Raw genomic sequence first — 55,527 nt, 5'->3', positions numbered from 1 at the left:
CACCGACGACCATCGCGATCGGCGTGATCCGCGAGCTGGAGCCGTTCGACCGCGGCCGCTACGCCGGCCCGGTCGGCTGGGTGGACGCTGCGGGCAACGGCGAGTGGGCCATCGCGCTGCGGTGCGCGCAGTTCACCGCGGTTGACGACGCGATCGCGGTCACCGCGTACGCGGGCGCAGGGATCGTCGCGGGCTCCGACCCCGAATCGGAACTGCTCGAGACCCGCGTGAAGTTCCGCCCCCTGGTCGACGCCCTCGCCTGACCCGCGTGAGCTGCGACGCCGGGATCAGCTCGCGGCGAGACGCTTCTTCTCGGCCTCGACGTCGAAGTCGGCCACGGGCCACTGCGGGTCGATGTCCTGCAGCGCGGCGAGCAGCAGCTCCTGCACCGCCAGCCGCGCGAACCACTTGCGGTTCGCCGGAACGACGTGCCACGGTGCGGCGTCGGTCGACGTGCGGTCGAACACGGTCTGGTACGCGGCCATGTAGTCGTCCCAGCGCAGGCGCTCGTCGACGTCGCCCGGGTTGTACTTCCAGTGCTTGTCGGGTCGCTCGAGACGCTCCATCAGCCGGGACTTCTGTTCGTCGGGCGAAATGTGCAGCATGACCTTGACGATGCGGATGCCGGAGGCCGCAACTTCTGCCTCGAAGGCGTTGATGGCGTCGTAGCGGCGTTCGATCTCGGCTGCGTCGGCGAGCCCACGCACGCGTCCGATGAGCACGTCCTCGTAGTGCGACCGATCGAAGACGCCGATGAACCCGGGCTCGGGCAGCCGCTTCTCGATGCGCCAGAGGAAGTCGTGCGACCGCTCCTCGTCGGTCGGCGCCTTGAACGCCGCGAGGCTGATGCCCTGCGGATCGACGCCGCCGACGACGTGCCGCACGATGCCGCCCTTGCCCGCCGAGTCCATCGCCTGCAGCACGAGCAGCACCGCGTCCTTCGCGGTGCCGGTGCGGCTCTCGGCGAACAGGCGCTCCTGCAGGTCGCTCAGCGTCTGCAGCCCCTCGGCCAGGTCGCGCGCCCCGTCGGCCTTGCGTCCGTGATAACCGGGAGTGGCGTCGGGGTCGACGTCGGCGAGACGGAAGCCGTCGTCGACGCGGAGCGTCTGAGTCCAGTGGTGCGCGTCGGGCAGCTCGTGGTGCATGCGCCCATCCTGCCCGCTGCCGCGCGTCGGCGCACCCCCGCGCCGCGCGTCTGCGCACAACTGCGCCGCGCGTCTGCGCGCCGCGTGACCCAGAGGGCTCAGCGCGCCAGCGGCACCTCGATGAGCTGGCGGCCGCCGACCGGCTGCGTGAGCGCCTGATCGAGCGCCGACCGCGTGGTGACGCGCCGGTACTCCCACCCGTAGGCGAGGGCGATGTGCTCGAGCCGCACGGTGTGCGGCGTGTAGAAGGCGCGATCAAGGTCGGCGCGGGGGGCCGTTCCCGCCACCTCGAGTCCGTCGAAGATGGTGCCCCCGCCGTCGTTGCCGACGATGACCTGCAGTCGGGGTTCGGCCTCGTCCGGCGGCAGCAGGAACGCTCCGACGTCGTGCAGGAGGCTGAGGTCGCCCAGCAGCACGCGCGTGACCCCAGGGGCGCCGTCGACCTGACTCGCGAGCGCGATGCCCGTGGCGGTGGCGATCGTGCCGTCGATGCCCGCGAGCCCGCGGTTGGCGTGCACCGGCACCTTCTTGCCGGCCAGTTGCGCATCGGCGACGCGCACCAGACGCGACGACCCGAACACGAGCCGGTCGTGGGGCCAGGTCGCCCGCCACACCGCGTCGACCAGCAGCGACCGGTCGAGGGGGCGGCGCACCGCAGCCAACTCGTCGGCCACCGCATCGCGGCGGGCGGCGGCGTCGGTGGAGGTGAGGGCGTCGAGATCGGGCGCCGGTTCGGCGACGTCGACGAGCGCCGCGGCGGATGCCTCGAGCCACATGCCGAGCCACGCCCGGTCGTCGGCGCTCGGCGCGGATGCCGGGTCGACGACGACGGAGGCCGCCGCGAGGGTGCGGTGGTTGAGGTCGAGCTCTTCGCCCCCGTGCCGCACGGCGACGACCTCGACATCGGCGCGCGACAGCAGGGCGGCCACCTCGCGGCTGAGCGTCGGATGCCCGAACACCACGGCGCGCTCAACCGCCCCGCCGAGGTCGTCGCGCCGCAGGAGGGAGCGGTAGCCGTGCACGAGGCGCCGACCGTAGCGCGATCCCGACACGATCTCCGCGATGAGCGGCCAGCCGGCGGTGTGCGCGAGGTCTTCGGCGACGGCACCGGCGTCCGCCCCGGCGATGACGACCGTGCGGGGGCCGCGGGCCAGCGCGAGCGGCTCGGCGGCAACGGGCCGCGGAGCCGCCCCGGCGACGAGGGGAACCGCGCGCGCCTCCCCCGACAGCGGCTCGCGCGCGGGCAGATTCAGGTGCACGGGACCCGCGACGCCGGGCAGGCCGGTGGCCGACGGGGCACCGTGCGGAGCATCCGCCCCCATCGCCGCCGCGACCGCGCGCCGGGCGAGACCCGACCAGTCGGCGCCGTCGGCGTCGGGCACCGGGGCGTCGACCGCGTCGCGCACGAACGGGGCGAACAGCCCGGGTTGCACCGTGGCCTGGTTCGCGCCGACGCCGCGCAGCTCGGGCGGACGATCGGCGGTGAGCAGCAGCAGGGGCACCCCCGCGTGGAACGCCTCCATCGCCGCGGGGAGCAGATGCGCGGCGGCAGTGCCAGAGGTGCACACGACGGCCGCGGGGACACCGCTCTCGCGGGCGAGGCCGAGGGCGGTGAATCCGGCGACGCGCTCGTCGATGCGCACGTGCACGCGCAGGTGCCCGGCATCGGAGGCGCGCACCGCGGCGAGCGCGAGCGCCTGCGACCGCGAACCGGGCGACAGCACGAGGTCGCGCACACCGTTCGCGACGAGGTCGGCGATGAGCGATGCCGCGGCCTGCGCCGCCGGCGACGACGTCACGGCCGGGGCTCGGGCGTCGGTCCGGGGGCCGGTCCGGATGCCGGCGGGTCGTCGCTCTCGTCGTCGAGACGGGCGAGTTCCTCTTCGAGGCGGGCGATGCGCGCATCCTGCTCGGACTTGCTGATGCCCTGCAGGAACATGGGGTCGTCGTCGGGAGCGAGAGGGCGGGTGGATCCGCGGTCGTTCTTGCGCCGACGTCCGATCGCGAACCACAGGATGCCGCCGATCACCGGCAGCAGCACGACGATGGCGATCCACGCGCCCTTGGGCACACCCCGGTGCCGCGTCGGCGGCTGCACGGCGCAGTCGACGATGCTGAACACCCAGAAGACGGCGGCCAGGAAGCCTCCGACGATCAGTAGTCTCGCCACCCTTCCAGTCTAGGCGGCTGCACGCGGCGGGGGGTCGGTCGCTACAGTGAGCGCATGAGCGAGGCACGAGAGCCCTCATCGCATCCGGTGCTCGGCGTGCTGCGGCGGATGCCCGCGACACTGACCTTCGTGGCGCTGATCCTCGTGGTGGGCGTGGTGTGGCAGGGACTCTGGCGCCCGTTCGAGGACTCGGCGCTGTTCGCCGACGTGGCGTACGGCCTCCCGCAGTTCGCGGAGGGGCGATGGTGGACGCCCCTGACCGGCACCTTCTTCGTCAACCAACCGTGGGTATACCTCTTCACCCTCTCGGGCTTCTGGGGCATGGCGTACCTCGAATACCGCCGCGGATCGCTGGTCGCCGTCGCGTACTACGCGGTCGGGCAGCTGTTCGCGATCTTCGCCACCGCCCTCGTGCTTCTCGTGCTCTCGCAGTTCCCCTGGGAATGGGCGACGACGCAGGCGCAGGCGCTCGACGTCGGAGCATCCGGGGGCACGATGGCGTGCATCGCCGCCGCCGTCGGTCTCTTCCGCGCGCCGTGGCGGGTACGCGGCTGGCTGGTGCTGCTGGGGTTCGTCTTCATCGCGATGCTGTTCTGGGGCACGCTCGCCGACCTCGAACACCTGCTGGCGGTGCTGTTGATCCTGATCGTCGACCGATCGTTGCGGGTGCGCCGCACCACGGTGCGCGAGCAGCGACTGATCGCCGTGATCAGCGTGCTCGTGCTCGGCGCCGTCGAGATCATCACGGTGCTCGTGCCGACGAACGGCCCGTTCGGTCCCACCGAACCGGCGTCCGGCGGGTTCATCGACCTCGCGATCGACCTGGTGGTGATCGCGGTGCTCACCAGCGGACTGCGCCGCGGACGCCGGTGGGCCTGGATCGTCGCGCTGCTGCTGGGGGCGTTCAATGTGCTGCTCGCGGCGCTCATCGTCGCCCTCATCACGATCACCAGCCAGGCGGAGGTCGATCTGCGGTGGGACGGCGAGACCGAGCTCGCGCTCGCGAACGGCTTCCTGTGGCTGCTCGTGATGGTCTTCCTCGTGACGGTGCGGGGTGCGTTCCGGGCGCGACGCCGCTCGACTCTCGGCGCGTCGCCGGTGCCCGACGTCGACGACGTGAAGAACGCGCTGCGGGCGCACGGCGGCGGCACCCTCTCGTGGATGGCGACCTGGGAGGGCAACGCCTACGCCCGGGTCGCGGGCGGCGTGGTCGCGTACCAGCGCCGCAACGGCGTCGCACTCGCGCTGGCGGACCCGATCGGTCCGCCGGATGCTCGAGGGGAGGCCGTCGCCGACTTCATCCGCGCCGCGGAGGGGGCGGGTCTCGTCCCCTGCTTCTTCAGCGCCGACGAGGCCACCCGCGCCGCCGTGCCCGCGGGCTGGCGCAGCCTGGTCGTCGCCGACGACACCATCGTCGACCTGCCCGGGCTGGAGTTCACCGGCAAGCAGTGGGCCCCCGTCCGCACCTCGCTCAACCGCGCAGGGCGCGAGGACATGACCTTCCGTCTCACCCGCCTGAAAGACGAGCCGTGGGGCATCCGCCAGCAGCTGCGCGCGATCTCGGAGGCGTGGGTGGGCGACAAGGACCTCCCCGAGATGCGGTTCACCCTCGGCACGCTCGAGGAGGCCGCCGACCCCGAGGCGCGGGTGGCCCTGGCGGTGGCCCCGAACGGCGATGTCGACGGGTTCCTGTCCTGGCTCCCGGTGTACGGCGAGGGGGGCGCGGTGCGCGGCTGGACCCTCGACCTCATGCGCCGTCGCGAGGGCGGGTTCGGTCCCGTCATGGAGTTCCTGATCGGAGCATCCGCCCGGCAGTTCTCCGAGGAGGGCGCGGAGATCATGTCGCTCTCGGGCGCCCCCCTCGCTCACGAATACCCCCCGGATGCCGGACTCATCGCCACGCTCAGCGACCGGCTCTCGGAGGCGCTCGAGCCGGTCTACGGCTTCGCGTCGCTGCACCGCTTCAAGCAGAAGTTCCACCCCCGCTACGAGACGTTGTACCTGCTGTATCGCGACGAGAGCGACCTCGCCCGCATCGGCGGGGCACTGACCAGGGCTTTCCTCCCGGACGCCACACTGCGGCAGTTCGCCGGCGCCGGTCTGGAGCTGGTGCGGGGCGGAACGGACTGACCTCAGGCGCGGACGGCGGGTGAGGCCGGCGCGTCGACCGGCATGGCGGGTACGTCCGTCACGTCGAGCGGACCGCCCGAGGAGCCGGATGTCGTCGCCGTGTTGCGGATGTGTGCGCGGAGCACCACCACGGCCGCGAGCGCCATGATCGCGACACCCAGCCAATAGGGCGCTGCGTGGCTGACCATCGCGTAGAGGGCGGCGGCGATGAGCGGGGCGATGGTGTTCATCGCGGCGGTGAGCGACTGCGTGACCCCGCCGAGCCAGCCCTGCTCGTCGTCGCCGACGGCGTTCGACATGGCACCGTCCATCGCGGCCTGCGACGCGCCCTGTCCGGCGGCGAGCATCAGGGCGCCGACGATGAACACCCACGGCTGGGCGAACACCGAGGCCACGATCGCGAGAGCGGCGAGGCCGAGCGCTTGCGCCACGATCGCGCTCACCACGACGCCGCGCTCGCCGATCCGGGGCAGCAGGATCGCGAGCAGCACACCCTGGATGAGGATGTCGACGACGCCCACGCCCGCGGTGAGCAGACCGATCTGCGTCGGTCCCCACGTCAGGGAGTCGAGGGCGAGCACGCTGAAGTTGTTCACGAAGAAGCCGAACGGCAGGGCCATCAGGGCGAAGGCGATGAGCAGGGCGCGCAACTCGCGACGGCCGAACGCGTTGCGGAACACGGCGAACGGATGCACGTCGCGTGCGCGGATCGCGCGGATGCGGTTCTCGGGGGCGAGGCTCTCGGGCAGCAGGAACAGGCTGAGCACGGCGATGGTGAGCGCCACACCGGCGGTGAGGAACACCGGCAGCCGCAGATCGACCGCCGCGAGGACGCCGCCGAGCGCGGGGCCGACCATCATTCCGATGCCGGAGAGCGCGCCGAGCAGACCGAACCGCTGCGCCCGCTTCTCGGGCGGCGTGATGTCGGCGAGATAGGCGAAGAGAGCGGGCATGTCGCCGGCTGTGAGCCCCTGGATGACCCGCGCGAGCACGAGCACCCACAGGGCGCCTCCGATGCCGAACATCGCCATCGAGAGCGCGGCGAAGAACGCCGCACCGATGATCACGGGTCGGCGCCCGAACCGATCGGACAGGAGGCCGAGGAACGGAGCGACCAGGAACGCGCACAGGCCGTTGATCGCTTCGAGCACGCCGACCCAGATCGCGAGATCGGCCTCGTGGCTGACGTACTGCAGCACGACGAAGGGGAGGACGGGAAGGACGATCGTCATGCCGACGACGGTGAGCATCGTCAGAACGACGAGCATGATCCAGGCGCGGCGGGAGGTGCGCGCAACGGGGGAAGTAAGTGGAGTCATACCGAAAGTGTAGCGATACCAGTCTTATAGTCAATACAGTTTCGACGCGGATGCAGTTAGAGTGATGGCATGGCAGAACCCGCACCGATGGGCAGGCGCGAGCGCAAGAAGGCCGCCACCCGGAAGAACATCTCCGACGTCGCCACGCGGCTGTTCCTCGAGCGCGGCTTCGACAGCGTGAGCATCCGCGAGGTGGCGGATGCCGCCGACGTCTCCCCGACCACCGTGTTCGCGCACTTCCCCCAGAAGGAGGCGCTCGTCTTCGACGAGGACGACGAGCAGCGCGATCGACTCGTCGGGGCGGTGCGCGACCGCGCCGCGGGCACGTCGATCAATCGCGCCATCCACGACTTCTATGCGCGCGAGATCGGCACGAATCTCGATGAGCACGGCGAGGATGTCTCGCGCATGTTCCTGCGGTTCCTCAACGAGACCCCCGCGCTACGGGACTACGCGGCGAAGATGTGGCTGCGCCACGAAGACGCCCTCGCGTCGGCGATCGCCGACGAACTCGGGATGGATGCACCGACCCCCGAGGTCGCGGTTTACGCGCGCTTCGTCTTGCAACTGCAGCTGCTCGTCACCGACAGCGAGAACCAGCTGGCCACCCTCGAAGCCGGCTTCACCGTGCTCGAGCACGGCTGGGCACGCATCGAGGAGGCGTCGGCCGGTCAGGCCTGACGCCTCCTCGAAGCGGAGTGCGGATCGCCCGCGGGTCAGCTCCGGAAGAACGGGATCGCGAGCGCCGGGCGGTGCACGACCCGATCGGCGATGACGCAGCCCCGGATCAGCGTGACGAGGCAGTAGATCCCGACCGCGACCAAGGCGAGGTAGGGAGCGATGACCCACGGGGCCGGCTTCCCGTCGACCGACATCTCCGCCGTGACCACAGCGGCGGCGGTCGTGCCCGCAAGGAGCACGAACCCGTAGAGGGCGAAGCTCAGCGCCCAGTTCGCCGCCCACCGGGCGTTCTCGCGGACGATCTCGTACGGAGACCGGCGGGCGCCCGAGCGCTGAATGAGTGCGACGATCAGCGCGACGATCACGCCGGCGTATGGGATGCACACGAGGAAGAGCAGGCCCCAGAATCAATCGGCGCCCGCTCGGCGGCATGAAGCCGTATGGCCCCTGCGCCGCGGGCGCGCCGCTCGCTGGTGGGTACGCCGGAGACTGCGGAGCGGGATACCCGGCGTCCGGCGGTGCGGCATGAGCGGGAGACGTCTGCGGTACAGGTCCGGGGTGGGCCGAAGCATGGCGCGGGTCGGTCATGAGTTCCTCCTGTCGAGCCCGCTCCCCCTGAGCGAGCAGCGACAAGGGTGCCACGAACACGAACCGCCCCGGAGAGGCCTGTGGATAACTCGCCGGTCAGGCGTCGCGCGGGCGCTGACGCATCTTCTTCACGTCGGTGCGGCGGTGCTTGGCGCCCAGCCGGCGTTCCTTCGACCCGCGGCTGGGCTTCGTCGGCCGACGCGGGGCGGCGGGCGGGCGCACCGCCTCGGCGATCAGCGCCGCGAGCCGTTCGCGCGCCGCCTCGCGATTGCGCAACTGCGCGCGATGCTCGGATGCCGCGATCGTGAGCACGCCATCGACGAGCCGCCCGCCGAGCCGCGCCAGCAGACGTTCGCGCTGCACCGGTGACAGCGCGGCCGAGCGCCCGGCATCCCACACCAACTCGACGCGGGAGTCGGCGGTGTTCACACCCTGCCCGCCCGGACCCGACGAGCGTGAGAACTGCCACGAGAACTCGGCCTCGGGGATCACCAGGTTCGGCGTCACCCGCAGACCGGGGCGCGGAACGGAAGGCATGGCATCCATGATCCCGGATGCCGGACCTCGACGCGACGGCGGGAGTCGAACCCGCTGTCCGAGGGGTCTGCTAGTCTCGCGGTGCCGGTGAAAAGAGGTCCAGGGGATCTCTTCCCTTCAAGGGATAGCCGGCACATCTTTTGGAGCCGCGCCCCAGGGCATGAAGGTCGTCGCCAGCGTCGGAGCGACCGATTCGCGAAACCAGGCTCCGCCTTTCCCGACGAGCTCACGGTGCACACCCCAGAGCGCATAATCGGCGACCTGCAGGCCCCATGAGGTCGGCGCGTCCCAGACGCAGAGCGTGATTCGCCGATCGATCCCTTCACAGACCTCTCGAACGGCGTTATAGGCCCGGGTCGCACGTTCCTTGGTCCCGAAGCTCCCTGTCACGATCACGAGAGTGTCTCGCGCCGTCGAGACCCGCGTCACCACCTCCTTGATGTGGAGGTACCACGCCAGTTTGTACAGGTACATCTGCCCCCTCGCCTTCACCGTTTCATCGGCGTTCGGCTTGTAGAGGAAGGTCGTATCGATTCGAGGGGCCAACTCCTTCACTACCGCGAACATCTCGTTGCGCGTGGCGACGCGATCATTCTTCGCGTGGAAGCCGCTCGGGAGGTGCAGCCCCTTCCCGGCGAGTCGCGTCCGCAGAGCATGCCCCTTCCACAGCGCATCCCCGTGTTCGTCTGTGAATACTGCGGTGCCGAAACCGAAGTATCCGGATTCGGTCGGGGACGTCGGAGCGTTGTAGTCGAGGTTGCCGGTCTCGTCGGCATAGAGATAGATCACCGCCACCCGCGGAGCATATGACCAGCCTCCGACGCTACGGCGGGATGCCGACCCTCGACGCGACGGCGGGAGTCGAACCCGCAACACCGTCAGGTATGAGCTGAGGCCCGGGACCACCCGGATCGCCGCGATGGCCCCGACGTTACCGGCCGATGGGCCGCGCGGCCTGGACATTCCGCGAGATGACCGTGTGCGTCGGTGTGTGACGGGAGCCGGCCGCGCGACGAAGGCAAGCGTCACCCGCCGTCGCCGTCACCCCTCACCGCCGGATCGAGTCCTTCAGCGGGCTCGGTTCGAGCGTGTAGTCGGTGGAGGCATCCATCCATGTGCGCCCGGGGCCCGACGCTCGGCCGCGCCGCACCGCCGCGAGCGCACGGGTGGCGGGCGCGCCCAGCGCCAGGGCGACCGCGCCGCCGAACGTGCGGTCCTCCCGACCGAGCACGCTCGCACGATGCCACACCGCGTGCAGCATCCCGCCGCGCGCCGCCGGCACCCGCCGCGCGGGCAACCCACCGGCGCGGCGCAGGGCGACGAGTTCCTCGACGCGGTCCCACCACGTCGACTCCCGCGTCGGGTGGAAGTAGTTGTCGCGCAGCCAGTCCGGATGCGGTTGCCGGAAGCGCCCGCCGACGACCTCGCGGCCGCCGCCCAGCAGGCCGCTCCCCACGAACACGGTGTTGAGCAGCGACTTGCGCACCCCGTACGAGTCGAGTGCGATCACCGGAACGCCGAGCGCGAGCGCTTCGATCGCGGCGGTCGAGCTCACCGTCACGAGACCGGCGGCGGTCTCGAGCGCCTCGGCCATCGACGTGTACGAGAACACGAGGTTCTCGGGACGCCGCCCGGCGAAGAGCCCGGTGTAGGAGTCGTGTTCGAGGTGGGTCTCGGCCTCCCCCGGGCGCGACCGCAGCTTCACCACGATGCGCCGCTGCGGGTCGACCTCGGCCGCGCGCACGAGCATCTCGGCGATCTTCTGCCGCTCGCTCCGCTCGACGGGCACCAGGGCCTGCGCCGCGAACACGATGTCCGTCGCAGCGCGACGCCGCGCGGAGGGTGCGTGCTCCGCGGAGTCGCGAGGACGCTCGACGACACCGGCACCGACCGTGGCCCCCGCCGTCGCACCTCCCCCGCCACCGGCGAACGACAGCGCCCGCACACGGTCGTGATCGGTCGCGAGCATCCGCTCCCGTCCCCGGGCGAAGGGCAGCGTCGCGAGCGCGGTCGGCACGTGCACGCCGGTGTGGCGACCCAGCTCGGCGAACGCCCGCTCCTCGCGGTGCGAGTGCACGACGAGGAGGTCGGTGTGACGGCGGTACTCCAGGGCACCCCGCTGGGCGGGGATCGCCATGCCCGGCAGCCCCGACACCGTCACCGGACGCTCGGGCAGCGCGTCGATCACGCGGCCCATCAGCCGCACGAACGGCCCGCGCCCGGCGAGCACGACCACATCGGGTCGCTCGCGCGCGAGCCACTGCTCAGCATCGCGGAACTCGACCCGCACGACATCCTCGGGGCGGATGCCCGTGCCGGCGAGCGCCGTGCGCTCCTGGGCCGCGCTCACGGTGAGCGGCGTCGTCACCAGCAGCAGACGCGGCCGGATGCCCGCGACCGACGCGAGCAGCGATGCCGACCACTTCACGAACGAATCGGCGTCGGCGATCGCCACGACCCGGAGCCCCGGCTCGACGGCCGGGAGCCGCATGCTCATGCGGGCACGCGGCGGAGCTTGGCCATGGGGGCGAGCTCGCTGTCGAACACGCGCTTGACACCGTCGCCCAGCGCCTTCTCGATCACGCGGATGTCGCGCACCAGGTGCTCCAGTCCGGTGGGCTCGAGAGAGGCCGCGTGGTCGGATCCCCACATGGTGCGGTCGAGGGTGATGTGGCGCTCGACCGCGACGGCGCCGATCGCGACGGCGGCCAGCGAAATCTGCAGGCCGCGCTCGTGGCCCGAGTATCCGACGGGGATGCCGGCGTAGCGGTCGCGCAGCGTAGCGATGGCCCGCAGGTTCGCCTCCTCGGGCTCGAGGGGGTAGGTCGAGGTCGCGTGCATCAGCACGACGCGGTCGGTGCCGAGGGTGTCGAGTGCGCGGTCGATCTGCTCGATCGTCGACATCCCGGTCGAGAGGATGACGGGCTTGCCGGTCTCGCGCAGCGCGACCAGCAGCTCCGTGTCGGTGAGGCTGGCGGAGGCGACCTTGTGCGCCACGACGTTCAGGTCTTCGAGGAACACCACGCTCGGCACGTCCCAGGGCGAGGCGAACCAGTCGAGGCCGAGCATCGTGGCGTGGTCGCCGATCTCGATGTACTCGTCGCGCCCGAACTCCACGCGGCGGCGGTAGTCGAGGTAGCTCATGGTTCCCCAGGGCGTCTCGCGCGGCACGTCGCGCATGTGCGCGGGGGTGGAGATCTCGGGCGTGCGCTTCTGGAACTTGACGGCATCCGCTCCCGCCTTCGCCGCCACGTCGATGAGGCGCTTGGCGATGTCGACGTCCCCATTGTGGTTCAGGCCGATCTCGGCGATGACGTACGCGGGGCGACCGCCCCCGATCACGCGCGATCCGATGCTGACAGTCATGATTCCTCCGGTCGTCGAGCGGTGCGGAACACCCCGCCCCTCCTGGCTACGCCGCGAGGGTGAACGACCGTCGACGCCGGGGTTACCGGAACGCGGTCAACGCGACAACACCCGCTCCACGAGCTCGCGCACGGCGCCGTTCCCGCCGGTGCGCGACAGCACCACCCGCGCGGCGGAGCGCACGTCGGGGTGCGCGTTCGCGACGGCCACGGGCCAGCCGACGATGCGCATCGCGGGGAGGTCGTTGACGTCGTTGCCGAGGTAGGCGATCTCGGCGAGCGGGATGCCCTCGCCCGCCGCCCACTCGCGCAGCGCCCGCTCCTTGTCGTCGATGCCGTGCAGCACGGGCACTCGCAACTTCTCGGCTCGCGCGCGCACCACCGGGTTCACCTCGGTCGACAGGATGAGCAGGGGCACGCCGGCCCGTCGCAGCAGCGCGACGCCCATCCCGTCCTCCCGGCTCACCCGCACCCGCTCCCCGCCGTCGGCGTCGATGATCGCCGTGTCGTCGGTGTGCACCCCGTCGAAATCGGTGACCACGGCGCGCACGTCGATCGGCTCCGGCACGTCGTGCACGGCGGCGAGCGCCTGCGCGACCCGCAACTGATGCTCGTCGTCGATCTCGATCGCCGTCCACTCGGGAACCTCGGCGATCGCGATGCGGCCGAAGAAGCGGTGGCGGCTGCGGCGGAAGGCATCGGCACGGAACACGTAGAACGCGCCGGTCTCGAGGTGGTGCGGGGTGCGGTCCTGCCGCCGCGGTCGGAGCGCGGCGTCGTGGTTCAACGCGACGGCGCCCCCGTCGGCCGCGCGCTCCCAGAGGAAGCCGTAGGTCTCGTGAGCCGCGAACACGCTGTCGGCCTCGTCGGCGCCGACGCGGGCCACGGCCGCGGCGAGCGCGTCGGAGGGCAGGAAGGGCGAGGTGGCCTGCAGGAAGGCGACGATGTCGATCCGCTCCCCCGCAGCGTCGAGCTCGTCGAGCGCATGCAGGATCGCGCTCTCGGAGGAGGCGGTGTCACCCGAGAGCGCGGCGGGCCGCCGCACGACGCGCGCGCCCGCCGCGGCGCTGACCGATGCGATCTCGTCGTCGTCGGTGGAGACGACGATCAGCGGGATGCCCGCGGTGCGCGCGGCGCGGATGGCCCGCACCACGAGCGGCATGCCCCCGACGCGGCGGAGGTTCTTGCGCGGCACCCCCTTCGAACCGCCGCGGGCCGGGATGATCGCCGCCACCCGTTCGCCGCGCGCTTCCGCCGTGGCCGCCGCCTCTGTGGCCGCCTCGGTCGCCGCCGTGGTCGCCGCCCGTCCGGCTGCGACCTCCGCGACCCCGGCCCGCGTCGTCTTGTCGTCCGTCATCTCATCGTCCTCGCATCACTCGCCACACGCGCCCCGCGCGTCGTCGGGCCCCCGCCGCGGTCAGCCGCAACTGCTCCACGCGGCCCGTGCCCCCGGTCGATCGCAGCATCCGCCGCATCGGCCCCTCGACCGGCGCGCCGGGCAATGCCAGGTCGCGCAGTCGTTCGATCGAGAAGTAGCGCTCGCGTTCCTCCGCGGGCAGCGCCGCGAGCAGCGCCGACGCCCGTGCGCGCAGGTGACCGGCGAGGCGCGGCTGCATCGCGTAACCGACCGCGTCGACCAGTGCCGCGAGACGATCGGGCTCCGCATACGGCGACGACTCGCGGGTGAGCGCGTCGACGAGGGTGAGCGGCAGGCGGTTGCTGTTCTCGAACGGGGTGAGCCGCTGCAGCAGCGTCGCCGTGCCGACGGAGGCGATCGGGATGCCGTGCACGGCTCGCACCGTCGGCAGCGCCGTCGAGAACGCCGCGACCACCCCGCGTGCGCCGAGCCGGTGGGCGAGCACCTCGGCGGCGAGCGCGCCGCGGTATTCGGCGAACTCCGCACCGCCGGCGAGTGCGCGCTCGCGCACCGCCTCGGTGTGCAGCGGCGGGGCCGCCGGATGGGGCTTGAACACGATGCGGTCGGGGCGCCACGCGAGGGCCCGGTCGACGAGCTGCCGCTGCAGGCCGATCTCCTCGCGCGCCGACACCAGTCCGAGGGCGGAGAGGTACTGACCGAGCACGAGCACGGTGGAGGTGCCGTCGTCGAGCGGGCGTCCGGCGTCGTCGAGCACGGAATCGCCGTCGTCGGTCTCGGCGAGTACGCGTCCGAACTCCTCCGCCGTGACCGGCACGACGGCCGCGGTCGGCGACGCGACGAGCGGCGCGACTCCCGGCACGACGTCGGCGTGCACGACGCGCACGATGCGCGCGGCGACGGTGTGCGGCAGGGCCACGCGCATCGGTGCGTACGTCATCAGCCCGTCGCCGATGATCGTGATGCGCGCCGAGGGGAAGAGCGACATGAGCGTGCGGGCCGGCGCGACCTGCGGGCTCTGCACGCACAGCTCGATGTCGCCGTCGAGGTGCCACGCGCGCCGGAACAGCCGCTCGAGCAACGGCAGGTCGACGGCATCCGGCTCCCACCCGCCCGGATGCAGCGGACCCAGCAGCGCCTCGAGCTCGTCGACCCGGTCGAATCGTGCACGGAGCGGCTCGAGCGCGGCATCCGCGCCGATCCCGACGACGGTCTCGGGCACCCGCGACGACACGACCGGCACCAGGAGCCGATCGGCGCTCGCCCCCGAGTCGCCGTCGCCGAGCAGTCCCTCGTCGATCGCGGCCGCGGCGGTCGCGAGGCCGTACGCGCTGTGCAGCACGAAGATCTGCGTCATGCGCCGCGCCCCGCCTCGCGCAGCACGCCGGCGAGCACCCGGCGCCGCGAGCCCTCGGTCGACGCGATCGCCCGGCGCACCTCGCCCGGAGGCAGGCGCCGCAGCAGGCCGACGATAGCCGCACGCATCTCGCCCCGCAGCGCACGCGGCATGCGCCGCGCCCGCACGAGATGGCGACTGCTGAGCGCGAGCGCGGTCGTGACGGCCTTCGGCAGAAACCGGTCGGCCTCGCGGTCGCGCGAGACGACATCGATGACAGCGGCCATCGCCCGGGCGAAGTCGAGCTGCCGCCGATCGCGCACCTGCGTGAGCGAGGTCGAGACACCGCGGCGGTACAGCAGCGCCGGAGCGTCGACCACGGCGAAGCTCGACGCGCCGAGGTGCAGCCGCCAGATCCACGGGCGGTCCTCGGCGGTGTGCAGCCCCTCGTCGAACGAAACGAGCCCGGTGTCGAGCATGCGCCGATGGAAGATGCCCGCCCAGGCGAACGGGTAGTCGACCATGGTCGTCTCCCCCTCCGGCAGGATGGCGTCGCGCGGCGACACCCTCGCCTCGCGCCACGGGTGGGGCGCCCGCACCAGCATCCGCTCGGCATCGCGCACCGTCACGTGATCGGTGCGCAGGAAGTCGGCGGCCAGTTCGTCGAGACGGCGGGCCAGCACGGCGAGGCGCTGCGGCTGCATCCAGTCGTCGCCGTCCACGAAGCAGAACGCCCCGCCCTCGACATGCGCGAGGCCCTGGTTGCGCGCGCTCGCCAGCCCCCGCGCGTGCGGGTTGGTCAGCACCTCGGCGTGCGGGAAGCGCTCGGCGTAGCGCCGCATGATGGCGCCCGTGTCGTCGCTGGACCCGTCGTCGATCGCGACGAGCTTCAGCGCGGCCGGGTCGTCGAACTGACGGGTCAGCGTCTCGAGCGTCGTCGCGAGGAAGGCGCCGGCGTCCTTCGCGGGGACGATGGCGGTGACGAGGGGGCTGCGCACGGATCTCCCGGGGTGGTCGGTCGCCGCATCGTCTCAGCCGTGCGTTGCCGGTCGGCGACGCGGCGGTGAACGCGGGGTGTCCTGAGCCATGAGCGGCGCGGCATGTGACGATGGACGGATGCGATGGACGGGAACGAGAGGGCGGCGGATGCTGCGCCGCACCGGCGAGACCCGCGATCTGCGCTGGTGGACCGCGCGGGCCTGGACGAACCGCTGGTACCCGCAGGGCATCGACGTCGGAGTGCTGCGCGGCCGCCGCGCCCTCGCCGTCAGCTGGTTCCGGCAGCAGCGCGACGGGACCCATCTCGGGTCGCGCGTGGTGTTCATCGATCAGGAGCGCGCCCGGCACATCGACGTGCATCTCGCGATCCGCGGCGACGACGGCGCTCTACGGCCCGCACCGATCCACGCCGGAGGCCTCGCCTGGGTGGGCGACCGACTGTTCGTCGCCGCCACCCGCGACGGCATCTGGGAGTTCGACCTGGCGGGACTGCATCGGGTGCGTCGCGGGTTCCTGCGACGGTCGCGCCTCGTGGCGGTGCGCTCGCACGTGCATCCGGTCGACCTGCGCTGCTCGTTCCTCGGTCGTACCTTCCACGACGACGGCACTCCGACCGGACGCGTGCTCATCGGCGAGTACCGCCGCGACGACGAGGGCCGCATCGGCGAGTTCGCCATCCCCGACGGCGCCGAGACGGGCTTCGCGCCCCACGGCGACGTGAAACCGGGCATCCCGCGCATGCAGGGTGTCGTGCGCTGGGGCGACCGCACTCTCGTCTCGCAGTCGTCGCTGATGAAGCCCGGAACGCTGTGGACCGGCCGCGGCGACGCCCTCGAACCGCACGCGCAGCACCTGCCCCCTGGGTGCGAGGACCTCGCCCTCGACCCCGAGGAGCGCATGCTGTGGACACTCGGCGAGCATCCGTTCCACCGCGTCGTGCGGGGCATCCCCTTCGCCCGCATCGGGCTGTGAGGCCCCGCATAGACAGCGGCTCGTAGAATCGGAGGGTGAAGCCCGCGCCTTTCTTCGTCTACTCCGTGCTGCGGTTGCTCGCGTTCCTCGTGCCGCTCGCGATCCTCTGGGTGTTCTTCCCGATCTTCCGGGAGTTCTGGTGGCTCGCGGCGATCTTCGCCGCCCTCATCGGCACGAGCATCTCGATGCTGTTCCTGCGGCGACCGCTCAGCGAGGCGTCGGCGGCACTGGCCGAACGCCGCGCCGCGCGCTCTCCTCGCCAGGACGACGCCGCCGCCGAGGACGCGGCGGTCGAGGATGCCGAGGGCGACGACCGCCGGAGCTGACGGCCGCAGCTGACCGCCGAGGACGACGACCGCCGGAGCTGACTGCCGCAGCTGATCGCGGTGCGGAGCCTCAGCCCACGAACGCCCAGAACAGGGCGCCGGCGTACAGCAGCGACGTGAGCGACGTGAGCGCGAGCGCCACGACGAGCTCCTTCGGCTGGCGGTAGGTCCACACGATGAGAATTGCCGGGAGACCGGCGAGGAGCGCCAGCAGCGACAGCCAGGCGATGGGGAACAGCAGGGCGAGAACCGCGGCGATGCCGAACGGCACCAGCACGAAGAGCGTGAAGAGGATCTGCGTGGCCCGGCGCCCGATGAGCACCGTCAGCGTGCGCTTGCCCACACGGCGGTCCTGGTCGACGTCGCGCAGGTTGTTGGCGAGCAGCACCGCGCAGGCGAACAGACCGGCCGCGATCGCGCCGAGCCAGGCCTGCTGCGGCAGGGCGAAGATCTGCACCCACGTCGTACCGAGGGTGGCGACGAGGCCGAAGAACACGAACACGAACACCTCGCCGAGGCCCGCGTAGCCGTACGGGCGCTTGCCGCCGGTGTAGAACCAGGCGGCGACGATGCAGGCGGCGCCGACCGCGAGCATCCACCACTGCTGCGTGCGCACCACGATCGCGAGGCCCGCGAGGCCCGCGAGGGCGAAGAACGACAGCCCGACGATCAGCACCGTTCGGGCCTTCACCCGTCCGGAGGCGGTGAGGCGGGCGGGCCCGACGCGCACGGCATCGGTACCGCGCACCCCGTCGCTGTAGTCGTTGGTGAAGTTCACCCCGATCTGCAGCAGCACGGCCACGGCGAGGCAGAACAGCGCGATCACCCAGTGGAACTCGGGGCCGGTGCTGCGCGCGGCTCCGGTGCCTATGAGCACGGGCGCGATCGCGAGCGGCAGGGTGCGCAGACGGGCGGCGCCGATCCAGTCGCCCAGGGTCACGGGCTTCGTCTCGACCACGGATCCGCGGTTCGGACCGCTCGCCCGTCGGGCCGGATTGCCGCTCACGCCGGGTGCGGACTTCTTGCGCTTCGAGGATGCTGCCACGCAGGGAATCCTAGTCGTGCCGCCGATGCGGCCCGGCGTCAGGCGTTCGGGTTCGAGTCCTTGCCGTCGAGCCAGAGCGTGTCGCTCTTGTCGCCGTGCGCCCCGCCCTTCCCCACATGCTTCGGGTCGATCTTCGGCCCCTTGAGGATGACGTGCACCATCGCCTGCGCGTGCCCGTGGCCCAGCCCGTACTCCTGCTTCAACCAGTTCAGCACCGGGGTGGCCTTGGTCATCTCGTCGAAGCCCTGCTGCGCCGCGAGCTCGATGAACTGCCGGGGCGTGAGCCCGGTCTGCGCCTCGATCTTGTCGAGATAGACCTGGAACGACATGGCAGAACTCTAGTGCGCGGGTGCGGCGTCGGGAAGGACGGGGCGGTTCTCGTAGTAGGTCTGCAGCACGACCGTGGTGCGGGTGTTCACGGACGCCGCGGCCCGGATGTCGCGCACGAGGTCTTCGAGCGCCCGCGGCGACGCGACGCGCACGAAGAGCATGTAACTGGCGTCGCCCGCGATCGAGTGGCACGCCTCGATCGCACTGAGGTGCTGCAGCTGCTCGGGCGCGATGTCGGGCTGGGCGGGGTCGAGCGGGGTGATCTCGATGAACGCCGACAGCGGCGTGCCCACCTGCTCGGGATCGAGGAGGGCGCGGTAGCCCGTCACCACGCCGCGCGTCTCGAGCTTGCGCAGCCGCGACTGCACGGCCGAGACCGACAGACCGACGGCATCCGACAGGTGGGCGAGCGTGGCGCGCCCGTCTCGGGTGATCTCGGCAAGGATCTGGCGGTCGACAGCGTCATCCATACGTGTAAGAATATCGTTTGCTTTCCGTATTGACAGGAAAGTTTCCGGCAATTTCCTCGATAGGAGGTCCCGATGTCCATCATTTCCGCCCACAGCTCTGCAGCTTCGGCCATCGTCGGCGAACCCGAGGTCGTCGAGGACGCCGCCACCGCCGAGACCTCCGCCGCCTGGGCGCAGCTCAAGGAGGCCGCCACCGCGATCCGCGAATTCCAGATCAAGGACGGCTCGATCCCGGACGCCGCACACCACGCCACGGCGCGCGACCTCGTCGCGGCGATCACCGCCGGCATCCGCGCGCTCGCCCCCGCCTTCCCGCACGACGCGGAGTACCTCGCCGCCTCGGTCGTCGACTTCGACCGCTGGGCCGCGGAGGGCTTCGGCGTGCCCGACTTCCTCGACTCGCTCGTCGCCTTCCAGCCGCAGGAGCACCGCGTCGACGGCATCCGTCACCTCGTCGTGTTCCCCATGTACACGCAGAACGGGTCGAGCGACCGCCTCGTCGAGGCGCTCATCGTCGAGACGATCTGGCCCGAGTTCATCGGCGCCCTCGAGGCCGGCGACTACGGCAACAAGCTCTTCGTCTCGCTGCGCCTGGTCGACTTCACGCCCGGCTACGACACCAACTCGGCCGTGCTGTTCCCCGAGACCGTCGCGATGCGCGAGATCCCCTCGTTCACGTGGGGCGCGATTTTCCAGGACCGCGAGGCCGCCCGCTACCGCCGTGTCACGCGCGCCGCCGCCGAGATCACCAAGCTCGAGCTGCCCGCGCGCGCCGCCGAGATGCTCGACGACCAGGCGCTCACTGAGCGCGCGTTCGTGATGTGGGACATCATCCACGACCGCACGCACATGCGCGGCGACCTGCCGTTCGACCCGTTCATGATCAAGCAGCGGATGCCGTTCTTCCTCTACTCGCTCGAAGAGCTGCGCTGCGACCTCACCGCGTTCCGCGAGTCGGTCAAGATCCAGCGTGGTCTCACCTCGCGCGTCGAGGCCGGTGAGGAGCTGCTCGAGACCGAGCAGGACATGCTCGCCCACGCGCCGCTCGTGCAGTACGCCGTGATCTTCGACCGCATCTTCCGCTTCGCCATCACAGGGTCGCGCGTGCGCAACTACGACGGCCTCGGCGGTCAGCTGCTGTTCGCCTGGCTGCACCAGCGCGGCGTGCTGCACTGGACCGACACCGCCCTCGCCTTCGACTGGGACGCGGTGCCCGACGCCGTGGTCGCGCTCGGCGATGCGATCGACGACCTGTACTGGCGTTCGATCGACCGCCCGAAGACGGCGCACTGGCTCGCCGCGTACGACCTCGTGCGTTCGGTGCTCACCCCGCACCCGGCCTCGCAGTGGGCCCGCGGGCTGTCCGACGAGATCCTCGCCGGGGCGCCGAAGGGCTACACCGACGCCGTGCTCGACGACGAGTTCCCGCTGTCGATGTTCTTCGAGGCGCTCGACAAGAAGATGAAGACCGTCATCGAGTCGACCGTCGGCATCCGCGGCACCGACGACTGAGCAGAGCGCGTCGCACTCCCGCGGCCGGACCGACCGGGCGGACGCCCGCTGATCCGGCGGCGGGAGCGACGGCACGCCACGAGAGGTGAGTATGAAGACGGTCGTTCTCGCGGGCGCCTCCAGCGCGGCGGGCCTGGTGGTGGCCCGCGCCCTGCTCTCGGCGGGGTGGCGGGTCGTCGCGACCGGCCGCTCGGCGGAGCGCCTGGCCGCGCTGGCCGATGCCGGGGCGCGGATCGAGGTCGCAGATGCGACGTCGTTGTCCGACATGACGGCGCTCGCGGCCCGGCTCGACGATGCCGGCGTGGGGGTGGATGCTGTCGTGCCGCTGGTCGGGGGCTGGCGCGGGGGCGGAGGGCTCGGGGGGCAGTCCGACGAGGACTTCCACGCCCTCCTCCCCGCGTTGGAGGCGGTGCGGGCGACGAGTCGGGCGTTCGACGGGGCCCTGCGTGCGGCGGATGCCGGACGCTTCGCGATCGTGTCATCGACCGCGGTCGGCCGTCCGCTCGCCGGAGGGGCGAACTATGCAGCGGTGAAGGCGGCGAGCGAGGCGTGGACGCGCGCGGTCGCGCAGGGGTGGGCGAAGGCCGCGCGAGAGGCCGGGGAGCCGCTGCGTGCCGCATCCGTCGTCTTCCGCGCGAAGGCGCTCGACCCCGATGCGCTCGCCATGCGCCTACTGACCCTGTGGGACGACGAGGCCTCTGACCTCGGCGCAGCGTCGCTGAACGACCGCGTCATCGCCTTGGACTGACCGCGAAGCCCGCTCTCGCCCGCGCCGCATCCGCGCCGAGACACCACGCGCGCCGCGAAACACCACGGGCGGCGTGATGTCTCGCGGTGGATGTGGTGTCTCGGGCGCGTGCGCCGGCCGCCGCTGCGCCGAGACGCTACGCGCGCCGCGAAACACCACGCGCGCCGTGAGACACCGCGGTCGGCGTGGTGTCTCGCACTGGATGCGGTGTCTCGCGCGCGTGCGCGGAAACCGCTCAGAGCTGCGAGGCGCCGGGCACGATCGGCGGCGCATCCGGCGCACTCCGCTCCGGGGTCGCCTGCACGTTCGGATCGGCGGGAGCGAGGTCCTGCTCGGGCGCCTCGGCGTAGAGCTCGGTGAGACGACGGTACGACTTCGTGAAGAACGCGAGCGTGCCCGCCACCACCATGACGAGTCCGGCGAACAGACAGACCAGCGCGATGCCGCGGGCCTCGCCGTCGCCGAGCAGCCACCCCCACTGCTGCTGCCCTTCGCGGCTCTCCATGAACGGGATGATGAGGAACTCGGCGATCGGCGCGATGAGGAAGGCCGTGATCGGCGCGGCCGCGGCTTCCATCGCGGCGGCCACCCCGAACACCCGCCCCTGCCTCTCGAACGGCACCACCTTCTGGATGACCGTCTGCTCCGCGGCCTCGACGGGCGGCACCAGGGCCATGTAGACCCACATGCCCAGCACGTAGAGCCACCACCACTCGCGCAGCATGAACACCGCCCCGAGCACGCCCATGGCGATCACGACGAGCAGCATGGTGCGCACGGGCTTGGTCCCCAGGCCGAACTTCGCCACGAGTCCGCCGCCGATGAGGAAGCCGGTCGAGGCGAACGCCAGCGCGAACCCCCACGTCTGCGCGTCGAAGAGCGTCAGCCCGTACGGGTCCATCAGGGCCATGTAGACCCCGCCGATGAGGTTGTTGAACGTCGAGAAGACGATCAACGCGAACAGCCCGGGGGCGAGGCGGATGGCGCGCACGCTGCCGCGGAAGTCGAGGGCGCTCTTCGCCTCGGCGTCGACCTGCGGGTCGCCCTCGGGGATGCGGATGAAGAGCAGATGCACGAACGTCACCGCCATCGCGGCGATCGCGATCGCCAGTGTCCACCCCATGCCCAGGAAGCCGATGGACAGTCCGGAGAAGACGCTGGTGATGAGGAAGGCGATGCCCTGCACGGTGCCGACCAGGCCGTTCGCGTTCGCGCGCCGCTCCTCGGGCACGAGCAGCGTCACCGTCGTCGACAGCGCGATGTTGCGCAGTTGCTCGATCACGCCGCCGAAGAGGATGACGGCGGAGAAGAGCCAGAACCACGGCCCGCCGAGGTCGAGGAGCGCCGACTCCGGCTGCGCGAGATACAGCACGCCGGCGGCCAGGAAGGCCACCGCGGAGATCACGCTGGACAGCAGCATGACCGCGTGCTTGCGGTGACGGTCGACGATCGTGCCGAACAGCATGGCGAAGAAGGCGACGAACAGCATGTAGGCGCCGCCGATGACCCCGGTCGCGAGCACCGACTGCGTCTCGATGTAGACCCAGAAGGTGAGCGCGAACCAGAGGAAGCTGGTCGTCACGTTGGCGATCAGCGTGTTGACGAGCACGTTCAGGAACGCCCTGCTCTCCACGGTCCGCTGCATGGATCGAGGGTACGTCGCACCACCGACATCGAACAGGGGCACTTCGCGTCGGCGCGAGTGCCGCCCGACTAGGCTGGATCGGTGACGATTCAGCATGACCCCGCGGTGCGGGGCTTCGCCAGCGACAACTACTCCGGCATCCACCCCGAGGTCCTCGCGGCCATCGCCGAAGCCAACGACGGCCACCAGGGCGCCTACGGCAGCGACGTGTACACCGCGCGTCTGCAGGAGGTCGTGCGTGCGCACTTCGGCGAGGCATCCGAGGCGTTCCCCGTCTTCAACGGCACGGGCGCCAACGTCACCGGGCTGCAGTCGATGCTGCCGCGCTGGGGCGCGGTCATCGCCGCCTCCACCGCCCACATCAACGTCGACGAGGGCGGCGCCCCCGAGAAGATCGGCGGCTTCAAGCTGCTCACCGTGCCCACCGACGACGGCAAGCTCACCCCTGAACTGATCGACCGCGAAGCCTGGGGCTGGGGCGACGAGCACCGCGCGCAGCCGCTCGTCGTGTCGATCACCCAGTCGACCGAGCTGGGCACCCTGTACACGCCGGACGAGGTGCGCACGATCGCCGACCACGCGCACGGTCATGGCATGAAGCTGCACATGGACGGCGCGCGCCTGTCGAACGCGGCCGCGGCGCTCGGCGTGCCGTTCGCCGCCTTCACCCGCGACGCCGGCGTCGACGTGCTCAGCTTCGGCGGCACGAAGAACGGCGCCATGCTCGGCGAGGCGGTCGTGGTGCTGAACCCCGAGGCATCCGACGGGCTCGTGTACTCGCGCAAGTTCAACATGCAGCTGTCGTCGAAGATGCGCTTCGTGTCTGCGCAGCTCGTGGCGCTGCTCGAGGGCGACCTCTGGCTGCGCAACGCCCGGCACGCCAACGCGATGGCCGCCCGTCTGCGCGCCGAGATCGAGCAGGGCATCGCCGCGGGCACGATCACCGGCGTCTCCTTCACCCAGCCCACCCAGGCGAACGGCGTCTTCGCGACGCTCCCCGACGGCGTCGCCGACCGTCTGCGCGAGTCGTTCCGGTTCTACGACTGGGATCCGGCACGCAACGAGGTGCGCTGGATGTGCTCCTTCGACACCCACGAGGACGACGTCGACGCGTTCGTCGCCGAGCTCTCGCGCCTCACTTCGTGACGGTCGCGGCGCGGCTCGGCGCAGCGGCCCGCCGCTGACGGGGCGGCGCTCAGCGCAGCAGGCCGAGGTGCGCGAGCGCCTGCCGGACGAGCGTGCCGCGGCCGCCCTCCATCTCGGCCCACACGGCGTCGGAACCGGCGGCCTCGGGCGAGAACCAGGTGACCTCCAGCGCGTCCTGCCGCGGCTCGCACGTGCCCGTCACGGGCACGACGTAGGCCAGCGACACCGCGTGCTGACGGTCGTCGTGGTACGCGCTGACCCCCGGGATCGGGAAGTACTCGGCCACCGTGAACGGCAGCGGCTGCGGCGGCAGCAGCGGGAACGCCATCGGGCCGAGGTCGTTCTCGACGTGGCGGAAGAGGGCGTCGCGGATGGTCTCGCCGAACCGCACGCGCCCCGAGACGATGGTGCGGGTGATCTCGCCCAGGGGCGTGGAGCGCAGCAGGATGCCGATCTCTGTCACCTGGCCCGAGCCGTCGGTGCGCACCGGGATCGCCTCGACGTAGAGCATCGGAAGGTGCCGACGGGCTTCCTCGAGCTCGATGTCGCTCAGCCACCCGGGGTTCGCGTCGGGGGCCGGCGGCTGGCCGCCGCTGAACGCGCCCATGCCGTCGTCGGGCTCGGGGTCGGGATCAGGTGTGCGCACCGCCATCCCTCTTTTGTACCAGCATGGGAGGATGCGCGACGAGCTGATGATCGACGACTCCGCCACCCTCTGGGCACCCGGCGACCGGGAGGGGCGCCCGCTTCTCGTGCTGCTGCACGGCTACGGTGCCGACGAGCACGACCTCCTCGGTCTCGCCGGATACCTGCCGGATGGCATCGCGGTGGCATCCGTCGCCGCTCCCCTCGCGCCGCCCTTCCCCACGCCCGGCCGCTCCTGGTACCCGATCGAGGGCCTCGACGGACGCAGTGCGGATGCCGTCACCGCCGCCGCGCGCGCCCTGCTGGGGTGGACCGATGCCGCCGCCGCCGACGCTCCCTCCATCGCTCTGCTCGGCTTCTCGCAGGGCGCCGCGGTCTCGCTGCAGGCCCTGCGTCTGGCCCCGGAGCGCTTCGGCGCGGTGGTCGCCCTCAGCGGGTACGCGTCTCCCGGCGAGCTGCCGGGAGACGAGGCCCTGCGCGCCTCGCGCCCCGCGGTGTTCTGGGGGCGCGGATCGGCCGACGACGTGATCCCTCCGGCGCTGATCGCCCACACCTCGCAGTGGCTGCCCGACCACGCCGACCTGTCGGGACGCGTCTACACCGGCCTCACCCACAGCATCTCCGAGGAGGAGCTCGGCGACGTGCACCGATTCCTCTCCGACTGGCTCGACCGGGTGGCCCTGCGCTGACGCGAGCGCCCGGCCGCGTGCCGGCGCCCCGCGACACGCCCGGGTTGCACGCATCCGGCGAGCGCGGGTATCGTCGTGGCGTCCTGTCCGCCGTGTCTGGAAGTCCATTGATCTGATCCGTCGCCTCCGCGCTCCTCTTCCCGCGCGCTGACCCGACGATCGCCGACTCCACCGGCCACCTCCGCCCCGCCGCACCTCTCTCGTGTGCCGCCACGGGCGCGGCGTCAGTGCATCCCGCACACGACAGGAGACACCCATGTCATCCACCCCGTCCTCCGCGGTCGTCCTCGACCGCCTCTCGTTCGCCTGGCCCGACGGCTCGATCGCGATCGACGCCGTGTCCGGCGCGTTCACGGCGGGCCGCACCGGGCTCGTCGGTCGCAACGGCGCCGGCAAGTCGACGCTCCTGCGCCTGATCGCCGGCGATCTGACCCCCTCGTCCGGAACCGTGACCACGAGCGGCGAGGTCGCGTACCTCCCGCAGCAGCTCACGCTCGACGTCGATCGCCGCGTCGCCGACCTGCTCGGGATCGCCGAGCCGCTCGACGCCGTGCGCGCGATCGCCGCAGGCGACGTCGATCCGGCGCACTTCGACGCGGTCGGCGATCAGTGGGACGTCGAGGCGCGCGCCGAGGCATCCCTCGCCGACGCGGGCCTGGATCCCGCACTCCTCGACCGACGCGTCGGCGAGCTCTCGGGCGGCGAGGCGGTGCTCGTCGCCATCGCCGGCATCCGCCTGCGGCGGGCACCGATCACCCTGCTCGACGAGCCGACCAACAACCTCGACCGCGAGGCCCGAGCGGCGCTCTCACGGCTGGTCTCGACGTGGAAGGGAACGCTCATCGTCGTCAGCCACGACGTGTCGCTGCTCGAACAGATGGATGCGACGGCTGAGCTGTACGGCAGCACGCTGAGCGTGTTCGGCGGCCCGTACTCCGCGTGGCGCGCATGGCTGGACGGCGAGCAGGATGCCGCCCGACAGGCCGAACGCGATGCCGCACAGGCCATGCGCAAGGAGAAGCGGCAGCGCATCGAGGCCGAGGTCACGCTGGCGCACCGTGCCCGCACGGCGAAGAAGGCCGAGGCCGAGAAGCGCGTGCCGAAGATCGTCGCGCACGGACGCCGGATGGCCGCCGAGGTGTCGGCGGGCCGGTTGCGTACCGAGGTCGGCGCGAAAGAGGATGCCGCACGCGCCGCGCTCGACGAGGCGGGTCGCCGCGTGCGCTCGGACGATGCGATGAGCATCGAGCTGCCCGACCCGGGAGTGGCCCGCACGCGGCGGATCGCCACGATCGCAGATGCCGAGCGGTCGTGGGTGGTGCAGGGCGCGGAGCGCGTCGCGCTGATCGGCCGCAACGGCGCGGGCAAGACGACGATGCTCGAACAGCTCGTCGCCGGCCGCGTCCACAACTCAGGACCTGTCGACGATGGACGGCGGGAGACGGACGGGAATCTGCGGACGGGGCGCCCCGACGGGACGCCGTCGGAACCGGGTGTCCTGAGTCATGGCCGACCCGCCGCGACCGGCGAGGTGCACGTGGCGCACGTCGGCTACCTGCCGCAGCGGGTGGACGGGCTCGACGACGCGGGGTCGGTGCTCGACAACGTGCGGGAGGCGGCACCCCGGGTGCCCGAGAAGGAGCTGCGCAACCGTCTCGCCCGCTTCCTGATCCGCGGCGCGGCCGTCGACCGGCCGGTCTCGGCGCTCTCGGGCGGCGAGCGGTTCCGCGCCGCCCTGGCCGTGCTGCTGTTGGCCGACCCGGCACCTCAGCTGCTGGTGCTCGACGAGCCGACCAACAACCTCGACCTCGACACGGTCGATCAGCTCGTCGCCGCACTCACGGCCTACCGGGGCGCGGTGCTCGTGGTGAGCCACGACGATGCCTTCCTCGATCGGCTCGACCTGGATCTGCGCCTCGAGATCGACCGGGAGGGGGTGCGGGAGGTGTGAAGACGTCTGCGCGGGGGCGCCGGGGTCAGGCGCGTCTGTTGCGCATGGCGCGTGTGTGACGAAGGGCCGGGTCGGCGGCGAGCCGCGCGTACTCCTCGGAGTCGCGGGCGACGAGCGCGACCCTGCCCTGCGCGTCGTGGTGGATGCCCCAGCCGTAGCGCTTGCCGAGCGGCGAGGACCGCAGGCACGGGCGCCCCACGGAGAAGAACTCCTCCCGCGCGGCGGTGTCGTCGACATCGACCCCGCTGCGCAGCGCGTACGTGGCGAAGACGACGTCGTCGGACGTGCGGGTGTACGGATGCTCGCCGATGAGCCGATAGTGCAGCGCGGCGATCGACGGGTTCTCGGCGACGGTCGGCTTTTCGCCGCGCCGGGCGGGGCAGTCGTCGGCGACCTCGATGAAGGTCGCGGAGTAGTTCGTCGTGTGCGCCATGGATACAGCATGCGCCCCGCCTCCGACAACGGCACCCCCGATGTCGGAGGCCTCGACCAAGATGGAGGGGATGAGTGACGTTCTCGAACGCTTCACCCCCGCCACGCAGGACTGGTTCCGGGGGGCGTTCTCCGCGCCCACCCCCGCGCAGGCCGGGGCGTGGGAGGCGATCTCGGCCGGCCGCCACGCACTCGTCGTCGCGCCGACGGGGTCGGGCAAGACGCTCTCTGCGTTCCTCTGGGCGATCGACAGCGTCTTCCGCGAGCGGATGGCCGAGGCATCCGCCGAGCGCACGCCGCCGAAAGACGTGCCGCGCACGCGCATCCTCTACATCTCGCCGCTGAAGGCGCTCGGCGTCGACGTCGAACGCAACCTCCGCTCGCCGCTCGTCGGCATCGGGCAGTCGGCGCGGCGTCTCGGTGTCGCCGCTCCCGCCGTCACGGTCGGTGTGCGGTCGGGCGACACCACGTCGAGCGACCGGCGCAAGCTCGTCTCCGACCCGCCCGACATCCTCATCACGACCCCCGAGTCGCTCTACCTCATGCTCACCAGCCGCGCGGGCGACACCCTGCGCGGGGTGCACACGGTCATCATCGACGAGGTGCACGCGGTGGCGGCGACCAAGCGCGGGGCGCACCTCGCGGTGAGTCTCGAACGCCTCGACCGGCTGCGCGCCGATGCGGGCGCCGAGACCGCGGCGCAGCGCATCGGACTCTCGGCCACGGTGCGGCCGATCGACGAGGTCGCGCGCTTCCTCGGCGGCGCGGCCCCGGTCGAGATCGTCGCTCCTCCCGCCTCCAAGACCTTCGAACTCGGCGTCGTCGTCCCGATGGACGACATGACCAACCCGCCGCCTCCGCCGGGCGCCGCGTCCTCGGGGGGCGACGACGAGGCCGAGTACACCGAGGTCACGGGGTCGGTGTGGCCGCACGTCGAAGAGGCGATCGTCGACCGCATCCTGCAGAACAACTCGACCATCGTCTTCGCCAACTCGCGCCGCCTCGCCGAACGGCTCACCGGGCGGCTGAACGAGATCTACTCCGAGCGCACCGGCGTGCCGCTGCCCGACGCCGATCAGGCGAAGCCGCCGGCGCAGATGATGGCCCAGGCCGGCGCGACCGCGGGTGCCGACGCCGTGCTCGCCAAGGCGCATCACGGCTCGGTCTCGAAAGAGCAGCGCGCGCAGGTCGAAGAGGAGTTGAAGTCGGGTGTGCTGCGCTGCGTCGTCGCGACCAGCAGCCTCGAGCTCGGCATCGACATGGGAGCGGTCGACCTGGTGATTCAGGTCGAGGCTCCCCCGTCGGCCGCCTCGGGCCTGCAGCGCGTCGGCCGCGCCGGACACCAGGTCGGCGAGATCAGCCGGGCGGCGCTGTTCCCGAAGCACCGGGGCGACGTGCTGCACACCGCGATCGTCACCGAGCGGATGCTGGCGGGCCGGATCGAGGCGATCCAGGTGCCCCGCAACCCGCTCGACATCCTCGCCCAGCAGACCGTCGCGGCGAGCGCGCTCGGGGCCATCAGCGTCGAGGAGTGGTTCGAGACGGTGCGCCGGTCCGCTCCCTTCCAGACGCTGCCGCGCTCGGCCTACGAGGCGACTCTCGACCTGCTCGCCGGCCGCTTCCCCTCCGACGAGTTCGCCGAGCTGCGTCCACGCCTCGTGTGGGATCGCGACGCCGGCACCCTGACCGGGCGCCCCGGTGCGCAGCGCATCGCCGTCACGAGCGGCGGCACCATTCCCGACCGCGGCCTGTTCGGGGTGTTCGTCGCGGGCGAGTCCACCGGTGCGCGCGTCGGCGAGCTCGACGAAGAGATGGTCTACGAGTCGCGGGTCGGCGACGTGTTCACGCTCGGCACGACGAGCTGGCGCATCGCCGAGATCACGCACGATCGTGTGAACGTGATCCCCGCGTACGGCCAGCCGGGCAAGGTGCCCTTCTGGCACGGCGACGGCATCGGCCGGCCGTTCGAGCTCGGCGAGGCGTTGGGCGCGTTCTCCCGCGAGGTCTCGTCGGCGACGCCCGCCAAGGCCGCGCAGCGTCTCATCGATGCGGGCCTCGACGAGCAGGCCAGGGCGAACCTTCTCGCCCATCTCTCCGAGCAGCAGGAGGCCACGGGCACCCTGCCCACCGATCGCACCCTCACGGTGGAACGCGGGCGCGACGAGGTGGGCGACTGGCGCGTCATCCTGCATTCCCCGTACGGCATGAAGGTGCACGCGCCCTGGGCGCTGGCCATCAACGCGCGCGTGCGCGAGCGCCTCGGCGTCGAGGGGTCGGCGGTCGCGAGCGACGACGGCATCATCGTGCGCATCCCCGACGCCGACGCCGAGCCTCCGGGGGCGGAACTCTTCGTCTTCGAACCCGACGAGCTCGAGCACCTCGTCACCGAAGAGGTGGGAGGGTCGGCGCTCTTCGCCTCGCGCTTCCGCGAATGCGCCGCGCGGGCGCTGCTCATGCCCCGCACGAATCCGAACAGACGCACCCCGCTCTGGCAGCAGCGCCAGCGCTCGGCGCAACTGCTCGAGGTGGCGCGACGGCATCCGACGTTCCCGATCATCCTCGAGACGCTGCGCGAGGTGTTGCAAGACGTCTACGACCTCCCGGCGCTGCGGCGTCTCGCGACCTCGATCGCCGACCGCCGCATCCGTCTCGTCGAGACGCAGCCCTCGCAGCCGTCGCCGTTCGCGCGCGATCTGCTGTTCGGATACGTCGGCGCCTTCATGTACGAGGGCGACTCCCCTCTCGCCGAACGCCGCGCCGCCGCACTGTCGGTCGACCCGGCGCTGCTGGGCGAACTGCTCGGCACGGTCGAGCTGCGCGAGCTGCTCGACCCCGCGGTCATCGCACAGTTCGAACGCGAGGCCCAGCGCCTCGACCCCGAGCGCCGCGCACGGGGACTCGAAGGCGTGGCCGACCTCCTGCGTCTGCTCGGGCCCCTCGATGCCGCCGAGGTCGCCGCGCGTCTCGCACCCGAGGGCGAGGCGGCCGAATCCGCCGCGCCGGGGTCCGACACCCTCGAGGCCACGGCCGTCGGCGCCGGCACCCCAGAGACCCTCACACCCGAGACCGGCACCTCCGCGACGGATGCCGAGGAGGGAAGCTCCGGAGCGCACGCGGCGGGCGACGGCACGCCCACCGCATCCGCCGCGACGCCCGCCCCGTCGCCCGCTCTGCTCGACGCGGCCGCCGCGCACCTCGAGGCCCTGGTGCAGGCGCGACGCGCGATCCCGGTGACCATCGCGGGGGTCGTGCGCATCGCGGCGATCGAAGACGCCGGCCGCCTGCGCGATGCGCTGGGTGCGGCGCTGCCCACCGGCATCCCCGTCGCGTTCCTCGAACCGCTGGCCGATCCGCTCGGCGACCTCGTCGCCCGCTACGCCCGCACGCACGGCCCCTTCACGACGGATGCCGTCGCCCATCGGTTCGGCATCGGCGCCGCCGTCGCCCGGCACACGCTGCAGCGTCTGGAGACGGCCGGTCGCCTCACGAGCGGCTTCTTCCTGCCCGAGGCAGCGGGCGGGAGCGGCGGCTCGAAGGACGACATCGAGTGGAGCGACGTCGAGGTGCTGCGCCGCCTGCGCATGCGCTCGCTCGCCGCAATCCGCGGGAGCGTCGAGCCCGTCTCGCCCGAGGCCTTCGCCCGATTCCTGCCCGACTGGCAGCACGTGCACCGCCCCCTCGAGGGCATCGACGGGGTGCTCGCGGTGATCGAGCAGTTCGCGGGGGTCCCGATCCCGGCGAGCGCCTGGGAATCGCTGGTGCTGCCCTCCCGCGTGCGCGACTACTCCCCCGCGATGCTCGACGAGCTGACGTCGTCGGGCGAGGTGATCTGGTCGGGCCACGGCACCCTGCCGGGGCGCGACGGATGGGTCTCGCTGCATCCCGCCGATCTGGCGCCCTTCACCCTGCCCGAACCCGACGCCGAGATCGCGGCGGACTCGCTCGATGCTCGGCTGCTGGGCGCACTCGACGCGGGAGGCGCGTACTTCGCCGCCCAACTGAAAGAGATGGCGGGGGCCGAGAACGAGCAGTCCGTGCTCGAGGCGCTGTGGAACCTGACCTGGTCGGGCCATGTGACGAACGACACGTTCGCACCCATCCGCTCGCTGCTGGCGGGAGGGTCGCAGGCGCACCGCGTGAAGCGCCGCGCTCCGCGCACCCGTACCTACCGCGGCGTCTCGCTCACCCGCACGGCTCCACGGCCGACCGCCGTGGGCGGGCGCTGGTCGCTGCTGCCCGCCGCCGAGACCGATGCCGCCCGTCGCGCGACCGTCGCGGCCGGACTCCTCCTCGACAGGTACGGGGTGGTGACCCGGGGCTCCGTGCAGGCCGAGGGCGTACCGGGCGGCTTCGCGCAGACGTATCGGGTGCTCGCCGGTTTCGAGGAGGCAGGGCACTGCCGCCGCGGCTACGTGATCGAGAAGCTCGGCGCAGCCCAGTTCGCGGCGTCTGCCACGGTCGATCGGCTGCGCAGCTTCGCCGGTCTCGCCGATCCGCCCCCGCGTACCGCGGTGACGCTCGCCGCCACCGACCCCGCCAATCCGTACGGCGCTGCGCTGGCATGGCCCAAGCGCGAGGGCGTCTCGCACCGCCCTGGACGCAAGGCCGGGGGTCTCGTGGTGATCGTCGACGGGGCGCTCGTCCTCTACCTCGAACGGGGCGGCCGCACGGTGCTGTCGTTCACCGACGACGAGACCGTGCTGCGGGCTGCGGCTGCCGACCTCGCCGCCACTGCCCGCGCCCGCCGTCTCGACACCCTCACGGTCGAGAAGATCGACGGTGAGGGCGTGTACGGCACGCCTCTCGCCCTCGCCCTGCAGGACGCGGGCTTCGTCGCGACGCCGCGGGGCTACGCCCTGCGCAAGGCCGCCTGATCCGCCCGTACCCTGAGACCATGCTCCGCGAGTTCTTCACCGGCGTCGGTCTCCTGTTCGGCGGGTTCCGCTTCTGGCGAGTGCGCCCCGGCCTCATGGTTCTCGGGCTCCTCCCCGCCGTGATCGCGCTCGCGGTGCTGGCGGCCGCGATCCTCCCGCTGGCCTTCAACATGACGGCGATCGCCGAGTGGGCGACGCCGTTCGCCAACGAGTGGGACGAGCTGTGGCGCACCTCGCTGCGCCTCGTCGTCGGCGCCGCGATCATCGTGGCCGCGCTCGCACTCGCCAGCGCCGTGTTCACCGCACTGACCCTCACGATCGGCGACCCCTTCTACCAGCGCATCTGGCACGCCGTCGAGACCGACCTGGGCGACCCGCCGCCCGCCGACGGCGGAGGATTCTGGACCTCGGTCGGTGAGGGCGTGCGCCTCGTCGTGCTCGGCATCCTCATCGCCGTCGTCGTGCTCCTCGCCGGATTCGTGCCTCTCGTCGGCGGCGTCGTGAGCCCGGTGCTCGGCGTGATCCTCTCGGGTCGTCTGCTGGCGCGCGAGCTGACCGGCCGGGCCTTCGACGCGCGAGACCTCTCCTCGGTCGACCGCGCGGCCCTCTTCCGCGGCAGCCGGGCGCGGGTGCTCGGCTTCGGCATTGCCACGCAGCTCTGCTTCCTCATCCCCGGTGGGGCGATCGCGATCATGCCGTCGGCCGTCGTGGGGTCGACCGTGCTCGCCCGCACGATGCAGCGTCGCCTCTCTGCCGGCCACTCGGCCGCCCCGCCCCCGGCGCCCCGGCCCGGCGCAACTCAGTCTCACGCACCGCAACCCCCCGCCTCGCAGCCGCCTGCACCCCAGCCACCCGCACCGCAGCCACCCGCACCGCAGCCGCCCTCACCGCAACCTCCCGCATTGCGGCCGCCCGCACCGCAACCGCCCGCCCCGCAACCGCCCGTTCCCGGACGGCCCGGCTGATGCCCGAGGGCGATACCGTCTTCCGCACCGCCAGCCGCCTCGACGAGGCGCTGGCGGGCGCCGAGGTGACCCGTTTCGACCTCCGCGTGCCGCGCTTCGCCACCGCCGACCTCACCGGCCAGACGATCCACGGATGCGTTCCCCGCGGCAAGCACCTGCTGCTGCGGATCGGCGACAGCACACTGCACTCGCACCTGCGCATGGACGGAGCCTGGTTCACCTACCGATCCGGAGAGCGCTGGCGCCACCCCGCCTTCAAGGTGCGGGCCATCGTGGGCACCGCCGCGCGCGAAGCGGTGGGCGTCGACATCGCCGAGATCGAGTTGGTGCCCACGCGTGACGAGGAGGAACTCGTCGGCTATCTCGGCCCCGATCCCCTCGCCTCCGACTGGGATCCTGCCGAGGCGCTGCGCCGCCTCGCGGCCGACACCCGCAGCATCCACGTCGCGTTCCTCGATCAGCGCAACGTCGCCGGGTTCGGCAACCACTACATCGCCGAGCTGCTGTTCCTGCGCGGCGTGCTGCCCACGACACCCGCGCCGGAGGTCGACCTCGCCGCGCTGCTCGACCTGGGCGTGCGCACCATCCGCATGAACCGCGACCGGCGCAACCGCACCTTCACCGGCATCGACCGTCCAGGACAGGGCTCGTGGGTCTACGGCCGAGCCGGCAAACCGTGTCGACGGTGCGGCACCCCCATTCGTCAAGGGTCTCTTGGAGCAGACCCCACTCGCGAGAGGATCACCTTCTGGTGCCCGGTGTGCCAGCGGTGAACGGAATCCATCCGTGGGAATGAAAACCTTCGACTCATGGTTATTCCTGACACGGGGAAAACCCCGGAACACGGGAGGAATCGTGGGTAAGAATTACGTCGACATCGAGAACGACCGAGGCGACACGCTGCGCTACCGCAAGCACGCCAACGGCCGCGGTCTCGTCGCGCACGGCGCGAAGGTCCATCCGAAGGCTCTCGTCGAGGCGGGCGCGTACATCGAACCCGGCGCCCGCATCGGCGCCGGCGCCACCATCGCCCGCGGCGCATGGATCGAACCGGATGCCGTGATCGGCGACAACGCGCACATCGACGCGCACGCGCACATCGGCGAGGGCGCTGCCGTCGGCGACGGCGCGCACATCGGCGTCCGCACCGAGATCGGTGCCGGGGCGCGCATCGTGCGCGGCGCGCGCATCGGCGACGACGAGACGGTGGCCGCCGGTCGCACCGTCGCCACCGATCGCAAGGGTCTCTGGCTCGCCGCCTGAGCGGGTGAGCCGTCGCGGTGCGTACCCGAACGCACCGGCCGCCGGGGCGAGCGCCCCGCCGGATACCCTGGTGAGCATGGCGACCCAGGGCAGGCGGCCGGCACGACGACCGCACAAGCCGACACCGAAGCGTGGAACCCCGCAGAAGGGCGCCGCGAAGGGTGCGGCGCCGAAGCGCCCCCCGAAGGGTGCCGCGAAGAACGGGCAGGCCCCCGTCAGCACGTCGAAGCGCGCCGCGTCGCAGCAGACCGAGGCGGCGATGGCCGCGGAAGAGCCCCGCACGTTCCGGCTCGGCGCAGTCGAGGGGGCGACGCCCGGCACGTGGATCGATCGCTGGAAGCAGCGGATGCCGCACGTGCCGCTCGAGCTCGTGCGCATCGAGATCGGCGCCCAACGGGCCGCGCTCGACGACCTCGACGCCGCCCTGGTACGGTTGCCCCTCGCCCTGCCCGCGGACGCACGCGACGACGACCTCCATATCATCGCGCTGTACGACGAGGTGCCCGTCGTCGTCGCCTCGGTCGATTCGCATCTGCTCGCGGCCGACGAGCTGACCCTGGCCGATCTCGCCGGGGAGGTCGTGCTCCGGCTCAGCGACGACCCCCTGGCGGGATTCGCCGCGCCGGATGCCGTCCCCCCGCGATTCGCTGCCCTCGCCGTCGCCGATGCCGTCGCCACGGTCGCCGCCGGCACGGGGGCGGTGATCGTACCGATGTCGCTCGCCCGGCTGCACCACCGCAAGGACGTCGACTGGCGTCCGCTCGTCGACGGTCCGACCTCGACGGTGGCCCTCGCATGGCGGCGCGAGCGTACGACCCCGGACGTCGAGACCTTCGTCGGGATCGTGCGCGGGCGCACCGCGCACTCGTCACGCTGAGTCACCGGGACGGTCGGCGCCCGCATTCTCGTTAGAATCTTCGGATGCCCTCGCTTCTCTACGTCTGTGTGCGCCCCGAGACGGGTGCCGCCGACGCCGAGCACGCCTCGTTCCGGCGCGCGCTCGGCGTGGACGTGGTCGATCGTCTCGATCTGCTCGAGGAGCCCCTGGATCCGGCCCGTCTCGAGGGGTACCGCGGGATCGTGGTGGGCGGTTCGCCCTTCAACGTCACCGATCCGGCGAAGTCTTCCCTGCAGCAGCGGGTCGAAGCCGATCTCGAAACCCTCGCGGGGCAGGCGGCGGACCGCCGCATCGCCGGCTTCTTCACCTGCTTCAGCATCGGGGTCGTCACCCGGATGCTCGGCGGCGAGGTCGGCACCGACACCCCGGAGTCGGCGAGCGCGACCGTGATCCGCACGACCGAGGCGGGGGCATCCGATCCCGTCTTCGGTCCGAGCGGTCCCGCGCTGACGGTGTTCACCGCGCACAAGGAGGGCGCCGTGGCGACGCCCCCGGGGGCGACGCTGCTCGCGACCAACGACGTGTGCCCCGTGCAGGCGTATCGGGTGGGCACCCACCTCTACACGGCGCAGTTCCACCCCGAGCCCACGCCGCGCGACTTCGCCGACCGCATGACGTTCTATCGCACGACCGGCTACTTCGACCCCGAGGAGTTCGACCTCGTGCAGGGGCAGGTGCTGTCGGCATCCGTCACCGAGGGCGCTGCGCTGCTCCGCCGCTTCGCCGACACCTTCGCCTGACCGGCTGCCAGCCGGTCCGCGATCGCGCGCACCTCAGTCCGACGCCGCCCGCAACAGGTCCACCCGCTCGCGCAGATACGTCTCGAGCGGCATGAACCCTCCGGCGGCGCTCCACCGCACCGAGGGCACCCCATCGACCGAGGCGAGCGGTCCGGATGCTCCGCCGGCGTCGACCGCCTGCACGTCGATGACGCTCCAGCCGACGTGCACCACGTCGCCCTCGTCGAAGCCGCCCTTGAGCGCCAACGCCCGTCGCGCGGCGCGCTCGCGTGCCGACTCGGCCGTGTAGCCCCGTCGACCGGGGTCGGCGGCCCGCAGCACCTCGGCCGTCGCCAGCGCCTGGGTCTCGGTGAGCAGCAGCACGCCGAGGTGCCAGGCCTCGCCCACCCGCACGATGCGGTGTCCGCGCCAGCGGGATCGGCGCTCCTCGCCCAGCCCCTCCGTCGGCGCTCCGGCGAGATCGCCGACCGCGCGTGTCAGCAGATCGGCGGCCGTCGGATGCATCCCCCCAGGCTAGCGAGCGCCCACGACCCGCGGGTCAGGACGGGGGCGATTCGCCCCGGTGACCCGTCGCACGGCAGAATCGATGCACACCCTGAGGAGACGACATGGCACAGCCCGACACCGCACGCCTTCTGATCGCGTGCGACGACCAGCCCGGCATCGTCGCCGCCGTCGCGAACGTGCTGGCCGAGCACGGCGCGAACATCATCTCGCTCGACCAGCACTCGACCGATTCCGAGGGCGGACGCTTCTTCCAGCGCACCGTCATCCACCTGCCGGGGCTCGCGGCGGCGCGGCCGGCGCTCGAGGCGAGCATCGCCGCCGTGGCGGAGCGCTTCGGCATGGAGTGGTCGCTGCACGACGTATCGCGCCGCAAGCGCGTGGCGATCTTCGTCTCGAAGTACGACCACTGCCTCATGGAGCTGCTGTGGCGCACGCAGCGCGGCCAGCTCGACATCGACGTGACGATGGTGATCTCGAACCACCCCGATCTCGCCGAGGCGGTGCGCTCGTTCGGCGTGCCGTTCGTGCACATCCCCGCGGGCGACAAAGCGGCCATGGAGGCGCGACAGCTCGAGCTCCTGCAGGGCAACGTCGACCTCGTGGTGCTCGCCCGCTACATGCAGATCCTCACCGACGACTTCATCGAGCGTCTCGGCGCCCCGGTCATCAACATCCACCACTCGTTCCTCCCCGCCTTCATCGGGGCGAACCCGTACGCGCGGGCGAAGGAGCGCGGCGTGAAGCTGATCGGCGCGACCGCGCACTACGCGACGGCCGACCTCGACGAGGGTCCGATCATCGAGCAGGACGTGACGCGCGTGACCCACGGCGAGTCGGCGGCCGAGCTGCAGAGCCGCGGGGCCGACGTCGAGCGCCTCGTTCTCGCGCGCGCGGTGCAGTGGCACGCCGAGGACCGTGTCATCGTGCACGGTCGCTCGACGGTGATCCTCTAGGAGCCCGCCTCCGGCGTCGAGGGTTCGTTCCACGCATCGCGATTCTCTTCGATGAGCGCGTCGAGCTCGGCGGCGGACGGTGCCCGGCGAACGGGTGACGGGTTCTCCGTGGCCGGTGCTGTGACGAGCCCGGCCCGCAGTTCGTCGAAGACCTCGCGCGCGGTGTCGAAGCGGGCGAGCGGGGCCGCTTGGCCCATCCACAGCGACTGCAGCTCGCCGAGGCCCTGCTCCCCCGCGGCCGCGCGGAAGCGACCGGTCAGCCAGTTCTGCATCGGGAAGGGCGCGATGGTGCCGCTCGCCTCGATCGCCCGCACGGCGCGGTTGCGCGCGCCGCGCGCCAGGCGCCCGCTCATCGCCCGGGTGAGCACCGTCTCGTCGGCAGCGGTCGCGCGGATCGCGGCGCGGTGCGCAGGGGTCGCGGCCGACTCGGCGGTCGCGAGGAACGCGGTCCCCACCTGCACCGCCGAGGCGCCGAGGGCGAGCGCCGCCGACGCACCCCGGCGGTCGGCGATGCCACCCGCGGCGATCACCGGCACCCGCACCGCATCGACCACCTGGGGCACGAGCGCGAAGGTGCCGACGAGCGAGTCCTCGGCGGGCCGCAGGAACGAGACGCGGTGGCCGGCGGCCTCCATACCGGTGGCGACGATCGCATCGACCCCGCCGTCGGCGAGCGCGACCGCCTCGGCCACGGTCGTCGCGGTGCCCACCACGCGGATGCCCCGCCGGTGCGCCTCGTCGATGACCGCCGCATCCGGCACGCCGAACACGACGCTGAGCACCGCCGGAGAGACGTCCCACACCGCGTCGAGCTGCTCGTCGAGCGACGGCACGTACGCATCGGGACGCGCCGGCGCATCGACCCCCACCGCGGCGTAGAACGGTTCGAGCGCCTGGGCGAAGATCGCGTGCTGCGCGTTCGGCGCCACCTCGTCGCCGGTGGGCACCCACAGGTTCAGCGCGAACGGCCGTGCGGTGGCGTCGCGCACCGCGGCGCCGACCGTGCGAATGCGGTCGGCGTCGTACCCGTAGAGGCCGAATGACCCCAGCCCGCCGGCCTCGCTCACCGCGGCCGTGAGTGCGACGGACGACAGCCCGCCGAACGGACCGAGGAGGATCGGATGCTCGATGCCGAGAAGGTCGCAGAGGGCGCTCGGGGCGCGGCGGTCGCTCATGGCCTCGAGCCTATTCCCGGTCACCGACGCCTCCACGGGCCTCCGCCCGGCCCGACGGTCGGCACCCGGTGCTACGCTCGCAGCATGTCCGGATGGTTCGAGAGCGTGCTGAGCGTGGTGCTCGCCGCCCTCGGGCTGGTGTCGGTCCCCGACGCCGCGGCGCTCGGCCTCGCCATCGCCCTCGTCGCGGTGACCGCTCTCGTCGTGGCCGTGGCGCTGAGCATCCGTCCGGCCTCCGGAACCCGCGCGCCGCATCCCTGGCGCGCGATCGACGCGTCCGCCCTGCTCGCGCAGAGCGATCCGGACGCCGCCGGCCATCCGCGCCCGCGAGCGCCGGGAGGGGCGATCCCCGCGTAGTCCGTCGAGAACGGGACTGCGCGGCTTCGCCGACCCTCCCGACCTCATGAAACGGACACCCGATGGACCTCTTCGCCTTCCCGCCCCTCGCCGCGCTCCTCGACGCCGCCTACGGCGCCCTCGCCGGCCTCTCCGATCTCCTCGCGCCCCTCGCCGGAGCATCCGCCGCTGCACTGGCCGTCGTGCTCGTCACCCTGCTGGTGCGCGCCCTCCTCATTCCGGTGGGCTTCTCGACCGCGCGCGCCGAGCAGACGCGCGCCCGCCTCGCCCCGCGCCTGCGCGAGCTGCAGCGCCGCCACAAGAAGAACCCCGAGCGGCTGCAGACCGAGATGCTCGCGCTGTACCGCGACGAGAAGACCTCGCCGTTCGCCGGCATGCTGCCCGTGCTCGCGCAGGCGCCGGTGGTGGGGCTGCTGTACACCCTGTTCATCCGCCCCGAGATCGCCGGCCATCCGAACGATCTGCTCTCGCACGACCTGTTCGGCGCGCCGTTGGGCACGAGCCTGGCGTCGGCCGTCTTCGGGGGCACCGTCACCCCCGCCACGCTCGCGGTGTTCGCCGCACTGCTGCTCGTCATCGTGGCGACGGCCGAGGTCACCCGTCGCGTCTTCCGTCCGGCACCGACCGACGACGACTCGCCGATGAACTCGCCCGCGATGCAGCGCGTGTTCGGGTCGTTGCACTACCTCACGGCCGTGTTCGCGCTGTTCGTGCCCTTGGCCGCCGCGCTCTACCTCACGGTGACGGTCGTGTGGACCCTCGTGCAGCGGATGCTGCTGCGCCGCCGTTACCCGCTCCCGGTCGCGGCGGTGGCGGCGTCGTCGACGAACACCCGCTCCGGGGGCGCCTCGGCGCCTGCTCGCGGCGGGCGCGCCCGGCTCAGTCGGGCAGCGGGATCGGCGCGGTGAACGGGCCGTCCGCTTCTTCCGCGCCGTCTCTCCCGCTCGGAAGGCGGGAGCGACGGGCGCGGCGGATGCCCAGAGTCGTGCCGACGCTCGCGGCGACGACGAGTGCGATCGCGAGCATGCGCAGACCACTGGCGTCCTGACCGAGGACGAGCCACCCGGCGAGCGTCGCGAACGCGGGCTCGAGGCTCAGGAGCACGCCGAACACGCGCTGCGGCAGACGTCGCAGCGCGGCGAGCTCGAAGCTGTAGGGGATCACCGACGACAGCACGGCGGTGATCCCCGCCAGCAGCAGCAGCTGCGGGTCGCCGACGACGACGCCCGCGGTGGGCACGCCGACGGGCAGGAGCAGGACGGCGGCGACGACCAGTCCCATCGCGAGGCCGCCGCTCCCGGGGATCAGCGCTCCGACCCGGGCGCTGGTGCGGATGTACATCGCCCAGAATCCCGCCGCGACGAGGATGAAGACCACACCGAGGGGATCGAGCGGCTCCGCCCCGACGACGCCGTCGACGAACAGCAGTCCCATGCCCACGACGGCGACGGCGACCCACACCGCGTCTCCGAGACGGCGGGTGAGCACCGCGGCGAGCACCAGCGGCCCGAGGAACTCGATCGCCACCGCCGGCCCGAGGGGGATGCGGTCGATCGCGGCGTAGAAGAAGCCGTTCATCGCGGCCAACGACAGCCCGAACAGCACCGCCGCGGTCCACTGCCGTCGGTCCCAGTGCCGGAACCGCGGCCGCACGATGACGAGCAGCAGCAGTGCGGCGATCGCCACGCGCAGCGACGTGACGCCCCAGGGCCCGAGCACGGGGAACAGCTGCGCCGCGACTGCGGCCCCGAAGGGCAACGAGAGGCACGAGCCGATGACGAGGGCCACCCCCGTCAGCGGGCGGGTCGGCGGGGGATGCTGCACGCTCTCCAGCGTAGGGCTCCCGGGTGCGCCGTCCCGCCCGCGCGAAGGTCAGAGGTGCTTGCCGCCCGTGACCGGGAGGACCGCTCCCGAGGTGTACGACGACTCGTCCGACGCGAGGTACACGTACGCCCCGGCGAGCTCGGCGGGCTGACCGGCGCGTCCGATCGGGGTGTCCTGTCCGAACTCGGCGAGCTTCTCCTCGTCCCAGCCGGTCGCCGGGATGAGGGGCGTCCAGATCGGCCCGGGGGCGACGGCGTTCACGCGGATGCCGCGGGGTCCCGCCTCTTCGGCGAGCGCCTGCACGAACGCCACCTGTGCGGCCTTCGTCATGGCGTAGTCGATGAGCCCGGGCGACGGGTTGTACGCCTGCACCGACGCGGTGACGATGATGCTCGCCCCCGCCTCGAGGTCGGGGAACGCGGCTCGGGCGGTGAAGATCATGCCCTCGAGGTTGGTCTGGAAGACGCGGCGCATGCGCTCGGTCTCGAGCGACGCGAAGTCCTCGATGTCGTGCTGATATCCGGCGTTCAAGACGAGCACGTCGAGCCCGCCGAGCGCGCTCCGGGTCTGCGCCACGATGTCGGTCGCGAAGCCCTCGTCGCGCACGTCCCCCGCGATGCTGAGTCCCGTGCGGCCGGCGTCGCGGATGAGACGCACCGTCTCGTCGGCATCCGCCTGCTCCTCGGGCAGATGCACGATCGCGACGTCGGCGCCCTCGCGGGCGAAGGCGATCGCGGCCGCGCGGCCGATCCCGGAGTCGCCGCCGGTGATGAGCGCGCGGCGCCCGTCGAGCCGGCCGTGCCCCTGATACGAGTCCTCGCCGTGGTCCGGAGTCGGGTCGGTGCGGTCGTTCGTGCCCGGCTGCGCCTGCTCCTGCCCCGGGAACCCCTCTTCGCGGTGCGCGTCTCGCGGGTCTGTCGCGTTATCGGTCATCGTGTCACCTCGGTTTCGTGTCGCGAGGTCACGACGATGCCGGGTGCGCGCGACCGACCCCAGGGGGTTGACAGATGTCGGGGCGGCGCGCGACGCGGATCAGGCGGGGGCGCTGCCCGGGATCTCCGAGGGTGCGGGCGCGTCGTGCTCGGGCTCCGGCACCAGGTACAGGCCGCCCGGCGCGTTCGCCGTGAACGCCAGCGCCTCGATCCAGGCGCGGTTGATCGACGGCTGCCGGCTGCCGAAGTACTTGAAGACGAGCGAGCTGCCCGGCTGGATCCACACGGTCGTACGGCCGCCGCCGACGCTCGTGTCTTCGCGCCAGCTGAACGGGAACGGCTCGCCCCGGCGCAGCTTCGCGGTGATGACCAACTGCAGGTGCGTGAGCGCCCGGTCCTCGATCTCGGTCTTGACTCCGCCTTCGTAGACGAATTTTCCCATCAGGCGCTCTCCTCGGTGCGATTCTTACGGCTCTCCGACCCGGCCGTCGGAATCGCCCACCGAAGCAAGCGTAAGCCCTTCACAGCCGCCGAGCCACCGCGGCCGCACCCGCGACACGCCGTGAGCGATGATGATGACAGCTCGCGCAGTCCGCCCATCGCTTTCCGTCCTAATCGTGCGTCGCGAATTGTCATTCCGCGTGCGACGCGCTCGACCGGGCTTGCGAACCCGCGCCTTGCAAGTCAAGCCCCTGCGGCCCCTCCCCGTCGCCCCCTAGTGTCGACGACATGGATCCCGAAAAGGAGAAGACCATGGATGACTCCGATTCGCAGGGCTACACGCCCACGACCACGCACGCCGAGTGGGGCGCGGGGTCGCCGCGACTGCGCGTGAGCCACGAGAACGGCGAGCGCAGCGAGTTCCTCCTCGAGGCCGATGTCGTGCGCGTCGGCTCGGCCGACGGAAACGAGCTGCGCCTGGCCGACACCGACCCGGTGCACGCCACGATCGAGCACGACCAGCGCGACGAGTACGTGCTGACGCTGCACGGCGAGAGCGAGACGAACTCCAGCCCGAGCGTCGACGCCACGCACCCGGGCGAGGGCGTGCGGACGCTGCGCACCGGAGCGCATTTCACGGCCGGCCCGTGGACGCTCGTGTTCGCCCGCGACGAGTTCGCCGACCACGGCCGCCCCTTCGGCGGACGCAAGGGCGGCGAGTACGACGACCAGAAGCTGCAGGCGCCGCGGCCGGACTACAGCGAGGACGCGGAGGCCGCCGACGCCGCCCCGGCGCCCGATGTGGACGCGGCACCGGTCGGCCCGGCTCCCGGCACCCCCGGCCCGGACGACGACGACGCGGCGAAGGCGGACGCCGACCGATGACCGACGACGCGCGGGCCGAGCACGACCACCTCGCGGACCTCGCAGGCCTCGCCGGCGAGCGCGGCCTGCGGGTCTGCGTCGCGGAGTCCCTGACCTCGGGCCGCCTGGCCAGCACCGTGGCCGCGGGCGAGGGGGCGGGCGGCTGGTTCGGCGGCGGCATCGTCGCGTATCAGACGGCCGAGAAGGAGCGCATCCTGGGGGTCACCCCGGGGCTCGACCCCTGCTCGGCCGAGGTCGCCGAGCAGCTCGCCTCCGGCGCGCTGTCGCTGTTCGAGGCCGACCTCTGCGTGGCCACGACCGGCGTCGGCGGCCCCGGCCCCGACGACCGCGGCAATCCGGAGGGCACCGTCTACCTCGGATGGGCGAGCCCGCTCGGGGTCGGTCACAAGAAGCTCATGCTGTCGGGCGACCCGGAGGACGTGATGGATGCCGCGGTCGACGCGGCCGTCACGCTGCTGGCGCTCCATGCCGAGAGCATCCGACCGGCCGGACCGCTGCGCGGCGAGAACGACTGATGCTCCGCCACCCCTGAGCCGCACCGCCGAGAGACCGCGCGGCTCAGGGGCCGGGCACCAGGCCGACACGCAGGGGCGCCCCCGGTCGGGAGGCGTCGGCGAGCGCGGCATCCACGGCCGAGAGCGGCAGGATCGAACCCACCGCATCCGCGAACGGATAGGCGCGCCCCCGACCGGCGAGGAAGGCGACCGCATCGGCGAGGTCGCCGCCGGCGCTGCCGTGCACCCCGGCGACCGTCGTGCTGCGCGCGGAGAGGCGCGCGACGTCGAGAGAGACGACGGCGAGGTCCGCAGCGGCGGGATCCGGCGCTGCCTGGCTCGTCCCCGGATCGGTGGGCGCCGCGGCGGCGGGCGGTGCGGTATCGCGCGCATCCCCACCGACCACGACGACGACCCCGCCGTCGGCCACGGAATCGATCGCCGTCGCGGAGACCGGCCCCGCGGTGTGGACCACGGCATCCGGTTCGCCGTCGAAGCCCGTCGCGCCGAAATCGCGGGCCCGAGCACGACGCCCGGCGTGGGGGTCGCGCACGTCGACGACGGCTCCGAACTCGACGGCGATCGCCGCAACGGTGAGTCCGAGCAGGCCCGCGCCGTGCACCCGCACGCGGGCCCCGTCGAGGTCGCGATGCATCCGTACCCGGGCGACCGCGGCCCACGCGGTGGCGGTCGCGCACGCCGCCGGGGCGAGCACGGCGGCGGGAAGGGTCTCGGGCACCCGCACCACGGCGGTGCCGGGGCGCAGCTGCACGTGGCTGGCGAACGCCCCGGCGAGCTCGCGATCGGCGGCGACCCGCTCCTCGCCGTACCGCGTGACGGACCGGCACGACTGCGGCCGACCGCACAGGCAGTGATCGCACTGCCGGCACGACACGGTGGCCGACCACACCACGCGGTCGCCGATGCGCAGCGGCGACCCGTCGAACGCGCTCGCCCCGGCATCGCCGAGCGCGATGATGCGCCCGACGCTCTCATGACCCAGAACCACCGGGGCCGACGTGCGCCGCGCGCCGCACGCGGCCTCGGCATCCGCGCGGCACACCGTCGACAGCTCGACGGCGACGAGCACGTCCTCCTCGCCGAGCGCGACGCCGGGCACGGCGATCGTCTCGTGCGGATGCCCCGCGGCCAGCAGCACCACGGCGGTCGCTGCGGGTCTCAGCACGACGTCGCGTCGATGACCGGGCGGGCGCGTGAGCATCGTCCCCATCTCGCTGCCCTCCTCCGGCACGGAGCGCGGCGTCCGCTCCTCGTTCGACTTTCCCAGCCCGGATCGCCGTGACGACCGACGACGCACGAGTGTTCAGCCGCTGTTCACCTCGCGAACCGCGCACGATGGCGCGGGTACGCTCGAAGGGAACCCGTCTGCAGGAAGGCCCCCCATGCCCGTCACCCCGGTCGCCCTCGCCCACGCCGAGGACCTCGCCGACTTCGTCGCCGCCTCCCCCTCGAGCTACCACGCGGCAGCCGAGGTCGCTCGCCGTCTGGAGGACGCGGGCTTCACCCGGCTGGCCGAGGAGGACGCCTGGCCCGCGCCGGCCGGCGGACGCTTCGTCGTGGTGCGCGACGGGGCGACGATCGCCTGGGTCGTGCCGACGGATGCATCGCCCACCACCCCCGTGCACGTGTTCGGCGCGCACACCGACTCGCCCGGTTTCAAGCTCAAGCCCCAGCCGACGACCGGCACCCGCGGGTGGCTGCAGGCCGGCGTCGAGGTCTACGGCGGTCCGCTGCTGAACTCGTGGCTCGACCGCGAGCTGCGTCTCGCGGGGCGCCTCGCCCTCGCCGACGGGCGGGTCGTGCTCGCGCAGACCGACGCCCTGCTGCGGCTTCCGCAGCTCGCCATCCACCTCGACCGCACCGCCAACTCCGGCCTCGCCCTCGACAAGCAGGCCGAGACGCAGCCGGTGTGGGGTCTCGGCGATCCGACCGAGGCCGACCTGCTGGGCGAGCTCGCCGCCTCGGCCGGGGTCGACGCAGCCGCCATCCGCGGCTACGACGTGGTCGTCGCCGACACCGCGCCGGGCGCCGTGTTCGGCAAGGACGACGCGTTCTTCGCCTCCGGCCGCCTCGACGATCTGGCCTCGGTGCACGCGGGCGTCGTCGCGCTCGCCGCGCACGAGGGCGGCGCGGGCGGTCCCATCGCCGTGCTCGCCGCGTTCGATCACGAAGAGCTGGGGTCGAACTCCCGTTCCGGCGCCGCGGGGCCCTTCCTCGAAGACGTGCTCGGGCGCATCTCCGACGGTCTCGGCGCCGACGCCTCGGAGCGCCGCCGTTCGTTCGCATCGTCGTGGTGCCTGTCGAGCGATGTCGGGCACTCCGTGCACCCCAACTACGTGGGCAAGCACGACCCCGTCGTGCAGCCGGTCCTGGGCTCGGGGCCCATCCTCAAGCTCAATGCGAACCAGCGGTATGCGACGGATGCCGTCGGCTCCGCCGCGTGGCACGCGTGGTGCGAGCGCGCCGGGGTCGCGACGCAGGAGTTCGTGTCGAACAACTCCGTCCCCTGCGGCTCGACCATCGGTCCGATCACGGCGACCCGGCTCGGCATCCGCACCGTCGACGTGGGCATCCCGATCCTGTCGATGCACTCGGCCCGCGAACTCGCCGGCGTCTCCGACCTGCACGACCTCACGCGCACGGCCGCGGCCTTCTTCCGCTCCTGATCGTCACGATCGGGCGGCGGCGTTCCCCGCGCGCGCCCGCGGTGCCAGGATGAGAGGATGACGCAGACCCCGCCCGGCCTCATCGAGCGCGCCGGCATCGAGATCATCCCCGAATCCGAGCGCACGGCCAAGCCCCGCGACCTGTTCTGGCCGTGGTTCGCCGCGAACGTGTCGGTGTTCGGCATGTCGTACGGGTCGTTCGTGCTGGGCTTCGGCATCTCGTTCTGGCAGGCCACGATCGTCTCGGTCATCGGCATCGTCGTGTCGTTCCTGCTGTGCGGGCTCATCGCGATCGCCGGCAAGCGCGGCTCGGCACCGACCATGGTCCTGTCGCGCGCGGCCTTCGGCGTGCACGGGCAGAAGGTGCCGGGCATCGTGTCGTGGCTCACCTCGATCGGGTGGGAGACGTTCCTCGCGATCATGGCCGTGCTCGCCACGGCGACGATCATCACGCAGCTCGGCGGCGACGGCAACAGCGTCGCGCTGAAGATCGTGGCGACCGTCATCGTCGCGGCGCTCATCGTCGCGGCATCCGTGCTCGGCTACCACACCATCATGAAGATGCAGTCGGTGCTCACCTGGATCACGGGTGCGGTGACGATCCTGTACGTGGTGCTCGCGGCCGGTCAGATCGACATCGACGCCGTGCTCGCGCGGCCCGACGGCGGCGTCGGTCAGGTCATCGGCGCGCTCGTGATGGTGATGACCGGGTTCGGTCTCGGATGGATCAACATCGCCGCCGACTGGTCGCGCTACCAGAAGCGCAGCACCTCCGACGGGGCGATCGTCGCGTGGAACACCATCGGCGGCTCGGTCGCCCCGGTGCTGCTCGTCGTCTTCGGCCTGCTGCTGGCGGGCTCGAACGACGACCTCTTCGCGGCCGTGCAGGTCGACCCGATCGGGGCCCTGGCGACGATCCTGCCCACCTGGGTGCTCGTGCCCTTCCTGCTCACGGCGGTGCTGGCGCTCGTGTCGGGCGCGGTGCTCGGCATCTACTCCTCCGGCCTGACGCTGCTCAGCCTGGGCATCCGCATCCCCCGCCCGTCGGCCGCGGCGATCGACGGCGCGATCCTCACGGCGGGCACCATCTTCGTGGTGTTCTTCTCGACCGACTTCCTCGGGCCGTTCCAGAGCTTCCTCATCACCCTGGGCGTTCCGCTGGCCTCATGGGCGGGCATCCTGATCGCCGACATCCTGCGTCGTCGGAAGGACTACGACGAGGCCGCCCTGTTCGACGCGAACGGCCGGTACGGTGCGTGGGACGGGATCTCGATCGTCACGATGGTCGTCGCGAGCATCATCGGATGGGGCCTGGTCCTCAACGGCTTCGCCGAGGCGGCGCCGTGGAACAACTGGCAGGGATACCTGCTGTTCCTCGTCGGCGGCACGGAGGGAGACTTCGCCTACGCCAACCTCGGCGTCTTCGTCGCGCTGGTGCTGTCGTTCCTCGTGACGTTCTTCGCCCGCGCCGGGAAGATCCGCCGGCAGGAGCAGGCGTGAGGGACGCCGACGCGCGCCCCTGGCTCGTCGTCATCGATCCGCAGGCGATCTTCGCCTCGCCCGATTCGGCGTGGGGGTCGCCGTTCTTCGCCGAGGCGCTGCCGCGCATGCAGGCTCTGGCGGCGTCCTTCGGCGAGCGCGTGCTCGTGACGCGGTGGATGCCGACGGCCGACCGCTCGACGTCGTGGGGCAAGTACTTCGCGGCGTGGCCCTTCGCGGACCAGCCGGCCGAGCATCCGCTCTTCGATCTCGTTGCCGAGGCGACCGGGCTGTCGCCGCACCCCACCGTCGACCTGCCGACGTTCGGCAAGTGGGGAGCCGAGATCGAGGCGGTCGTCGGCCGCGGTGCACACGTCGTCCTGGCCGGGGTCGCGACGGACTGCTGCGTGATCTCGACGGCGCTGGCCGCCGCGGATGCCGGCGCGCACGTCACGGTCGCGGCGGATGCCTGTGCCGGGTCGACCGCCGAGAACCACGTGGCCGCGCTGCAGGTGATGGGCCTCTATCCGCCGCAGATCACCGTCTCCGACACGTCGGCCGTCCTCGCCGCGCTCTGAACTTCTGCCGCGACTTCCGACTTCCGCGGAGGGCCTCGTCCCGTCGCTCAGCGCGCGGCGCGGACGGCTGCGGCGATGGCGGCGGGAGAGCCCCGCCATGGAGCCCCGTGCCCGGGCAGCACCCATGACGCAGACACGTCGGCGAGGCGGTCGAGCGACGCGAGAGCCTCCTCCGGCTCATCGGTGAAGGGGGCGGGTTGCGCCCCGGAACGACCGGTCAACACGTGCCGTGTGGTCAGCGCGTCGCCGACGAACACCGCATCGACAGCGGGCACGTGCACCGCGATGCTGCCCGGCGAGTGCCCGGGCATCCCGATCACGACGGGCGATCCGGGCAGGTCGAGAACGTCGCCGTGGGAGATCTCCCGCACCTCGGACACCTGCGGTGTGCGCAGGGCGTTCTTGCGGATGCCGTAACCGAGGAACCCGAGCAGGGGGATCAGGCGGGCGGAGCCCATCGGCGTCTTCGGCTTCTCACCGGTGCGCACTCGATGCGCGTCAGCGACGTGGACGTACACCGGCACCCCGGCCTCGCGACGGAGTCGCTCGGCGAATCCGATGTGGTCGCTGTCGCCATGGGTGAGCACGATGCCGCGGATGTCGCCGAGAGGCCTGTCGATGGCGGCGAGTGTCCGCTGAAGGTCGCGCCAGTGCCCCGGCATGCCCGCGTCGACGAGCGTGATGCCGTCGGGCAGGTCGAGGAGGTACGAGGCGACGAGGTCGTTGCCGAGACGGTGGAGGTGCGGGGCGAGGAGCATGAACGGGATCCTTCGGGATGGAGCCAGGGGCGCGATTGCGAAGGCTACGATACGTAGCTATCATGGCTATTGTCAATAGCTATCAAGGAGGGCACATGCCCGCACCCGAGCGCACCTCGATCGCAGCCATCGTTGCCGCCGGCCGAGCGATCCTCGAAGAAGCCGGCCCTGCCGGACTCACCATGCAGGCCGTCGCCGTTCGCGTGGGCGTGCGCGCTCCATCCCTCTACAAACGGGTGCGCGATCGCGATGCGCTGCTCGCCGCGGTGGCCGAGTCGGCCGCCGACGACGTCGCCGCCCGACTCGACGCGGCCGGTGACGAGCTCCCCCTCCTCGCCGCCGCCTATCGGACCTTCGCCCACGCGCATCCTGAGGCTTTCCGCCTCCTGTTCAGTCCGGTCACGCCGGAAGACGCCCTGCACCGGTCATCGGCGCCGGTGCTGCGCGCCTGCGCCACGCTGGTCGGCGACGCCGACTCCCTGGCCGCGGCGCGTCTGTTCACCGCCTGGACGACGGGATTCCTGCAGATGGAACTCGCCGGCGCCTTCCGGCTCGGCGGCGACGTGAGCGAGGCCTTCGACTACGGCCTGGGCCGCATCATGGCCGGCCTCACCTCCTGACGCCGTCCTTCCACACCTGCGCGACCAGCGGCACCCCCGGCCGGTAGGCGAGGTGGATGCGCGTCGGCGCGTCGAGCAGCACGAGGTCGGCGCGCGCACCGGGAGCGATAAGGCCCACGTCGTCGCGGCGCAGGGCGCGCGCTCCTCCGGCGGTCGCCGCCCACACCGCCTCGGCGGGCGTCATGCCCATGTCGCGCACGGCGATCGCGATGCAGAACGGCATCGACGACGTGAAGCTCGACCCCGGATTCGTGTCGCAGGCGAGCGCGACCGTCACCCCGGCGTCGATGAGGCTCCGCGCATCGGGATAGGGCTGACGGGTCGAGAACTCGACGCCCGGCAGCAGGGTGAGCACCGTGTCGGATCCGGCGAGCGCCGCGATGTCGGCGTCGGTCAGGTACGTTCCGTGGTCGACGGATGCCGCTCCCAGCTCGACCGCGAGGGCGATGCCCTCCCCCGGCCCGAGCTGGCTCGCATGCATGCGCGGCGCGAGTCCCCGCGCGATCCCCGCCTCGAGCACGCGGCGCGACTGCGCGACCGTGAAGGCGCCCGTCTCGCAGAACACGTCGATCCACCGCGCATGCGGCGCGCAGGCGTCGAGCATCGGCCCGACGACGAGGTCGACGTACGCGTCGCCGCGGTCGGCGTACTCGGCCGGCACCACGTGGGCGCCGAGGAACGTGACCTCCGGCGTGACCTCGGCCGCGAGCCGCACGAGCCGCTCCTCGTCGGCGACGCTCAAGCCGTAGCCGCTCTTGATCTCGACGGTGGTCGTGCCCTGCGCGCGCATCTCGTCGACGAACCCGTGCAGGCGGCGCCGCAGTTCGTCGTCGGTCGCGGCGCGAGTCGCCGCGACGGTCGAGCGGATGCCGCCGGCCGCGTATTTGCGGCCCGCCATCCGTTCCTCGAACTCCACAGCGCGGTCGCCGCCGAACACCAGGTGGCTGTGGCTGTCGACGAATCCGGGGATCACGGCGCGGCCGGCCGCATCCACGACCTCGTCGACGGCCGCGGAGGCGGGCGTGTCCGCCGCCGCGCCCACCCAAGCGATCCGCCCGCCCTCGACGAGCACCGCCGCGTCGCGCAGCGTGCCGGTGCGATCTCGCGACGCGCTCGCCGTCGGTACGTTCGTCGTCAGTTCGCCGATGTTCGTGATCAGCAGGGTCATGGCATCAGCCTCTCAGGCGCCGGAGATCGGAGACGGCGGATTTCACGGTCACAGCATCGGGATGTTCAGGCCGCGATCGCGCGCGACCTGACGGGCGTGCTCGTACCCGGCGTCGACGTGCCGCATCACCCCGGTGCCGGGGTCGTTCGTGAGCACCCGCTCCAGCTTCTGCGCCGCGAGCGCGGTGCCGTCGGCGACGGTGACCTGCCCGGCGTGGATCGATCGCCCGATGCCCACACCGCCGCCGTGGTGCAGCGAGACCCACGACGCCCCCGACGCGGTGTTCAACAGCGCGTTGAGCAGGGGCCAGTCGGCGATCGCGTCGGAGCCGTCCTTCATGGCCTCCGTCTCGCGGTAGGGCGAGGCGACCGAACCGGAGTCGAGGTGGTCGCGACCGATCACGATCGGCGCGGACAGCTCGCCGGACGCGACCATCTCGTTGAACTTCAGCCCGGCCAGGTGGCGCTCCTTGTAGCCGAGCCAGCAGATGCGCGCCGGCAGCCCTTCGAAGTGCACCTTCTCGCCGGCCTTCTCGAGCCAGCGATGCAGGGCGGTGTCGTCGGGGAAGAGTTCGGCGATGGCACGGTCGGTTCTCGCGATGTCCTCGGGGTCGCCCGAGAGCGCCGCCCAGCGGAACGGCCCCCGCCCCTCTTCGAACTGCGGGCGGATGTACGCGGGCACGAACCCGGGGAAGGCGAAGGCGCGGTCGAATCCGCCGAGCTCCGCCTCGCGGCGGATCGAGTTGCCGTAGTCGAAGACCGCGGCCCCGGCATCCTGGAAGGCGACCATCGCCGCGACGTGCTGCGCCATCGCCTCCCGCGAGCGACGCGTGAACTCCTCGGGGTCGCGCTCCGCCTGGGCCTTCCACTCCCCGACGGACACGCCGATCGGCAGGTAGGCGAGCGGGTCGTGCGCGCTGGTCTGGTCGGTGACGATGTCGATCGGGATGCCGCGTCGGTGCAGCTCGGGGAAGACCTCGGCCGCGTTGCCCACCACGCCGACCGACAGCGCCTGACCCGCGTCCTTCGCGGCGAGCACCCGCGCGACGGCCGCGTCGAGGTCGGTCGTGTACTCGTCGAGGTAGCCGTGCTCGACCCGACGGGCGAGACGCGACTCGTCGACGTCGACGATCAGCACCGCGCCCTCGTTCATGGTCACCGCGAGCGGTTGGGCGCCGCCCATGCCGCCGGCCCCGCCCGTCAGTGTGAGCGTGCCTCGCAGCGATTCGCGTCCGAGCGATCGGGCGACCGCGGCGAAGGTCTCGTATGTGCCCTGCAGGATGCCCTGGGTGCCGATGTAGATCCACGAGCCGGCGGTCATCTGGCCGTACATCGTCAGGCCCAGCTCTTCGAGCCGACGGAACTCGGGCCACGTCGCCCAGTCGCCGACCAGGTTCGAGTTGGCGATGAGCACGCGCGGCGCCCACTCGTGCGTGCGGAACACGCCCACCGGCTTGCCCGACTGCACGAGCAGGGTCTCGTCGGGTTCGAGCTCGTCGAGCGTGCGCACGATCGCGTCGTACGCCTCCCAGCTGCGCGCCGCGCGCCCGGTGCCCCCGTAGACGACGAGGCTCTCCGGGTGCTCGGCGACCTCGGGGTCGAGGTTGTTCATGAGCATCCGCTTGGCGGCCTCGGCACCCCAGCTCTTGGCGGTGCGCCGGTTGCCGCGCGCAGCGCGGATGCGGCGGTCGGGGTCGGTGCGGGTGGCGGGTGCGGTCGTGGGTGCCGTGGTGGGTCCGGTCGAATCAGTCATGTGCATGCTCCTTCGCGATGCGGGCGATGGCGCCGGACTGCACCAGTGCGGTCACGGCCTCCATGTCGGGAGAGAGGAAGGTGTCGGGGCCGGGGCCTCCGGCCACCGTGCGCACCAGGTCGCGCACGGCCCCGGTCGCCGCGCCGGGCTGCAGGGGCGCCCGGAGGTCGAGCGCCCGGGCGCCCGTGAGGATCTCGATCGCGAGCACGCGCGCGAGTCCGTCGATCGCGCGGCGCAGCTTGCGTGCGGCGGCCCACCCCATCGAGACGTGGTCCTCCTGCATCGCCGACGAGGGGATCGAGTCGACGGATGCCGGGACGGCGAGGCGCTTGAGTTCCGACACGATCCCCGCGGCCGCGTACTGCGCGATCATGAGTCCGGAATCGACGCCCACCTCGTCGGCGAGGAACGGCGGCAGGCCGCGATTACGCGCCGGGTCGAGCGCGCGGTCGGTGCGTCGCTCCGACACCGAGGCCACGTCGGCCACCGAGATCGCGAGGAAGTCGAGCACCGCGGCCACCGGGGCGCCGTGGAAGTTGCCGTTCGACTCGATGCGCCCGTCGAGGGTGATGACGGGGTTGTCGACGACCGAGGCGAGTTCGCGGTCGGCGATGGAGGCGGCGTACCCCGCGGTGTCGCGCGCGGCGCCGTGCACCTGCGGCGAGCACCGCAGCGAGTACGCGTCCTGCACGCGACCGTCCTCCGGTCCCTTGTGACTGTGCACGATGGGCGAGTCGCCGAGGAAGGCGCGGAGGTTCGCCGCCGACACCGCCTGCCCCGCCTGCGGGCGCAGCGCCATGAGGTCGGCCGCGAACACGGCGTCGGTCCCGAGCTGCGATTCGATCGACATCGCGGCGGCGACGTCGGCGGTCACGAGCAGGTCCTCGAGGTCGTGCAGGGCCAGCGCGAGCATGCCGAGCATCCCGTCGGTGCCGTTGATGAGGGCGAGCCCCTCCTTCTCGACGAGCACCACAGGGGCGATACCGGCCGCCTCCAGCGCGACCGATGCCGGCTGAACCTTGCCCAATCGTCCCTCGCGGTCGCGCACCCGCACCTCGCCTTCGCCCATCGCGGCGAGCGCGATGTGTGCGAGCGGGGCGAGGTCTCCGGAGCATCCGAGCGAGCCGTACTCGCGCACGATCGGCACGATGCCGGCGTTCAGCAGGGCGGCATACGTCTCCACGACGACGGGTCGCACGCCGGTGCGCCCGGAGGCGAGGGTCTGCAGGCGGAGCAGTTGAAGCCCCCGCACGACTTCCGCCTCGACCTCGGCCCCGGTGCCGGCGGCGTGCGACCGGATCAGGCTGGCCTGGAGCTGCAGCCGACGGTCGGGGGCGATGAAGGTCGTCGCGAGCGCGCCGAACCCGGTCGAGACGCCGTAGTGCGGGTGCGGGTCGGCGGCGAGCCCGTCGATGACGGCACGGGTCTCGGCGACGCGCGCAAGGGCCTCTGCGGCGACGTCCACGTGCGCTCCCCGACGCGCGACGGCGACGACCTCGGCAACGGACAGCGGCGCAGCGCCGACGACGACGGATGTTTCATTCATGACTCGATTCCACACCCGCGAGGTGGTCCGAGCCGCCGCCGCGTGCCATCCTGTGTCTGTGATCCCAGACGAATCGGAGACCCCGTCCGCCCCGCAGGTGCCGGCGGCAGACCAGACGCTGCGCATCCTGCGCTACCTGGCCGGGCGTCCCGCTCCCGTCGCCGCCTCGGCGATCGCGCGGGATCTCGGGCTGCCACGCTCGAGCGTCTACCACCTGCTCGCCGCCATGGCCGCCCACGGCTTCGTGCTGCACCTGCAGGAGGACCGTCGATGGGGACTGGGCACATCGGCGTTCGAACTCGCCGGAGGGTACGCCCGACAGCAGCCCCTCGCGCGGCTCGGTCGTCCATTGGTCGCCGCGCTCTCCGACCGTCTCGGCGAGAGCGCGCACCTCGCCGTCATGAGCGGGGGCGACGTGCTGTACATCGTCGAGGAGCGCGCGCCGCGGCGTCCGGCGCTGGTCACCGACGTGGGCGTGCGGCTTCCCGCCCACCTCACCGCGAGCGGGCGGGCGATGCTCGCCGCGCTGCCGCGCGAGCAGGTGCGCGCCCTCTACCCGAGTGCCTCGTCGTTCCCGGATCGTACCGGACTCGGGCCGCGCACCCCCCGCGCGCTGCGCGAGGTGCTCCGCGACGTCCGCGCGCGCGGGTACGCGACCGAGGACAGTGAGGTGGCGGACGGCCTGCGCTCCGTCGGGGCCGTCGTGCGCGACCGGGCAGGTTGGCCGGCAGCCGCCGTCGCCGTGACCTGGGCCGGGGACGCCGTCGATCAGGACGAGCTCGTCGACGCGGTACGCGCCACCGCCGCCACGCTCCAGGCGCGACTTCTGCGATGAGGTGACGGCGCCCGCACGGAAAGCGGACGGCGCGCGTGCCCGTTTCTCACAGGCCCATAAACGACGAAAAGCCACCCAGCACTGGGTGGCTTTTCGTACTAAAAGAAGTCCGGCGGTGTCCTACTCTCCCACAGGGTCCCCCCTGCAGTACCATCGGCGCTGTGAGGCTTAGCTTCCGGGTTCGGAATGTAACCGGGCGTTTCCCTCACGCTATGGCCGCCGAAACACTATTGATGTTTC

54 protein-coding genes, 1 rRNA gene and 1 pseudogene (1 of these 56 only partly in view) are annotated in these 55,527 nt (G+C 72.1%); 26 read left to right on the top strand and 30 right to left on the bottom strand.

The features are described from left to right. A protein-coding gene (locus AC3A3J_RS03695) for an isochorismate synthase (RefSeq protein ID WP_487671006.1) crosses the window boundary here: on the top strand, positions 1-263 show its 3' portion. Its footprint begins 991 nt before the window's first position; only the last 263 of its 1,254 coding nucleotides appear in the window; its start codon lies beyond the left edge, outside the window; the stop codon is at positions 261-263. Positions 264-287: 24 nt separating this feature from the next. On the opposite strand, the gene AC3A3J_RS03690 is transcribed toward AC3A3J_RS03695, so the two are convergent. From AC3A3J_RS03690 to AC3A3J_RS03680, 3 genes are all read right to left on the bottom strand, one after another. Further along, on the bottom strand, positions 288-1,145 hold the full coding sequence (locus AC3A3J_RS03690) for a polyphosphate kinase 2 family protein (protein ID WP_487671005.1): 858 nt from the start codon (positions 1,143-1,145) through the stop codon (positions 288-290). A 98-nt stretch (positions 1,146-1,243) separates the two neighbouring features. Further along, positions 1,244-2,944, bottom strand: coding sequence for a 2-succinyl-5-enolpyruvyl-6-hydroxy-3-cyclohexene-1-carboxylic-acid synthase (gene menD / locus AC3A3J_RS03685; protein ID WP_487671004.1), 1,701 nt, complete (start codon positions 2,942-2,944; stop codon positions 1,244-1,246). After that, positions 2,941-3,315: a PLD nuclease N-terminal domain-containing protein gene (locus AC3A3J_RS03680; RefSeq protein WP_487671003.1), complete on the bottom strand. Its 375-nt coding sequence runs from the start codon at positions 3,313-3,315 to the stop codon at positions 2,941-2,943. Before AC3A3J_RS03680 ends, menD begins: the two co-directional genes overlap by 4 nt. Before the next feature lie 54 nt (positions 3,316-3,369). On the opposite strand from AC3A3J_RS03680, the gene AC3A3J_RS03675 reads away from it, so the two are divergent. Next, positions 3,370-5,445, top strand: a complete 2,076-nt coding sequence (locus AC3A3J_RS03675) for a bifunctional lysylphosphatidylglycerol flippase/synthetase MprF (RefSeq protein ID WP_487671002.1) — start codon at positions 3,370-3,372, stop codon at positions 5,443-5,445. Positions 5,446-5,447: 2 nt separating this feature from the next. Here AC3A3J_RS03675 and AC3A3J_RS03670 read toward each other — a convergent pair whose 3' ends face one another. Further along, positions 5,448-6,764 (bottom strand): MFS transporter, encoded by a 1,317-nt coding sequence (locus tag AC3A3J_RS03670; RefSeq protein ID WP_487671001.1) that lies wholly within the window; start codon positions 6,762-6,764, stop codon positions 5,448-5,450. A 69-nt stretch (positions 6,765-6,833) separates the two neighbouring features. Here AC3A3J_RS03670 and AC3A3J_RS03665 point away from each other — a divergent pair, with 69 nt between their 5' ends. Beyond that, the gene (locus AC3A3J_RS03665) at positions 6,834-7,445 is read left to right on the top strand and encodes a TetR/AcrR family transcriptional regulator (protein ID WP_487671000.1); all 612 of its coding nucleotides are present in this window, start codon (positions 6,834-6,836) and stop codon (positions 7,443-7,445) included. A 35-nt stretch (positions 7,446-7,480) separates the two neighbouring features. Here the strand turns inward: AC3A3J_RS03665 and AC3A3J_RS03660 are convergent, their stop codons facing one another. From AC3A3J_RS03660 to AC3A3J_RS03620, 9 genes and pseudogenes are all read right to left on the bottom strand, one after another. Continuing rightward, positions 7,481-7,831, bottom strand: coding sequence for a magnetosome magnetite crystal formation protein family (locus AC3A3J_RS03660; protein WP_487670999.1), 351 nt, complete (start codon positions 7,829-7,831; stop codon positions 7,481-7,483). 298 nt (positions 7,832-8,129) lie between these two features. Next, on the bottom strand, positions 8,130-8,570 hold the full coding sequence (arfB, locus tag AC3A3J_RS03655; RefSeq protein ID WP_487670998.1) for an alternative ribosome rescue aminoacyl-tRNA hydrolase ArfB: 441 nt from the start codon (positions 8,568-8,570) through the stop codon (positions 8,130-8,132). 117 nt (positions 8,571-8,687) lie between these two features. After that, positions 8,688-9,365, bottom strand: coding sequence for a DUF3800 domain-containing protein (locus AC3A3J_RS03650; RefSeq protein WP_487670997.1), 678 nt, complete (start codon positions 9,363-9,365; stop codon positions 8,688-8,690). A 51-nt stretch (positions 9,366-9,416) separates the two neighbouring features. Next, positions 9,417-9,489 (bottom strand): annotated as a pseudogene (locus AC3A3J_RS03645). 129 nt (positions 9,490-9,618) lie between these two features. Continuing rightward, positions 9,619-11,067, bottom strand: a complete 1,449-nt coding sequence (locus AC3A3J_RS03640; protein ID WP_487670996.1) for a DUF6716 putative glycosyltransferase — start codon at positions 11,065-11,067, stop codon at positions 9,619-9,621. Next, positions 11,064-11,936 carry an N-acetylneuraminate synthase family protein gene (locus AC3A3J_RS03635; RefSeq protein ID WP_487670995.1) on the bottom strand — a complete coding sequence of 291 codons (873 nt, stop codon included), beginning with the start codon at positions 11,934-11,936 and terminating at the stop codon, positions 11,064-11,066. The genes AC3A3J_RS03640 and AC3A3J_RS03635 overlap by 4 nt, the downstream gene beginning before the upstream one ends. 96 nt (positions 11,937-12,032) lie before the next feature. Beyond that, positions 12,033-13,292 (bottom strand): cytidylyltransferase domain-containing protein, encoded by a 1,260-nt coding sequence (locus AC3A3J_RS03630; RefSeq protein ID WP_487670994.1) that lies wholly within the window; start codon positions 13,290-13,292, stop codon positions 12,033-12,035. 1 nt (position 13,293) lies between these two features. After that, positions 13,294-14,667, bottom strand: coding sequence for a polysialyltransferase family glycosyltransferase (locus AC3A3J_RS03625; protein WP_487670993.1), 1,374 nt, complete (start codon positions 14,665-14,667; stop codon positions 13,294-13,296). After that, complete coding sequence (locus tag AC3A3J_RS03620) at positions 14,664-15,644, bottom strand: glycosyltransferase family 2 protein (protein ID WP_487670992.1); 981 nt, start codon at positions 15,642-15,644, stop codon at positions 14,664-14,666. Before AC3A3J_RS03620 ends, AC3A3J_RS03625 begins: the two co-directional genes overlap by 4 nt. A 148-nt stretch (positions 15,645-15,792) precedes the next feature. Here AC3A3J_RS03620 and AC3A3J_RS03615 point away from each other — a divergent pair, with 148 nt between their 5' ends. Together AC3A3J_RS03615 and AC3A3J_RS03610 are read left to right on the top strand one after the other, a co-directional pair. After that, positions 15,793-16,617 carry a hypothetical protein gene (locus AC3A3J_RS03615; protein ID WP_487670991.1) on the top strand — a complete coding sequence of 275 codons (825 nt, stop codon included), beginning with the start codon at positions 15,793-15,795 and terminating at the stop codon, positions 16,615-16,617. A 35-nt stretch (positions 16,618-16,652) separates the two neighbouring features. Next, a complete protein-coding gene (locus AC3A3J_RS03610) occupies positions 16,653-16,943 on the top strand; it encodes a DUF4229 domain-containing protein (RefSeq protein ID WP_487670990.1) in 291 nt (96 codons plus the stop codon). Between the two features lie 70 nt (positions 16,944-17,013). Here AC3A3J_RS03610 and AC3A3J_RS03605 read toward each other — a convergent pair whose 3' ends face one another. From AC3A3J_RS03605 to AC3A3J_RS03595, 3 genes are read right to left on the bottom strand one after another with little or no spacing between them, the layout of a single operon-like run. After that, positions 17,014-17,988 (bottom strand): 1,4-dihydroxy-2-naphthoate polyprenyltransferase, encoded by a 975-nt coding sequence (locus tag AC3A3J_RS03605; protein WP_487670989.1) that lies wholly within the window; start codon positions 17,986-17,988, stop codon positions 17,014-17,016. Between the two features lie 38 nt (positions 17,989-18,026). After that, the gene (locus AC3A3J_RS03600; RefSeq protein ID WP_487670988.1) at positions 18,027-18,317 is read right to left on the bottom strand and encodes a DUF4287 domain-containing protein; all 291 of its coding nucleotides are present in this window, start codon (positions 18,315-18,317) and stop codon (positions 18,027-18,029) included. A gap of 9 nt (positions 18,318-18,326) precedes the next feature. Next, complete coding sequence (locus AC3A3J_RS03595; protein ID WP_487670987.1) at positions 18,327-18,788, bottom strand: Lrp/AsnC family transcriptional regulator; 462 nt, start codon at positions 18,786-18,788, stop codon at positions 18,327-18,329. Between the two features lie 72 nt (positions 18,789-18,860). Here AC3A3J_RS03595 and AC3A3J_RS03590 point away from each other — a divergent pair, with 72 nt between their 5' ends. Next, a complete protein-coding gene (locus AC3A3J_RS03590) occupies positions 18,861-20,300 on the top strand; it encodes a DUF6421 family protein (RefSeq protein ID WP_487670986.1) in 1,440 nt (479 codons plus the stop codon). Between the two features lie 91 nt (positions 20,301-20,391). After that, the gene (locus tag AC3A3J_RS03585) at positions 20,392-21,048 is read left to right on the top strand and encodes an SDR family NAD(P)-dependent oxidoreductase (RefSeq protein WP_487670985.1); all 657 of its coding nucleotides are present in this window, start codon (positions 20,392-20,394) and stop codon (positions 21,046-21,048) included. Between the two features lie 235 nt (positions 21,049-21,283). Here AC3A3J_RS03585 and AC3A3J_RS03580 read toward each other — a convergent pair whose 3' ends face one another. Beyond that, on the bottom strand, positions 21,284-22,693 hold the full coding sequence (locus AC3A3J_RS03580) for an MFS transporter (protein ID WP_487670984.1): 1,410 nt from the start codon (positions 22,691-22,693) through the stop codon (positions 21,284-21,286). Positions 22,694-22,774: 81 nt separating this feature from the next. Here AC3A3J_RS03580 and AC3A3J_RS03575 point away from each other — a divergent pair, with 81 nt between their 5' ends. Continuing rightward, positions 22,775-23,839 carry a threonine aldolase family protein gene (locus tag AC3A3J_RS03575; protein ID WP_487670983.1) on the top strand — a complete coding sequence of 355 codons (1,065 nt, stop codon included), beginning with the start codon at positions 22,775-22,777 and terminating at the stop codon, positions 23,837-23,839. A 49-nt stretch (positions 23,840-23,888) separates the two neighbouring features. On the opposite strand, the gene AC3A3J_RS03570 is transcribed toward AC3A3J_RS03575, so the two are convergent. Then, positions 23,889-24,491: an NUDIX hydrolase family protein gene (locus AC3A3J_RS03570; RefSeq protein ID WP_487670982.1), complete on the bottom strand. Its 603-nt coding sequence runs from the start codon at positions 24,489-24,491 to the stop codon at positions 23,889-23,891. 25 nt (positions 24,492-24,516) lie between these two features. Between AC3A3J_RS03570 and AC3A3J_RS03565 the strand changes: the two genes are divergently transcribed. Together AC3A3J_RS03565 and AC3A3J_RS03560 are read left to right on the top strand one after the other, a co-directional pair. Next, positions 24,517-25,173 (top strand): alpha/beta hydrolase, encoded by a 657-nt coding sequence (locus tag AC3A3J_RS03565; protein WP_487670981.1) that lies wholly within the window; start codon positions 24,517-24,519, stop codon positions 25,171-25,173. A 256-nt stretch (positions 25,174-25,429) separates the two neighbouring features. Further along, positions 25,430-27,124 carry an ABC-F family ATP-binding cassette domain-containing protein gene (locus tag AC3A3J_RS03560; RefSeq protein ID WP_487670980.1) on the top strand — a complete coding sequence of 565 codons (1,695 nt, stop codon included), beginning with the start codon at positions 25,430-25,432 and terminating at the stop codon, positions 27,122-27,124. Positions 27,125-27,149: 25 nt separating this feature from the next. Here AC3A3J_RS03560 and AC3A3J_RS03555 read toward each other — a convergent pair whose 3' ends face one another. After that, positions 27,150-27,557, bottom strand: a complete 408-nt coding sequence (locus AC3A3J_RS03555) for a DUF6157 family protein (protein WP_487670979.1) — start codon at positions 27,555-27,557, stop codon at positions 27,150-27,152. A gap of 70 nt (positions 27,558-27,627) precedes the next feature. Here AC3A3J_RS03555 and AC3A3J_RS03550 point away from each other — a divergent pair, with 70 nt between their 5' ends. From AC3A3J_RS03550 to AC3A3J_RS03525, 6 genes are all read left to right on the top strand, one after another. Further along, positions 27,628-32,430 (top strand): Lhr family ATP-dependent helicase, encoded by a 4,803-nt coding sequence (locus AC3A3J_RS03550; RefSeq protein ID WP_487670978.1) that lies wholly within the window; start codon positions 27,628-27,630, stop codon positions 32,428-32,430. Between the two features lie 20 nt (positions 32,431-32,450). After that, entirely contained in the window at positions 32,451-33,395 is a 945-nt protein-coding gene (locus tag AC3A3J_RS03545) for an EI24 domain-containing protein (protein WP_487670977.1), read from the top strand. Next, positions 33,395-34,168 (top strand): DNA-formamidopyrimidine glycosylase family protein, encoded by a 774-nt coding sequence (locus AC3A3J_RS03540; RefSeq protein ID WP_487670976.1) that lies wholly within the window; start codon positions 33,395-33,397, stop codon positions 34,166-34,168. The genes AC3A3J_RS03545 and AC3A3J_RS03540 overlap by 1 nt, the downstream gene beginning before the upstream one ends. An 82-nt stretch (positions 34,169-34,250) precedes the next feature. Next, positions 34,251-34,658, top strand: a complete 408-nt coding sequence (locus tag AC3A3J_RS03535; RefSeq protein WP_487670975.1) for a transferase — start codon at positions 34,251-34,253, stop codon at positions 34,656-34,658. Positions 34,659-34,734: 76 nt separating this feature from the next. Beyond that, on the top strand, positions 34,735-35,535 hold the full coding sequence (locus tag AC3A3J_RS03530; protein WP_487670974.1) for a LysR substrate-binding domain-containing protein: 801 nt from the start codon (positions 34,735-34,737) through the stop codon (positions 35,533-35,535). Positions 35,536-35,579: 44 nt separating this feature from the next. After that, positions 35,580-36,296 (top strand): glutamine amidotransferase-related protein, encoded by a 717-nt coding sequence (locus AC3A3J_RS03525; RefSeq protein WP_487670973.1) that lies wholly within the window; start codon positions 35,580-35,582, stop codon positions 36,294-36,296. 33 nt (positions 36,297-36,329) lie between these two features. Here the strand turns inward: AC3A3J_RS03525 and AC3A3J_RS03520 are convergent, their stop codons facing one another. Further along, entirely contained in the window at positions 36,330-36,800 is a 471-nt protein-coding gene (locus tag AC3A3J_RS03520) for a glutaminase (RefSeq protein ID WP_487670972.1), read from the bottom strand. A gap of 104 nt (positions 36,801-36,904) precedes the next feature. Between AC3A3J_RS03520 and purU the strand changes: the two genes are divergently transcribed. Then, positions 36,905-37,756, top strand: a complete 852-nt coding sequence (gene purU, locus AC3A3J_RS03515) for a formyltetrahydrofolate deformylase (RefSeq protein WP_487670971.1) — start codon at positions 36,905-36,907, stop codon at positions 37,754-37,756. On the opposite strand, the gene AC3A3J_RS03510 is transcribed toward purU, so the two are convergent. Then, positions 37,753-38,931, bottom strand: coding sequence for an NAD(P)H-dependent flavin oxidoreductase (locus tag AC3A3J_RS03510; RefSeq protein ID WP_487670970.1), 1,179 nt, complete (start codon positions 38,929-38,931; stop codon positions 37,753-37,755). The genes purU and AC3A3J_RS03510 overlap by 4 nt on opposite strands. A gap of 84 nt (positions 38,932-39,015) precedes the next feature. Here AC3A3J_RS03510 and AC3A3J_RS03505 point away from each other — a divergent pair, with 84 nt between their 5' ends. Both AC3A3J_RS03505 and AC3A3J_RS03500 read left to right on the top strand, forming a co-directional pair. Further along, entirely contained in the window at positions 39,016-39,288 is a 273-nt protein-coding gene (locus tag AC3A3J_RS03505) for a DUF6412 domain-containing protein (protein ID WP_487670969.1), read from the top strand. A gap of 62 nt (positions 39,289-39,350) precedes the next feature. Next, on the top strand, positions 39,351-40,196 hold the full coding sequence (locus tag AC3A3J_RS03500; protein WP_487670968.1) for a YidC/Oxa1 family membrane protein insertase: 846 nt from the start codon (positions 39,351-39,353) through the stop codon (positions 40,194-40,196). Here AC3A3J_RS03500 and AC3A3J_RS03495 read toward each other — a convergent pair. The 3 genes from AC3A3J_RS03495 to AC3A3J_RS03485 all read right to left on the bottom strand — a co-directional run bounded on the left by AC3A3J_RS03495 (position 40,168) and on the right by AC3A3J_RS03485 (position 42,486). Next, positions 40,168-41,112, bottom strand: coding sequence for an EamA family transporter (locus tag AC3A3J_RS03495; protein WP_487670967.1), 945 nt, complete (start codon positions 41,110-41,112; stop codon positions 40,168-40,170). The two genes, AC3A3J_RS03500 and AC3A3J_RS03495, sit on opposite strands and share 29 nt — an antisense overlap. Positions 41,113-41,160: 48 nt before the next feature. Further along, positions 41,161-42,045: an SDR family oxidoreductase gene (locus tag AC3A3J_RS03490; protein ID WP_487670966.1), complete on the bottom strand. Its 885-nt coding sequence runs from the start codon at positions 42,043-42,045 to the stop codon at positions 41,161-41,163. Positions 42,046-42,144: 99 nt separating this feature from the next. Continuing rightward, positions 42,145-42,486, bottom strand: coding sequence for a DUF7882 family protein (locus AC3A3J_RS03485; RefSeq protein ID WP_487670965.1), 342 nt, complete (start codon positions 42,484-42,486; stop codon positions 42,145-42,147). Between the two features lie 311 nt (positions 42,487-42,797). On the opposite strand from AC3A3J_RS03485, the gene AC3A3J_RS03480 reads away from it, so the two are divergent. Both AC3A3J_RS03480 and AC3A3J_RS03475 read left to right on the top strand, forming a co-directional pair. Then, a complete protein-coding gene (locus tag AC3A3J_RS03480) occupies positions 42,798-43,370 on the top strand; it encodes an FHA domain-containing protein (RefSeq protein WP_487670964.1) in 573 nt (190 codons plus the stop codon). Then, positions 43,367-43,885, top strand: coding sequence for a CinA family protein (locus AC3A3J_RS03475; protein WP_487670963.1), 519 nt, complete (start codon positions 43,367-43,369; stop codon positions 43,883-43,885). Before AC3A3J_RS03480 ends, AC3A3J_RS03475 begins: the two co-directional genes overlap by 4 nt. A 43-nt stretch (positions 43,886-43,928) precedes the next feature. Here AC3A3J_RS03475 and AC3A3J_RS03470 read toward each other — a convergent pair whose 3' ends face one another. Next, complete coding sequence (locus AC3A3J_RS03470; protein WP_487670962.1) at positions 43,929-45,086, bottom strand: alcohol dehydrogenase catalytic domain-containing protein; 1,158 nt, start codon at positions 45,084-45,086, stop codon at positions 43,929-43,931. Between the two features lie 181 nt (positions 45,087-45,267). On the opposite strand from AC3A3J_RS03470, the gene AC3A3J_RS03465 reads away from it, so the two are divergent. Genes AC3A3J_RS03465 through AC3A3J_RS03455 form a run of 3 tightly spaced genes read left to right on the top strand, consistent with a single transcriptional unit; the run spans position 45,268 to position 48,608 of the window. Continuing rightward, on the top strand, positions 45,268-46,551 hold the full coding sequence (locus AC3A3J_RS03465) for a M18 family aminopeptidase (RefSeq protein WP_487670961.1): 1,284 nt from the start codon (positions 45,268-45,270) through the stop codon (positions 46,549-46,551). Between the two features lie 57 nt (positions 46,552-46,608). Continuing rightward, the gene (locus AC3A3J_RS03460; RefSeq protein WP_487670960.1) at positions 46,609-48,051 is read left to right on the top strand and encodes a purine-cytosine permease family protein; all 1,443 of its coding nucleotides are present in this window, start codon (positions 46,609-46,611) and stop codon (positions 48,049-48,051) included. Continuing rightward, complete coding sequence (locus AC3A3J_RS03455; RefSeq protein ID WP_487670959.1) at positions 48,048-48,608, top strand: cysteine hydrolase family protein; 561 nt, start codon at positions 48,048-48,050, stop codon at positions 48,606-48,608. Before AC3A3J_RS03460 ends, AC3A3J_RS03455 begins: the two co-directional genes overlap by 4 nt. A 47-nt stretch (positions 48,609-48,655) precedes the next feature. On the opposite strand, the gene AC3A3J_RS03450 is transcribed toward AC3A3J_RS03455, so the two are convergent. Further along, positions 48,656-49,366, bottom strand: coding sequence for an MBL fold metallo-hydrolase (locus AC3A3J_RS03450; RefSeq protein ID WP_487670958.1), 711 nt, complete (start codon positions 49,364-49,366; stop codon positions 48,656-48,658). A gap of 95 nt (positions 49,367-49,461) precedes the next feature. Between AC3A3J_RS03450 and AC3A3J_RS03445 the strand changes: the two genes are divergently transcribed. Continuing rightward, on the top strand, positions 49,462-49,986 hold the full coding sequence (locus tag AC3A3J_RS03445) for a TetR/AcrR family transcriptional regulator (RefSeq protein WP_487670957.1): 525 nt from the start codon (positions 49,462-49,464) through the stop codon (positions 49,984-49,986). Here AC3A3J_RS03445 and hutI read toward each other — a convergent pair. The 3 genes from hutI to hutH are packed head-to-tail and all read right to left on the bottom strand — an operon-like array spanning position 49,976 to position 54,452. Then, positions 49,976-51,154 carry an imidazolonepropionase gene (gene hutI / locus AC3A3J_RS03440; RefSeq protein ID WP_487670956.1) on the bottom strand — a complete coding sequence of 393 codons (1,179 nt, stop codon included), beginning with the start codon at positions 51,152-51,154 and terminating at the stop codon, positions 49,976-49,978. The genes AC3A3J_RS03445 and hutI overlap by 11 nt on opposite strands. A 48-nt stretch (positions 51,155-51,202) precedes the next feature. Then, on the bottom strand, positions 51,203-52,906 hold the full coding sequence (gene hutU / locus AC3A3J_RS03435) for a urocanate hydratase (RefSeq protein ID WP_487670955.1): 1,704 nt from the start codon (positions 52,904-52,906) through the stop codon (positions 51,203-51,205). Further along, positions 52,899-54,452: a histidine ammonia-lyase gene (gene hutH, locus AC3A3J_RS03430; RefSeq protein ID WP_487670954.1), complete on the bottom strand. Its 1,554-nt coding sequence runs from the start codon at positions 54,450-54,452 to the stop codon at positions 52,899-52,901. Before hutH ends, hutU begins: the two co-directional genes overlap by 8 nt. 58 nt (positions 54,453-54,510) lie before the next feature. Here hutH and AC3A3J_RS03425 point away from each other — a divergent pair, with 58 nt between their 5' ends. Continuing rightward, positions 54,511-55,287 (top strand): IclR family transcriptional regulator, encoded by a 777-nt coding sequence (locus tag AC3A3J_RS03425; RefSeq protein WP_487670953.1) that lies wholly within the window; start codon positions 54,511-54,513, stop codon positions 55,285-55,287. 107 nt (positions 55,288-55,394) lie between these two features. Here the strand turns inward: AC3A3J_RS03425 and rrf are convergent. Continuing rightward, positions 55,395-55,511: ribosomal RNA gene (rrf, locus tag AC3A3J_RS03420) — 5S ribosomal RNA — on the bottom strand. Between the last annotated feature and the right edge of the window lie 16 nt (positions 55,512-55,527).

It is taken from the genome of Microbacterium sp. Soil_N32 (assembly GCF_057655505.1).
The sequence above is the reverse complement of the archived record's forward strand: the minus strand, read 5'-3'. Positions and strand labels throughout refer to the sequence as shown.

Coding starts and splice junctions, on each gene's coding strand:
- AC3A3J_RS03550 (WP_487670978.1), top strand. CDS start 27,628: ATGAGTGACGTTCTCGAACGCTTCACCCCCGCCACGCAGGACTGGTTC.
- AC3A3J_RS03585 (WP_487670985.1), top strand. CDS start 20,392: ATGAAGACGGTCGTTCTCGCGGGCGCCTCCAGCGCGGCGGGCCTGGTG.
- AC3A3J_RS03675 (WP_487671002.1), top strand. CDS start 3,370: ATGAGCGAGGCACGAGAGCCCTCATCGCATCCGGTGCTCGGCGTGCTG.
- AC3A3J_RS03615 (WP_487670991.1), top strand. CDS start 15,793: ATGCTGCGCCGCACCGGCGAGACCCGCGATCTGCGCTGGTGGACCGCG.
- AC3A3J_RS03485 (WP_487670965.1), bottom strand. CDS start 42,486: ATGGGAAAATTCGTCTACGAAGGCGGAGTCAAGACCGAGATCGAGGAC.
- AC3A3J_RS03670 (WP_487671001.1), bottom strand. CDS start 6,764: ATGACTCCACTTACTTCCCCCGTTGCGCGCACCTCCCGCCGCGCCTGG.
- AC3A3J_RS03530 (WP_487670974.1), top strand. CDS start 34,735: ATGGCGACCCAGGGCAGGCGGCCGGCACGACGACCGCACAAGCCGACA.
- AC3A3J_RS03475 (WP_487670963.1), top strand. CDS start 43,367: ATGACCGACGACGCGCGGGCCGAGCACGACCACCTCGCGGACCTCGCA.
- AC3A3J_RS03445 (WP_487670957.1), top strand. CDS start 49,462: ATGCCCGCACCCGAGCGCACCTCGATCGCAGCCATCGTTGCCGCCGGC.
- AC3A3J_RS03625 (WP_487670993.1), bottom strand. CDS start 14,667: ATGACGCAGATCTTCGTGCTGCACAGCGCGTACGGCCTCGCGACCGCC.
- AC3A3J_RS03640 (WP_487670996.1), bottom strand. CDS start 11,067: ATGAGCATGCGGCTCCCGGCCGTCGAGCCGGGGCTCCGGGTCGTGGCG.
- AC3A3J_RS03590 (WP_487670986.1), top strand. CDS start 18,861: ATGTCCATCATTTCCGCCCACAGCTCTGCAGCTTCGGCCATCGTCGGC.
- hutI (WP_487670956.1), bottom strand. CDS start 51,154: ATGACCCTGCTGATCACGAACATCGGCGAACTGACGACGAACGTACCG.
- AC3A3J_RS03635 (WP_487670995.1), bottom strand. CDS start 11,936: ATGACTGTCAGCATCGGATCGCGCGTGATCGGGGGCGGTCGCCCCGCG.
- AC3A3J_RS03480 (WP_487670964.1), top strand. CDS start 42,798: ATGGATGACTCCGATTCGCAGGGCTACACGCCCACGACCACGCACGCC.
- hutU (WP_487670955.1), bottom strand. CDS start 52,906: ATGACTGATTCGACCGGACCCACCACGGCACCCACGACCGCACCCGCC.
- AC3A3J_RS03630 (WP_487670994.1), bottom strand. CDS start 13,292: ATGACGGACGACAAGACGACGCGGGCCGGGGTCGCGGAGGTCGCAGCC.
- AC3A3J_RS03690 (WP_487671005.1), bottom strand. CDS start 1,145: ATGCACCACGAGCTGCCCGACGCGCACCACTGGACTCAGACGCTCCGC.
- AC3A3J_RS03465 (WP_487670961.1), top strand. CDS start 45,268: ATGCCCGTCACCCCGGTCGCCCTCGCCCACGCCGAGGACCTCGCCGAC.
- AC3A3J_RS03665 (WP_487671000.1), top strand. CDS start 6,834: ATGGCAGAACCCGCACCGATGGGCAGGCGCGAGCGCAAGAAGGCCGCC.
- AC3A3J_RS03520 (WP_487670972.1), bottom strand. CDS start 36,800: ATGCATCCGACGGCCGCCGATCTGCTGACACGCGCGGTCGGCGATCTC.
- AC3A3J_RS03505 (WP_487670969.1), top strand. CDS start 39,016: ATGTCCGGATGGTTCGAGAGCGTGCTGAGCGTGGTGCTCGCCGCCCTC.
- AC3A3J_RS03600 (WP_487670988.1), bottom strand. CDS start 18,317: ATGTCGTTCCAGGTCTATCTCGACAAGATCGAGGCGCAGACCGGGCTC.
- AC3A3J_RS03450 (WP_487670958.1), bottom strand. CDS start 49,366: ATGCTCCTCGCCCCGCACCTCCACCGTCTCGGCAACGACCTCGTCGCC.
- AC3A3J_RS03460 (WP_487670960.1), top strand. CDS start 46,609: ATGACGCAGACCCCGCCCGGCCTCATCGAGCGCGCCGGCATCGAGATC.
- AC3A3J_RS03560 (WP_487670980.1), top strand. CDS start 25,430: ATGTCATCCACCCCGTCCTCCGCGGTCGTCCTCGACCGCCTCTCGTTC.
- AC3A3J_RS03540 (WP_487670976.1), top strand. CDS start 33,395: ATGCCCGAGGGCGATACCGTCTTCCGCACCGCCAGCCGCCTCGACGAG.
- arfB (WP_487670998.1), bottom strand. CDS start 8,570: ATGCCTTCCGTTCCGCGCCCCGGTCTGCGGGTGACGCCGAACCTGGTG.
- AC3A3J_RS03490 (WP_487670966.1), bottom strand. CDS start 42,045: ATGACCGATAACGCGACAGACCCGCGAGACGCGCACCGCGAAGAGGGG.
- AC3A3J_RS03570 (WP_487670982.1), bottom strand. CDS start 24,491: ATGGCGGTGCGCACACCTGATCCCGACCCCGAGCCCGACGACGGCATG.
- AC3A3J_RS03580 (WP_487670984.1), bottom strand. CDS start 22,693: ATGCAGCGGACCGTGGAGAGCAGGGCGTTCCTGAACGTGCTCGTCAAC.
- AC3A3J_RS03565 (WP_487670981.1), top strand. CDS start 24,517: ATGCGCGACGAGCTGATGATCGACGACTCCGCCACCCTCTGGGCACCC.
- AC3A3J_RS03555 (WP_487670979.1), bottom strand. CDS start 27,557: ATGGCGCACACGACGAACTACTCCGCGACCTTCATCGAGGTCGCCGAC.
- AC3A3J_RS03510 (WP_487670970.1), bottom strand. CDS start 38,931: ATGAGCGACCGCCGCGCCCCGAGCGCCCTCTGCGACCTTCTCGGCATC.
- AC3A3J_RS03525 (WP_487670973.1), top strand. CDS start 35,580: ATGCCCTCGCTTCTCTACGTCTGTGTGCGCCCCGAGACGGGTGCCGCC.
- hutH (WP_487670954.1), bottom strand. CDS start 54,452: ATGAATGAAACATCCGTCGTCGTCGGCGCTGCGCCGCTGTCCGTTGCC.
- AC3A3J_RS03470 (WP_487670962.1), bottom strand. CDS start 45,086: ATGCTCACGCGCCCGCCCGGTCATCGACGCGACGTCGTGCTGAGACCC.
- purU (WP_487670971.1), top strand. CDS start 36,905: ATGGCACAGCCCGACACCGCACGCCTTCTGATCGCGTGCGACGACCAG.
- AC3A3J_RS03500 (WP_487670968.1), top strand. CDS start 39,351: ATGGACCTCTTCGCCTTCCCGCCCCTCGCCGCGCTCCTCGACGCCGCC.
- AC3A3J_RS03545 (WP_487670977.1), top strand. CDS start 32,451: ATGCTCCGCGAGTTCTTCACCGGCGTCGGTCTCCTGTTCGGCGGGTTC.
- AC3A3J_RS03595 (WP_487670987.1), bottom strand. CDS start 18,788: ATGGATGACGCTGTCGACCGCCAGATCCTTGCCGAGATCACCCGAGAC.